The organism is Lacrimispora amygdalina (assembly GCF_003432035.1).
In the GTDB taxonomy this organism is placed as follows: Bacteria; Bacillota; Clostridia; order Lachnospirales; family Lachnospiraceae; genus Lacrimispora; species Lacrimispora amygdalina.
The window spans coordinates 1-57,671 of the sequence record NZ_QOHO01000073.1; the positions used below are offsets into that span (position 1 = coordinate 1).

The 57,671-nt window shown below is 43.1% G+C and carries 57 protein-coding genes and 1 tRNA gene (1 of these 58 running past the window's edge); 22 read left to right on the plus strand and 36 right to left on the minus strand.

Going from position 1 to position 57,671, the window contains the following annotated elements; translation table 11 throughout:
- Window positions 1-19: 19 nt before the first annotated feature.
- Window positions 20-763 (minus strand): LytR/AlgR family response regulator transcription factor, encoded by a 744-nt coding sequence (locus DS742_RS21815; protein WP_117419076.1) that lies wholly within the window; start codon window positions 761-763, stop codon window positions 20-22.
- Window positions 764-1,640: 877 nt separating this feature from the next.
- Between DS742_RS21815 and DS742_RS21820 the strand changes: the two genes are divergently transcribed.
- Window positions 1,641-3,104 (plus strand): nicotinate phosphoribosyltransferase, encoded by a 1,464-nt coding sequence (locus DS742_RS21820; RefSeq protein ID WP_117419077.1) that lies wholly within the window; start codon window positions 1,641-1,643, stop codon window positions 3,102-3,104.
- Window positions 3,105-3,341: 237 nt separating this feature from the next.
- Here DS742_RS21820 and DS742_RS21825 read toward each other — a convergent pair whose 3' ends face one another.
- Both DS742_RS21825 and DS742_RS21830 read right to left on the minus strand, forming a co-directional pair.
- Window positions 3,342-3,524, minus strand: a complete 183-nt coding sequence (locus DS742_RS21825; RefSeq protein ID WP_117419078.1) for a DUF6472 family protein — start codon at window positions 3,522-3,524, stop codon at window positions 3,342-3,344.
- The gene (locus tag DS742_RS21830; RefSeq protein WP_117419079.1) at window positions 3,524-4,594 is read right to left on the minus strand and encodes an acyltransferase; all 1,071 of its coding nucleotides are present in this window, start codon (window positions 4,592-4,594) and stop codon (window positions 3,524-3,526) included. The genes DS742_RS21825 and DS742_RS21830 overlap by 1 nt, the downstream gene beginning before the upstream one ends.
- 146 nt (window positions 4,595-4,740) lie before the next feature.
- On the opposite strand from DS742_RS21830, the gene DS742_RS21835 reads away from it, so the two are divergent.
- Window positions 4,741-4,812, plus strand: a tRNA-Glu gene (locus tag DS742_RS21835).
- Window positions 4,813-4,929: 117 nt separating this feature from the next.
- On the opposite strand, the gene DS742_RS21840 is transcribed toward DS742_RS21835, so the two are convergent.
- The 10 genes from DS742_RS21840 to DS742_RS21885 all read right to left on the minus strand — a co-directional run bounded on the left by DS742_RS21840 (window position 4,930) and on the right by DS742_RS21885 (window position 14,917).
- On the minus strand, window positions 4,930-5,352 hold the full coding sequence (locus tag DS742_RS21840) for a flavodoxin (protein WP_117419080.1): 423 nt from the start codon (window positions 5,350-5,352) through the stop codon (window positions 4,930-4,932).
- Between the two features lie 32 nt (window positions 5,353-5,384).
- Complete coding sequence (locus DS742_RS21845) at window positions 5,385-5,939, minus strand: DUF3793 family protein (protein ID WP_117419081.1); 555 nt, start codon at window positions 5,937-5,939, stop codon at window positions 5,385-5,387.
- A gap of 507 nt (window positions 5,940-6,446) precedes the next feature.
- Window positions 6,447-7,211: an SDR family NAD(P)-dependent oxidoreductase gene (locus DS742_RS21850; RefSeq protein ID WP_117419082.1), complete on the minus strand. Its 765-nt coding sequence runs from the start codon at window positions 7,209-7,211 to the stop codon at window positions 6,447-6,449.
- 15 nt (window positions 7,212-7,226) lie between these two features.
- Window positions 7,227-8,249, minus strand: coding sequence for an alcohol dehydrogenase catalytic domain-containing protein (locus tag DS742_RS21855; protein WP_117419083.1), 1,023 nt, complete (start codon window positions 8,247-8,249; stop codon window positions 7,227-7,229).
- Window positions 8,250-8,281: 32 nt separating this feature from the next.
- Window positions 8,282-9,532 carry an enolase C-terminal domain-like protein gene (locus DS742_RS21860; protein WP_341457684.1) on the minus strand — a complete coding sequence of 417 codons (1,251 nt, stop codon included), beginning with the start codon at window positions 9,530-9,532 and terminating at the stop codon, window positions 8,282-8,284.
- On the minus strand, window positions 9,529-10,530 hold the full coding sequence (locus tag DS742_RS21865; protein ID WP_117419085.1) for an ABC transporter ATP-binding protein: 1,002 nt from the start codon (window positions 10,528-10,530) through the stop codon (window positions 9,529-9,531). The genes DS742_RS21860 and DS742_RS21865 overlap by 4 nt, the downstream gene beginning before the upstream one ends.
- Complete coding sequence (locus DS742_RS21870; RefSeq protein ID WP_117419086.1) at window positions 10,530-11,498, minus strand: ABC transporter ATP-binding protein; 969 nt, start codon at window positions 11,496-11,498, stop codon at window positions 10,530-10,532. The genes DS742_RS21865 and DS742_RS21870 overlap by 1 nt, the downstream gene beginning before the upstream one ends.
- Before the next feature lie 16 nt (window positions 11,499-11,514).
- The gene (locus DS742_RS21875) at window positions 11,515-12,369 is read right to left on the minus strand and encodes an ABC transporter permease (protein WP_117419087.1); all 855 of its coding nucleotides are present in this window, start codon (window positions 12,367-12,369) and stop codon (window positions 11,515-11,517) included.
- A gap of 12 nt (window positions 12,370-12,381) precedes the next feature.
- Window positions 12,382-13,311, minus strand: a complete 930-nt coding sequence (locus DS742_RS21880; protein ID WP_117419088.1) for an ABC transporter permease — start codon at window positions 13,309-13,311, stop codon at window positions 12,382-12,384.
- 22 nt (window positions 13,312-13,333) lie between these two features.
- Window positions 13,334-14,917 carry an ABC transporter substrate-binding protein gene (locus DS742_RS21885; RefSeq protein WP_117419089.1) on the minus strand — a complete coding sequence of 528 codons (1,584 nt, stop codon included), beginning with the start codon at window positions 14,915-14,917 and terminating at the stop codon, window positions 13,334-13,336.
- Between the two features lie 263 nt (window positions 14,918-15,180).
- Here DS742_RS21885 and DS742_RS21890 point away from each other — a divergent pair, with 263 nt between their 5' ends.
- From DS742_RS21890 to DS742_RS21955, 15 genes are all read left to right on the plus strand, one after another.
- The gene (locus DS742_RS21890) at window positions 15,181-17,484 is read left to right on the plus strand and encodes a helix-turn-helix domain-containing protein (protein WP_117419090.1); all 2,304 of its coding nucleotides are present in this window, start codon (window positions 15,181-15,183) and stop codon (window positions 17,482-17,484) included.
- 135 nt (window positions 17,485-17,619) lie between these two features.
- Window positions 17,620-17,904 carry a hypothetical protein gene (locus DS742_RS21895; RefSeq protein WP_117419091.1) on the plus strand — a complete coding sequence of 95 codons (285 nt, stop codon included), beginning with the start codon at window positions 17,620-17,622 and terminating at the stop codon, window positions 17,902-17,904.
- Between the two features lie 53 nt (window positions 17,905-17,957).
- Window positions 17,958-18,248 (plus strand): peptidase associated/transthyretin-like domain-containing protein, encoded by a 291-nt coding sequence (locus DS742_RS21900; protein ID WP_117419092.1) that lies wholly within the window; start codon window positions 17,958-17,960, stop codon window positions 18,246-18,248.
- Window positions 18,249-18,284: 36 nt separating this feature from the next.
- Window positions 18,285-20,015: a motility associated factor glycosyltransferase family protein gene (locus DS742_RS21905; protein ID WP_117419093.1), complete on the plus strand. Its 1,731-nt coding sequence runs from the start codon at window positions 18,285-18,287 to the stop codon at window positions 20,013-20,015.
- Window positions 20,016-20,045: 30 nt separating this feature from the next.
- Complete coding sequence (locus DS742_RS28995; protein ID WP_170313544.1) at window positions 20,046-20,210, plus strand: hypothetical protein; 165 nt, start codon at window positions 20,046-20,048, stop codon at window positions 20,208-20,210.
- A 30-nt stretch (window positions 20,211-20,240) separates the two neighbouring features.
- On the plus strand, window positions 20,241-20,567 hold the full coding sequence (locus DS742_RS21910; RefSeq protein WP_117419094.1) for a carboxypeptidase-like regulatory domain-containing protein: 327 nt from the start codon (window positions 20,241-20,243) through the stop codon (window positions 20,565-20,567).
- Entirely contained in the window at window positions 20,564-20,860 is a 297-nt protein-coding gene (locus DS742_RS21915) for a hypothetical protein (RefSeq protein ID WP_117419095.1), read from the plus strand. The genes DS742_RS21910 and DS742_RS21915 overlap by 4 nt, the downstream gene beginning before the upstream one ends.
- Before the next feature lie 14 nt (window positions 20,861-20,874).
- Window positions 20,875-21,123, plus strand: coding sequence for a hypothetical protein (locus DS742_RS21920; RefSeq protein ID WP_117419096.1), 249 nt, complete (start codon window positions 20,875-20,877; stop codon window positions 21,121-21,123).
- Window positions 21,120-22,100: an NAD-dependent 4,6-dehydratase LegB gene (locus DS742_RS21925; RefSeq protein ID WP_117419097.1), complete on the plus strand. Its 981-nt coding sequence runs from the start codon at window positions 21,120-21,122 to the stop codon at window positions 22,098-22,100. Before DS742_RS21920 ends, DS742_RS21925 begins: the two co-directional genes overlap by 4 nt.
- 22 nt (window positions 22,101-22,122) lie before the next feature.
- Complete coding sequence (locus DS742_RS21930) at window positions 22,123-23,274, plus strand: LegC family aminotransferase (RefSeq protein WP_117419098.1); 1,152 nt, start codon at window positions 22,123-22,125, stop codon at window positions 23,272-23,274.
- A gap of 21 nt (window positions 23,275-23,295) precedes the next feature.
- Window positions 23,296-24,342 carry a nucleotidyltransferase family protein gene (locus DS742_RS21935; RefSeq protein ID WP_117419099.1) on the plus strand — a complete coding sequence of 349 codons (1,047 nt, stop codon included), beginning with the start codon at window positions 23,296-23,298 and terminating at the stop codon, window positions 24,340-24,342.
- Window positions 24,339-24,986, plus strand: coding sequence for an acetyltransferase (locus DS742_RS21940; protein ID WP_117419100.1), 648 nt, complete (start codon window positions 24,339-24,341; stop codon window positions 24,984-24,986). The genes DS742_RS21935 and DS742_RS21940 overlap by 4 nt, the downstream gene beginning before the upstream one ends.
- Window positions 24,979-25,974, plus strand: a complete 996-nt coding sequence (gene neuB, locus DS742_RS21945) for an N-acetylneuraminate synthase (RefSeq protein WP_117419101.1) — start codon at window positions 24,979-24,981, stop codon at window positions 25,972-25,974. Before DS742_RS21940 ends, neuB begins: the two co-directional genes overlap by 8 nt.
- The gene (gene neuC / locus DS742_RS21950; RefSeq protein ID WP_117419102.1) at window positions 25,971-27,134 is read left to right on the plus strand and encodes a UDP-N-acetylglucosamine 2-epimerase; all 1,164 of its coding nucleotides are present in this window, start codon (window positions 25,971-25,973) and stop codon (window positions 27,132-27,134) included. Before neuB ends, neuC begins: the two co-directional genes overlap by 4 nt.
- On the plus strand, window positions 27,134-27,847 hold the full coding sequence (locus DS742_RS21955) for an acylneuraminate cytidylyltransferase family protein (protein ID WP_117419103.1): 714 nt from the start codon (window positions 27,134-27,136) through the stop codon (window positions 27,845-27,847). Before neuC ends, DS742_RS21955 begins: the two co-directional genes overlap by 1 nt.
- Before the next feature lie 2 nt (window positions 27,848-27,849).
- On the opposite strand, the gene DS742_RS21960 is transcribed toward DS742_RS21955, so the two are convergent.
- The 8 genes from DS742_RS21960 to DS742_RS21995 all read right to left on the minus strand — a co-directional run bounded on the left by DS742_RS21960 (window position 27,850) and on the right by DS742_RS21995 (window position 36,633).
- Window positions 27,850-28,686 carry a pyridoxamine kinase gene (locus DS742_RS21960; RefSeq protein ID WP_117419104.1) on the minus strand — a complete coding sequence of 279 codons (837 nt, stop codon included), beginning with the start codon at window positions 28,684-28,686 and terminating at the stop codon, window positions 27,850-27,852.
- A gap of 29 nt (window positions 28,687-28,715) precedes the next feature.
- Window positions 28,716-29,858, minus strand: coding sequence for a M20/M25/M40 family metallo-hydrolase (locus DS742_RS21965; protein ID WP_242996677.1), 1,143 nt, complete (start codon window positions 29,856-29,858; stop codon window positions 28,716-28,718).
- A gap of 147 nt (window positions 29,859-30,005) precedes the next feature.
- A complete protein-coding gene (cysK, locus tag DS742_RS21970; protein ID WP_117419105.1) occupies window positions 30,006-30,938 on the minus strand; it encodes a cysteine synthase A in 933 nt (310 codons plus the stop codon).
- A gap of 334 nt (window positions 30,939-31,272) precedes the next feature.
- Window positions 31,273-32,466, minus strand: coding sequence for a MalY/PatB family protein (locus DS742_RS21975; protein WP_117419106.1), 1,194 nt, complete (start codon window positions 32,464-32,466; stop codon window positions 31,273-31,275).
- The gene (locus tag DS742_RS21980; RefSeq protein WP_117419107.1) at window positions 32,459-33,613 is read right to left on the minus strand and encodes a trans-sulfuration enzyme family protein; all 1,155 of its coding nucleotides are present in this window, start codon (window positions 33,611-33,613) and stop codon (window positions 32,459-32,461) included. The genes DS742_RS21975 and DS742_RS21980 overlap by 8 nt, the downstream gene beginning before the upstream one ends.
- Before the next feature lie 156 nt (window positions 33,614-33,769).
- The gene (locus DS742_RS21985) at window positions 33,770-34,678 is read right to left on the minus strand and encodes a LysR family transcriptional regulator (RefSeq protein WP_117419108.1); all 909 of its coding nucleotides are present in this window, start codon (window positions 34,676-34,678) and stop codon (window positions 33,770-33,772) included.
- A 72-nt stretch (window positions 34,679-34,750) separates the two neighbouring features.
- The gene (locus DS742_RS21990; protein ID WP_117419109.1) at window positions 34,751-36,058 is read right to left on the minus strand and encodes an O-acetylhomoserine aminocarboxypropyltransferase/cysteine synthase family protein; all 1,308 of its coding nucleotides are present in this window, start codon (window positions 36,056-36,058) and stop codon (window positions 34,751-34,753) included.
- Between the two features lie 122 nt (window positions 36,059-36,180).
- The gene (locus DS742_RS21995; RefSeq protein WP_117419110.1) at window positions 36,181-36,633 is read right to left on the minus strand and encodes an HIT family protein; all 453 of its coding nucleotides are present in this window, start codon (window positions 36,631-36,633) and stop codon (window positions 36,181-36,183) included.
- A gap of 157 nt (window positions 36,634-36,790) precedes the next feature.
- Between DS742_RS21995 and DS742_RS22000 the strand changes: the two genes are divergently transcribed.
- On the plus strand, window positions 36,791-37,432 hold the full coding sequence (locus DS742_RS22000) for a superoxide dismutase (RefSeq protein ID WP_117419111.1): 642 nt from the start codon (window positions 36,791-36,793) through the stop codon (window positions 37,430-37,432).
- 149 nt (window positions 37,433-37,581) lie between these two features.
- Entirely contained in the window at window positions 37,582-37,758 is a 177-nt protein-coding gene (locus tag DS742_RS29000) for a hypothetical protein (RefSeq protein WP_170313545.1), read from the plus strand.
- 373 nt (window positions 37,759-38,131) lie between these two features.
- Here the strand turns inward: DS742_RS29000 and DS742_RS22005 are convergent, their stop codons facing one another.
- The 3 genes from DS742_RS22005 to DS742_RS22015 form a co-directional block, all read right to left on the minus strand.
- Window positions 38,132-39,412, minus strand: coding sequence for an Ig-like domain-containing protein (locus DS742_RS22005; RefSeq protein WP_117419112.1), 1,281 nt, complete (start codon window positions 39,410-39,412; stop codon window positions 38,132-38,134).
- 157 nt (window positions 39,413-39,569) lie between these two features.
- Window positions 39,570-40,355 carry a M15 family metallopeptidase gene (locus DS742_RS22010; RefSeq protein WP_117419113.1) on the minus strand — a complete coding sequence of 262 codons (786 nt, stop codon included), beginning with the start codon at window positions 40,353-40,355 and terminating at the stop codon, window positions 39,570-39,572.
- A 90-nt stretch (window positions 40,356-40,445) separates the two neighbouring features.
- Window positions 40,446-40,865: a phage holin family protein gene (locus DS742_RS22015; RefSeq protein WP_117419114.1), complete on the minus strand. Its 420-nt coding sequence runs from the start codon at window positions 40,863-40,865 to the stop codon at window positions 40,446-40,448.
- Here DS742_RS22015 and DS742_RS30060 point away from each other — a divergent pair.
- Both DS742_RS30060 and DS742_RS29950 read left to right on the plus strand, forming a co-directional pair.
- Window positions 40,855-41,118, plus strand: a complete 264-nt coding sequence (locus DS742_RS30060; RefSeq protein ID WP_170313546.1) for a tyrosine-type recombinase/integrase — start codon at window positions 40,855-40,857, stop codon at window positions 41,116-41,118. The two genes, DS742_RS22015 and DS742_RS30060, sit on opposite strands and share 11 nt — an antisense overlap.
- 9 nt (window positions 41,119-41,127) lie before the next feature.
- Window positions 41,128-41,532 carry a tyrosine-type recombinase/integrase gene (locus DS742_RS29950; protein ID WP_117419115.1) on the plus strand — a complete coding sequence of 135 codons (405 nt, stop codon included), beginning with the start codon at window positions 41,128-41,130 and terminating at the stop codon, window positions 41,530-41,532.
- 135 nt (window positions 41,533-41,667) lie between these two features.
- On the opposite strand, the gene DS742_RS22030 is transcribed toward DS742_RS29950, so the two are convergent.
- The 11 genes from DS742_RS22030 to DS742_RS22080 all read right to left on the minus strand — a co-directional run bounded on the left by DS742_RS22030 (window position 41,668) and on the right by DS742_RS22080 (window position 56,700).
- Complete coding sequence (locus tag DS742_RS22030) at window positions 41,668-42,678, minus strand: GGGtGRT protein (RefSeq protein ID WP_117419116.1); 1,011 nt, start codon at window positions 42,676-42,678, stop codon at window positions 41,668-41,670.
- 74 nt (window positions 42,679-42,752) lie between these two features.
- The gene (locus DS742_RS22035; protein ID WP_097003839.1) at window positions 42,753-43,445 is read right to left on the minus strand and encodes an iron-sulfur cluster assembly scaffold protein; all 693 of its coding nucleotides are present in this window, start codon (window positions 43,443-43,445) and stop codon (window positions 42,753-42,755) included.
- Window positions 43,446-43,622: 177 nt separating this feature from the next.
- A complete protein-coding gene (locus tag DS742_RS22040) occupies window positions 43,623-44,867 on the minus strand; it encodes a C40 family peptidase (protein ID WP_117419117.1) in 1,245 nt (414 codons plus the stop codon).
- Window positions 44,868-44,954: 87 nt separating this feature from the next.
- A complete protein-coding gene (locus tag DS742_RS22045) occupies window positions 44,955-46,319 on the minus strand; it encodes an MATE family efflux transporter (RefSeq protein ID WP_117419118.1) in 1,365 nt (454 codons plus the stop codon).
- Between the two features lie 60 nt (window positions 46,320-46,379).
- On the minus strand, window positions 46,380-47,768 hold the full coding sequence (gltA, locus tag DS742_RS22050) for an NADPH-dependent glutamate synthase (RefSeq protein ID WP_117419119.1): 1,389 nt from the start codon (window positions 47,766-47,768) through the stop codon (window positions 46,380-46,382).
- Window positions 47,768-48,658, minus strand: coding sequence for a sulfide/dihydroorotate dehydrogenase-like FAD/NAD-binding protein (locus DS742_RS22055; RefSeq protein WP_117419120.1), 891 nt, complete (start codon window positions 48,656-48,658; stop codon window positions 47,768-47,770). The genes gltA and DS742_RS22055 overlap by 1 nt, the downstream gene beginning before the upstream one ends.
- Window positions 48,659-48,815: 157 nt before the next feature.
- Entirely contained in the window at window positions 48,816-49,322 is a 507-nt protein-coding gene (locus tag DS742_RS22060; protein ID WP_117419134.1) for a dihydrofolate reductase, read from the minus strand.
- 14 nt (window positions 49,323-49,336) lie between these two features.
- On the minus strand, window positions 49,337-49,960 hold the full coding sequence (locus tag DS742_RS22065; protein WP_117419121.1) for a hypothetical protein: 624 nt from the start codon (window positions 49,958-49,960) through the stop codon (window positions 49,337-49,339).
- 239 nt (window positions 49,961-50,199) lie between these two features.
- Entirely contained in the window at window positions 50,200-54,243 is a 4,044-nt protein-coding gene (locus DS742_RS29825; protein WP_117419122.1) for an S-layer homology domain-containing protein, read from the minus strand.
- Between the two features lie 119 nt (window positions 54,244-54,362).
- Window positions 54,363-55,004: a response regulator transcription factor gene (locus DS742_RS22075; RefSeq protein ID WP_117419123.1), complete on the minus strand. Its 642-nt coding sequence runs from the start codon at window positions 55,002-55,004 to the stop codon at window positions 54,363-54,365.
- Complete coding sequence (locus tag DS742_RS22080) at window positions 54,997-56,700, minus strand: histidine kinase N-terminal 7TM domain-containing protein (RefSeq protein ID WP_117419124.1); 1,704 nt, start codon at window positions 56,698-56,700, stop codon at window positions 54,997-54,999. The genes DS742_RS22075 and DS742_RS22080 overlap by 8 nt, the downstream gene beginning before the upstream one ends.
- 191 nt (window positions 56,701-56,891) lie before the next feature.
- Between DS742_RS22080 and DS742_RS22085 the strand changes: the two genes are divergently transcribed.
- Entirely contained in the window at window positions 56,892-57,212 is a 321-nt protein-coding gene (locus tag DS742_RS22085; protein ID WP_170313547.1) for a helix-turn-helix domain-containing protein, read from the plus strand.
- A 61-nt stretch (window positions 57,213-57,273) separates the two neighbouring features.
- On the opposite strand, the gene DS742_RS22090 is transcribed toward DS742_RS22085, so the two are convergent.
- A protein-coding gene (locus DS742_RS22090; protein WP_117419126.1) for an AAA family ATPase crosses the window boundary here: on the minus strand, window positions 57,274-57,671 show its final stretch. Its footprint extends 2,767 nt past the window's final position; the window shows 398 of its 3,165 coding nt (coding positions 2,768-3,165); the start codon falls outside the window, past its right edge; its stop codon occupies window positions 57,274-57,276.

Genomic DNA, 57,671 nt, shown 5'->3' on the forward strand with positions numbered 1-57,671 from the left:
ACTATTTATAGTTTGTCACCTATACATTACTTTGTATGAATTTATTTAGCTTTTTCCTGAAATCCGCTGATTTTTTCTGGGAAACAGGAAGTTTATCATTATTATTTAAAAGAACTTCGTAACCTTTTATATTTTTTATATGTCTTAAATTCACCAGAATACTTTGATGACAGGCCTCAAAATTATACTTTTGCATCCTTTCTGCTAAATTTTTCATTTTATCTATAAAAAAATATTCTTCATTTTGAAGTTTTATTTTTATTTTCCTATTGATATATTCGAAGTAAAAGATATCATTTACTTCAAAACTTTTTATTCTGCTTTCCAATTCTCCTGCTTTTGTGACTTCTAAAATCTCAAAATTTACAACCTCTATTTTGCCATGTTCTTCCTGAATATATTGTATAATTTCCTGAAGCTGACGTTCTACATTGTTTTTTGTAACAGGTTTTTCCAAAAAAGCAAATGCATGGACATAATTAACGGCTTGTCTGCAAAATTGTTTATAACTGGTCGTATAGATGACTTTCACATTCCTGTTCATTTCCCATATCATCTTACCAACCTGAATTCCATTGATTCCTGTTAACGCAATATCAAGAAAAATCAAATCAAGCTTTCCCTCAAAACCAAGCAGTTCTTCCCCTGACTTAAAAATTAATATCTGAAATGGAATAGATCCGGATTTCATATAACTTTTAACAAATTTCGCAATTCTGGCAGCATCTTTTTTATTATCATCACATATGGCGATTAAAAGCATTCATAACCTCCTCTTTTGATTTTTACATTATGGTACTAAAAACGCTTTCATTCTATATCCTTTTGATGTACATTACAACCCAACTGCCAAAATTGTACACACTGAGTACTAATATTTGCACATTTACCTATCAATCGTCACTTTTATAAAAACAAAAACAGAGCGGGTACCGAATTCTTTCTTCAATTCGATACCCGCTCTACACGTTTTCATCCATTCGTTACTTTATACCTCTCTTTAGATTTTTGTTGGTGCTTCTCTGGATGATTTTCTATATGAACTTGTTTTCGCTTCCCTTGCTGATCCCTTATGCAATATCAATTATTCTGCTTCCTATTTTCATTCTTCTATGCTGTCATGGAACCATTGGGTTTAAATCACTGGATAGAACCAGCGAATAATTCTTAATATAGTCCTGACCAATCATAGGCACATCAATGAATTGCCGGATCGTTCAGCCATGTTCCACGTCTGTGAACTGCTGGAATCCTATGGTCTGATCAATATGTGGGGAAACGTCTTATCTTTTGCCTGAGCACTTTGTCAGTCAACAGGCGAAACAACTGTTTTGGTGGAATCGACCTCCTTTGGCTCTGTCTTATGAATTATTTTAAAAATCAGGTGTAACTTAATATCTTTTGTAGATGATATTATTATAAATCATAGCGCCCTATTTTGCAAGATATTTTATACTTTATTCATTATTTATTTTTCAATTGTAAAATTGTATATATTTATTCAGATAATTGATTTTATTTAGACATTTTAATTGTTTATTCTCTTTTTGTCGATATTGTTATTATTTTGTCAATGTAATTGTATTTTTGTAAACATATGGTATAATGTGCGAAAAGGATTTGTAAAAAGGAGAAAAACTATGAGCCAGCGCAATTTAACTTTATTAACAGATCTCTATGAGTTAACCATGATGCAGGGTTACTTCAAAGAGAAAGATGCCAACGAGACCGTAATCTTCGATGCTTTTTACCGCAGTAATCCCGGCGGAAACGGTTATGCGATCTGCGCTGGTCTGGAACAGGTAATTGAATATATAAAAGAACTGGAATTTAACAGTGAGGATGTGGACTACTTAAGGTCTACCGGACTGTTTGAGGAAGACTTTTTAGAATATCTGCTTCATTTTAGATTTTCAGGCGATATCTATGCCATACCGGAAGGAACCGTCATATTTCCCCGGGAACCCCTGGTAAAAGTCATCGCTCCCATCATGGAAGCACAGTTAGTCGAGACGGCACTTCTCACGATCATTAACCATCAAAGCTTAATTGCCACAAAGACTGCCCGTGTGGTGTATGCCGCTGAGGGTGACGGGGTAATGGAGTTTGGTCTGCGCCGCGCTCAGGGTCCTGATGCGGGAATCTATGGTGCCCGTGCTGCCATGATCGGAGGCTGTGTGGGAACCTCCAATGTCCTGGCAGGAAAGATGTTTAACGTTCCGGTTAAGGGTACACATGCCCACAGCTGGATTATGAGCTTTCCTGATGAACTGACTGCATTCCGCAGCTATGCGAAGCTTTATCCAAAAGCCTGTATTCTGCTAGTAGATACGTATGATACGCTTAAATCCGGTGTTCCGAATGCCATAAAGGTATTCAAAGAGATGAAAGAAGCTAATATTCCTCTTACCAGCTACGGAATCCGGTTAGACAGCGGAGACCTTGCCTATCTCTCTAAAAAAGCCAAGAAAATGCTTACGGAAGCAGGCTTTCCTGATGCTATAATTTCTGCCTCCAACGACCTTGACGAAACGCTGATCAACAGCTTAAAGATCCAGGGTGCAACCATCAACTCATGGGGAGTGGGGACAAATTTAATTACTTCCAAGGATTGTCCTTCTTTTGGAGGAGTGTATAAGCTGGCGGCTGTACTGGATCGTAAGACTGGTGAGTTTAATCCGAAAATAAAGCTTTCAGAAAATGCTGAGAAGATTACGAATCCGGGAAATAAAGCCATCAAACGTATTTACAGCAGAGAGACCGGCAAGATAATTGCTGATTTAATCTGTCTGGAGGGAGAAGTATATGATGAAAATCATTCTCTTCTTCTCTTTGATCCCATTGAAACCTGGAAAAAAACACACCTTGCCCCAAATACTTATACCATGAGGGATTTACTGATTCCTGTATTCCAGGGTGGTAAATGCGTCTATGAGTCTCCTGCCGTTATGGATATCCAGACTTATTGTAAAAAAGAGCTTGATACGCTTTGGGATGAATCCAGGCGTCTGGTAAATCCTCATGAGGTCCACGTTGATTTATCAAAGCCGCTCTGGAACATGAAAAACCAGCTGCTGGACAATTACCATTTTCAGGAATCCTGATTTTATTAAGACACAAAAAACGGTGGTCGTTTACAGACTGCCGTTTTCCTTTTATTGTTCACATTCTGGTCACAATATTGTTACAAGCCGGACAAACTCTCTTCATATTTTACAGATATACTGAAATCATCAGAAAAAGATGTTGCCAACATACTTTGAGATAAGAATTTTTTTCATAATTGCCGGTATTCCTCGTAAGGGATACCGGCTCCTCCCTTTTTAAGGGGTATTTATTTTTTACATCTGCTTCTTCACTACAGAATAATCGTCGCCATATTTAAAGTGAGGACAGCTTTGATGAGAATCACTTAAAAAACGCATCATCTCATCCTCGTCCAAATTTATTACACACTCATAATATTCATAGTCTTCATTGTATTGATAATACATACAATATTCACAACTGCTTTTCTTTGCCATCATTTTTCTCCTTTATCTGTCATTCCCCGTTTCCATATCAGTTCCATAATCCGCTTTAACAGTTTCAGAACCGTTTCATCCAGTAACCAGGCCACGACCAGAGAAATTAATAATGTCAGCGCCGTCAGGCAGAGGATTTTGGGAACATAAAAATGTCTGATCCAGGTTTTTTCTATTATTACAGCGGATAACTGTCCCAATACCAGATAATGGATTAAATACACGGAATAACTGTGTCTGCTGATAAAACCACATGCTTTTGTTATCAGTGGGATTGATACGTTTCCATAAAACTCAAAAAACAGAAAAATGGATGAAGCTATGGCTGTCACAGTAGGAGCCAGATCATGAATTCCCGGTGTAAAGGAAGGCGTAAAGCACTTCTGAAACATTGTCAGCGCAAATCCTGCAAGACCTGCTGCTGCAAAAGGAAGGTATCTGCTGTTGTGATATAAGCGCTTTAAGGAATATCCCAGCACAAAGTAAATCAGCCAGCCTTTAAATATCATGTATTGAAAAGACTCTTCCGCTAAAAAACCAAGCGGTCGCAGATAGACCAAAAGGCTTTGAATGATAAGAATCATAGCCAGAAAAATCTTTAACTCATGGTCGTTCATGGCACGGAGCATACGTGACAAAAAGGGGGCGCATAGATACAACGCAAGAATCACATACATAAACCACATATGGGGAGCCATAGGTGTAGTTTCCGTCAGCCATCCCAAAAACCAGGCTTTCATATGCTCAACGGCAGTGAGTTTTTCCTGCCCCAGATATACATTATAGTAGAAATAAAAGATCCCGGTATAGAATCCAAATGGAATGACAATGGTGCGAAACCTGTTTATATAGAATGCCAGAATGTTCTCTGTTCCATGATCAAGAATAAACAAACCGCTGAGCATAAAATAGATACCTACAAAGGACAAAAGCACAGGCATGAAAGCAGCGGAAAAAAACCACTGTTTGTCATTGGCTGCTTCAGCCGGAATGGAATGCACCATAATAATTGCGATAACTGCAATTACCCGCAGATAATCATACTGTATTTCCCGATTTTTCCGTTCCATACTTCACCTTAAGCCTCCTTTTTTTCTATTGCAAAGTATATCATAAAAAATCTGCTTTTGACAATTTTTTTATTTTTACAAAAAAACAGTAGACAAATGAGAATACCTGTGATATTATAATGAAGCTGTCAGCGATGACAGGCAACGGCCTATTGGTCAAGCGGTCAAGACGCCGCCCTCTCACGGCGGAAACCCGGGTTCGATTCCCGGATAGGTCATAATAAAAAACTGAGTTTTCGAATTGAAAACTCAGTTTTTTTATTTTTTTACCATATTTCTTTGCAAAAAACATGGGCAGGACATTTTTAAACGTCTCATACCCATGTTTTCTATGATTATGCAAGTGCCTTTCCAAGTTCAATACACTGGGCAGCTCCATCCTCGTCAGGCTCATTGTTGCAGATCACGCTGTCATGCACCAATACGGCACCCAGGGATTTTACAGAATCTTCCCAATTGCGCATCCATTCACCGTCTCCCCAGCCATAAGAGCCAAATAACGCGATCTTCTTTCCATTCAGCCTGGACTCACAGCTCTTAAACATCGGCTCAAATTCGCCATCCTCTAATTCTTCGCTTCCCATGGAAGGGCAGCCAAAGGAAACAGCATCGTATTCATCCATCTGATCTGCACTAAACTCAGAAGCTGTAAACAAAGCTGCATCTGCACCTGCTGCCTTAGCACCTTCCAGCACCTTATTTGCCATAGCTTCCGTATTACCGGTTCCGCTCCAATAAACAACTGCGACTTTACTCATCTTATCCTACCTCTTTCTTTCCTTTTATTTGCTTAAGCAGCTACCGTAAGCTGCCAGACCGTCCTTCCATTTCTCCAGAGCCGTGAATATATGGTCCTGCATTTTTGATATCTGGCAAACGTTTTCACCGCTTCACATTCATTGCAATATACTTTCCAGCAGCCTAAGCACTTACAGTTTTTTCCTGAGTTGCGGATAAATCCAATTACGTCTCCAAGCGGGTATCCAAGAAATAACCCGATTTCATGAGGGAAACCTTCCTCCTCTTTCAGACGGATTTTTAATCTGGCAAGGGCAAGGTCCACATCCATGGTTTCATATCCGTAATTTTTTAAAAATCTGCTTACTCCCGGCCGGTTTAAATCCTTCATTAAATGAGACTTTCGATATACATAAATCAGAGCCTTATTCCCGCGTCTGTATAATTCAATCAATGATATTCCTTTTTCTCCCAGCTGCAGGTTTAAATATTCCAGCTGGCGGTTCAGTTCCTCTTTCGATGTAAAGGAATGATTAAACAGATTTGCGGTTTTCAAAGAAGCCAGGGTTGGGGAACAATATTCAATTAAATGCCTTTCCAGTAACATATCCATACCTCCATCTTGAAATTTGTTTCCCACTTATCATTTAAAAACTGTAACCGCCTGTTTTGCATGGTGCACAGGTTAGTTTTAACTAACAACTATATAAATACCATATTTTCATCTGTCAGGCAATACCGTTTTTGCTTAATGGGAATTTTTCTACTATATGATAGTATCTGCAGAGAGGATATTGTTACTGTACCAATTTCTGTCATAATTTCTTCATTGTTTTCATACTATTTTTAGATCCTGGTCAAAATTCCTTTACATTTACCATGTATGATATTATCATAAACATGAAAGATCCCACAAAGTGGTCAGAGCGCTTTCTACATATGTTTTCTAAGTCGGCAGAGTTGCTCTGAAAAGCTTCTTTGCCGGCTCAACCTAAAAATGTGATTAAAAATCGTCAATATTGCATTCCTGAATCCAGGGATTTCATATATATATTCTAAAGAGGAAGCTTCAGCCAGTAATGGTCTGCAGCTTCCTCTTTATTGTGGACTAACTCTATTTTACAAGATATCCGCCATCTACCGGAATGGCAGTTCCGTTTAAATAATCGGAAGCGGAGGATGCAAGGAATAGTACCGGTCCCTTTAAATCTTCCGGTGTTCCCCATCTGCCGGCTGGTATTCTTACGGTGCATTCATCTTTTCTGGACTGAGTCATATTTGCACACATCTCAGTATCCATATAGCCGGGGCAGATGCAGTTGATGTTGATTCCCCGTCCTGCACAGTCTACGGCAAGACTCTTGGTCAGCTGGGAAACTGCGCCTTTTGTGGCGGTATAAGCAGGTACGGTGGTGCCACCAAACCATGTAACCATGGAACCGATGGTGATGATCTTACCTCCTGTTGACTGGGCAAGCATAACCTTTAACGCTTTCTGAATCATGATAAATACGTGGTTTAAATTAATATCCACGACCAGATCCCACTCTTCCATGGGGAATTCCTCAGGCAGATGTCTTCTTTGAATTCCGGCTGCCGGAATCAGCACATCAAGCTTTCCTTCTAAAAGATCCATGGACTCATCAAAGATCCGGTTTATATCCTCGCGGTCTGCCAGATTCCCCGCTACGCCGTAGGCTTCATAGCCTTTATCCTGATATTCCTTTACCACCTGTTTCAGTTTTTCTTCCTGTACATCAATCAGCACTACTTTACAGCCGGCTTCCAAAAGACCCTCTGCCATTCCTCTGGATAACCCCTGAGCACCTCCAGTTACAATACAATGCTTTCCTGTTACATCAAATTTGTTTGATATCATGTCTGTTCCTCCCTGCTAATCAAATAATATTACGGTCTTTTTTACTGCCGGATCCGGATTTTCCATATTCTTAAATACCTTTTCAATTTCACTGAATTTTACAAAGGTTGTGGCAAGACCTTCTAACTGGTATTTTCCCTCTGCCATGTTCTTTGCTACAGGCTGAAACTGATAGGCGCTCATTCTGCTTCCTATAATATCAAGTTCCCGCTTGTTAATATCCGCCTGACTGAAACTTTCCGGTTTATCTGAAAATCCCATGGGGATCACTCTGCCTGCGTTGCATACGATTCCCGGCTGTAAGAGGAGCGTGAGACTTCCCGGGAAGCAGGCGGAATCAAATGCAGCCGTACAGCCGTGTCCGCCGGTAATCTGAGATATTCTTTCGGCAATATTTTCTGTTTTGCTGTTAATGGTTTCATCTGCTCCAAAGGATTTTGCCCGTTTTAAAGACTCGTCGTCAATATCACAGCAGACCACCTTTGCGCCGATCACCTTGCATGCCTGAAGAATAATGGTTCCAATGGTTCCTGTTCCAAGGATAAATACCGTATCATCAGGCTGAATTCTGCCCCGTTTTGTGCAGTGGGCCCCAATGGCAATTGGCTCGATTAAGGCAGCGTCTTTCCATGGAATGGAATCTTCTATTTTATATACATCATCTTCGGGTGCTGTAAAATATTCTCTCCACCCTCCGTCGGTACCGCTTCCTCTCACCAGCACATGCTCGCACACTTCTTCTCTTCCATGGGTGCACTGATAGCATTCGCCGCAGGTGATGATTAAGTCTACTACTACGTGGTCTCCAACTTTGACATTTGTAACATTTTTACCTGTTTTTGCCACAATTCCGGCATTTTCATGACCAGGCACCAGAGGATAGGTGGAGCAGGGATTCTCACCTCTGTAGATATGTAAATCGCTGCCGCATACACCGGCTGATTTCATCTGAATTAACACTTCATTATCTTTCGGTTCCGGTATGGGAATTTCACGTATCTCATAATGAAACGGACTGGTAATTACACAAGACTTCATTGTTATTTCCTCCTTGTTTCTTCTACTATTAATTAAGGGGTCTGAAGCGCTCCATCCCTGCGCCTGGTCTGAGTCCAGGTGACAACGGTACTTTCGCATGGATATTTTGCGGCTTCTTTTTCATTGATATCAACTCCAAGACCTGGCTTGTCATTTGCATACACATAACCGTCACTAAATTCCGGAAGTCCGGGGAATACCTCTAATAACGCTCCTCTTGGACCTTTTAAATCCTGGATGACAAAATTAGGCGGTTCGATTCCCGACCACTCCTGTACACCGAAATTCGGTGAGGAAAGGTCTAAATGAATATTGGCTGCATGGGCAATGGGTGACATGTCTCCAGGTCCGTGCCATGCCGTTCTTACCCCATACTGCTCTGCAAAAATCTGAAGCTTTCTGGCCGGAGTAATGCCACCGATCTGACTTAAATGAACCCGGATAAAGTCAATAAGGTGTTCCGCAATAATCTGCTTCCATTCCACAGCATGATTAAACAGTTCTCCCTCTGCAATGGGAATACTTGTCTGCTGCCGCAAATTTCTAAGCCAGGGAAGCTGTTCAATGGGAACCGGATCCTCAAGGAAAAATAAGTCATAAGGTTCCAGTGCTCTTGCCAGCTTGATGGAATCTACCGGAGCGATCCGTTCATGAACATCGTGAACCAGATTCATGTCATATCCGATCCGGTTCCTGATGTTCTCAAAAAGTTTGACCGTATTCTGGATATATTCCCTGGAATCAAGATACACACCGCTTAATGCGCCCTTTGGAGCTGTAGACGGAACGGTCCCATAGCTGTCTCCGCCATAACCGCCGCACTGGCACCGGATATTGGTTATACCCATTTCCTTAAAACGCAGGATATTATCACAGACTTCCTCAGCATCCCTTCCGTCTGCATGGCGGTAAACCGGAATTCCCTCCCTGCATTTTCCGCCAAACAGCTGGTATACGGGCATGCCTGCCATCTTTCCTTTAATATCCCACAATGCCATATCCACTCCGGAAATCGCATTATTCTCAATTGGCCCGTTTCTCCAATATCCGTTCTGGTGCATGAGCTGCCAGATATCTTCGATCCGGTCCACCTCTCTGCCTGTGAGAAGGGGCTTTAAATATTCCTCCACTACCGTCTTTACTGCCAGATGGCGGTAGGCAAATGTCGCACAGCCAAGCCCGTACAGTCCCGGCTGGTTGGTTATCACCTTTACAACCACCAGATTAATTCCTTCCGGTGCCGTAAGTATTACCTGAATGTCACTGATTTTTGTATCCATCATGTCCTCCCTGCTTCCATCTCTCTTGCTTTTTCCCTTGATTCTTCATAAAAATGGCAGGCTGCAAAATGGCCCGGTTCCACTTCTTTTAAATCCGGCTTCTGGGTTTTACAGATATCTCTGCATAAAAAGCACCTGGGTGCAAATCTGCAGCCTTCTCCCGGATTAATAGGACTTGGCACATCTCCGGTCAGTACAATCCTGCTTGTTTTCTCCTTAAAATTAATTTTGGGAACTGCTGACAGTAAGGCGATGGTATAGGGGTGACGCGCATTGGCAAATATCTCGTCTGTCTGCGCCATCTCTATGATCTGCCCTAAATACATCACTGCCACTTTCTGGGAGATATGCCTTACCACGCTTAAATCATGAGAAATAAACAGGAAGGATAAATTCATTTTTTTCTGCAGATCCATCAGAAGATTAATGATTGTGGCCTGAATAGACACATCCAGAGAGGAAACCGGTTCATCACAGACGATAAATTCCGGTCCTAAGGATAATGCTCTGGCGATCCCAACCAGCTGACGCTTTCCGCCATCCAGCTCATGAGGATATTTATCCAGTACGTATTTTTCCAGTCCGCAAAGCTCAATGATTTCTTCAATCCGCTCCCGCCGTTCATTTCCTGAACAGAGGTTATGGATCCGGTAGGACTCCTCCATTATGCTTTGTATGGTTTTTTTGGGGTTTAAAGAGGAATAGGGATCCTGGAAAATAATCTGGATTTTCTTTCTGAAATCCATGCTTTCATTGCCCTTGGAGTCCAGAACACTGCTTCCCTTATAAAGGACCTCTCCGTCTGTTGCTTTATGAAGCCTCATGATTACATTTCCCACTGTGGATTTTCCGCATCCGGATTCCCCAACCAGTCCCAGAGTTTCTCCTGGCATGACAGAAAAGCTGATACCGTCAACCGCATGAAGGATTCCTTTGTTTTTTACTTTAAAATGCTTCTTTAAATTCCGGACTTCAATGACCGGAAGATTCTGCTTCTCCATTAATTTGCTTCCTCCCTTTCAAAGCAGGCCACCAGATGACCCGTACCATATTCCTGCAGCGGCGGCACTTCCTTCCTGCAGCGGTCTGTACAGGATGTACAGCGGGGATGGAATTTACAGCCGGAAGGCAGTAAACAGGCATTGGCCACATTTCCCGGAATGAAAGCCAGACGGTTTCTCGGACCGCTTAAGTTTGGAATGGCACCCAAAAGCCCTTTTGTATACCAATGCCTTGGGTTTGTAAAGACTTCTTCCACAGTGCCATATTCAATGATGGTTCCTGCATAAATGACCGCAACCTTCTGGCAAAGCTCCGCAATAATCCCCAGGTTATGGGTGATCATTAACAGCGAGCTGGAACGCTTCCTCTGAAGCTCCTTCATCAGTTCTAAAATCTGTGCCTGAATGGTCACATCAAGAGCTGTGGTAGGCTCATCGGCAATTAAAAGCTCCGGATTACAGGCAAGAGCTGCTGCAATTCCTACTCTCTGTCTCATACCGCCGGAAAACTGATGAGGAAAATCATCTAAGCGGTATTTTGCAATTCCTACCAGTTCTAAAAGCTCCTGTGCTCTTTTTGCAGCCTCCTTTTTACTTAGCTTTTCATGCTTTCTGATTACCATGGAGATCTGTTCTCCAACGGTAAATAATGGATTTAAGGAGCTTAGAGGATTCTGGAATATCATGGATATTTTATTTCCTCTCATCTCCTCCAAGCTTTTGTTATTCATATCCAGAACCGATTTTCCATCAAAAAGTATGGAACCACCGGTTATGTTGCCCACTTCTCTGGGAAGCAGCTTTAAGGCGGATAAGGCAATGGTTGTCTTACCGGCTCCAGTCTCTCCCACAAGCCCCAGCGCCTCTCCCCGCTCAATGGTTAAATTAATTCCATTCAGCGCCTTTGCGGTCGCCCGCCCGGTTTTATATTCTACATGCAAATCTTTTATTTCCAACAATGGTGCCATGTTGTCGCCTCCAGCCTTAATCTTTGTTTTTGGGATCCAGAATGTCGCGTACTCCGTCACCAAGGAAGTTAAATGCCAGTACAATGATCATTAACGTCACTCCCGGAACGACTACCGTCCAGGGGGCAGTGGCGATATACTCTCTGCCATCTGCAATCATGGAGCCCAGCGACGGATTTGGAAGGGGAACTCCCATGCCAAGGAAGCTTAAGTTAGCCTCAGTCAGAATGACAAATCCGATCTGCTGGCTCATTAAGATAATGAGCGGAGTAAGCACGCAGGGAAGGACCTGGGTTATAAGTATCCTGGCATTGGAAGCGCCAAGTACTCTTGATGCCTGGATAAATTCGCTGTTGCGGATTCCCATTACACTTCCCCGCACCACCCTCGTGTAAGAGGTCCAGCCCACAATGGCAAGTACCAGCAAAAGATTGGGTACGCTGTTGCCGAAAATTGCCATTACGGTAATTGCCAGAACCATGGTGGGAATAGAGAGCTGTATATCACAGATACGCATGATAACGTTATCGATGGTGCCGCCGAAAAATCCTGCAATTGCCCCCAGTGCAGTTCCGATTAAGGCAGGAATCAGCACCCCTGCTGCTGCTATTAATAAAGAAATACGGCAGCCGGTAACCAGCCTTGTAAAAATATCCTGTCCAAGGGCATCTGTGCCCAGTATGTATCCGTTTATTCCATTTCCAAGGAATTCCGGTGAAATCAGACGTTTGCGTAAATCCGACTGTATGGGATCATGAACCACAAACAGCGGTGAAGTGAAGGCTGCCAGAGTAACAAAAACAGCTATGACCAGCCCGATGACAAAAAACTTCGACTTTTTCATTCTTCGAAGCAATTCACTTTTTTTCATGTTGTTTCCTCCCTAATTCAGGCTCATGCGCGGATCAACAGCCACATAGATGATATCCACCAGAATATTGATGATTACGAACAGGGAAGCCGTTACAAGCAGGATGGACTGAATCAGAGGAAAATCCCTCATGTTAATGGCTTTTACAGTCAGACTTCCAAGTCCCGGCCAGCCAAATACCTGTTCCACAATAATGGCCCCTGCAAGAAGCTGTCCGATCTGCATTCCGATGATGGTAATGGTGGGAAGCAGAGCATTTTTTAAAGCATATCTGGTATAGATCTTAAAATTACCGATTCCTCTTGCCTTTGTCGCTGTGATGTAATCCTCTTCCAGAACCTCATACATTCCGGAACGAAGCATTCTTGTGACTAAAGCGGCAAGGGGCAGTCCAAGGGTTAGTGCCGGAAGAATCAGATTCCGAAAGGAACCGTACCCCTGGGTGGGAAGCACTCCCATAAAAACTCCGAAAAACAGGATAAAGAGCAGCCCCAGCCATACCTGGGACATGGACATTCCTAAAAGAGCAAATACCATGGAGAAAAAATCAATTGCTGACCCCTTCTTGATTCCTGATATAATTCCCATGGGAAAACTGACTAAGATTGACACAGCTACTGCAGCAAAGGTAAGTAAACCTGTTGCCGGAAGACGTCCGAATATCAGTTCCCCGCAAGAACGGTTAAAAAAAATAGATGTGCCCAGATTTCCGTGGAGAACATCTCCAATGTAAATGAAGTATTGCTGGATAAGCGGCTTATTCAGTCCCATTTTGGCTTCTACGGCTGCGATCTGCTCCACTGTGGCATTATCCGGCAGCATAAGAGCTGCCGGATTGCCCGGGGCGAGACGCATAAGTCCAAAGGCTACAATGGATACGCCAAAAAGCACGATAACCGCTGACAGCAGTCTTTTTACCATAAACTGCATGAAATTCTGCATTTCATTACCCCCTGGTTATAGATTAGTTTTTCATGACTCTTGAAAGGTCAATAATGGTATCGTTGTAAAGCTTGACTCCGCTCAGCTTATTGGAATAAGCATTGATGGTATCCAGATTGATGAAGTAGCACATACGGCCTCCATCCTCCATCATAAGTGTAAACGCCTGCTTTAACAGTTCATCCTGTTTGCTTCTGTCAATGGTTTGTCTGGCTTCTGTTAACAGAGAAGTGATTTCAGGATTCTCAAGCTGGGTATTACAGGAATCGGACAGCCAGTGAGTAATCATATGTCTCCATGGAGATCCGTTGTTGTAAAATACATTTGAGAATGCAATATCATAATCTCCGGCAGAGCGCTTGGTTACAAAAGTAGCGCCTTCCATGATCTCCAGTTTTACGTTAAATCCTGCTTCCGTCATCATGGACATCACCGCCTGAAGGACCTCTTTTGTACGCGGTACTTTTCCGTCAATGGCCATAAAGTAGATTTCTTCTCCTTTGTAGCTGCTTTCTTTCAGAAGCTTCTTTGCAAGCTCGGGATCATACTGATTGTACTTACTTTCCAGATCCTTATCATATCCTGTAACACCTTCCATTACAGGCCAGTAAGCAGGAGTACCGGAGCCCAGAATGCTCTCCACGATCAGCTTCCGGTCTATGGCATGGGTCAGGGCAAGACGCACATTTTTATCCGCAAACGGTTTTCCCTGTCCGCACTGAAGAGCCATCCAGCTGATGGTTGTACCAGGCTTTGAATCCACTGTGACTCCATCAGTACCGGAAAGTACATCCACCTGATCCGGAGGAATATTGGAAATCAAATCAAATTCGCCGGTTCTCATGCTGGATACACGGGTGGTATCCTCAGAGATTGGCTTGTAAATGATCTTATCCACATTGGATTTCTGATCGCCCCAATCCCAGTAATCATCGTTTCTTACGAATACGGCCTCATTACCCGGATCCCAGCTGACAAATTTCCATGGACCTGTACCAGGGCTTGTCTTAAACATATCCTCTCCCTGCTCTGCCAGAGCCTTTGCCGGAAGCATGGGCATGTAGGTAAGCTGGTTGAGCATATCTCCAATTGGCTTCTTACAGTGTACAACAGCTGTATATTCGTCTGCTGCTTCCACGGATTCAATATCAGACCAGAGGAAGTTCATATTTAAGGTATTGTTAAACGCACCTCTTTCCAGAGTAGCCTTCACACAATCCGCATTAAAATCCTCTCCATTATGGAATTTAACTCCCTGTCTTAATTTGAAGGTCCAGTCCAGACCGTCATCGGAAACGCTCCATTCTGTAGCGAGACCCGGTTCATAATTCCCCGCGTGATCCGTGCGCACCAGCATATCGTAAATCAAAAGCTGAATACTGTAAAACGGAACAACCGGCTGTCCCATGGGATCCCATGTATAAACATCCTCAGACATAGAAAACGTTACAACATTTTCTCCGCCTTCTTTTTTACCGGCAGAGTTTTCCGTACCGCCTGCCGCTTTCGTTCCCGGGGTACTGCTATTAGCGCCGCCCCCACAGCCTGACAGCGTGCCAATCCCCAGGACAGCCGCCAGCAGACAGCAAATAATTCTTTTTCTCATAATGTTTTTCCCTTTCTCCTAACAAATTCACATCAAACCGAGCTCGTTTTATGTATCCTGAGTATAGCCCACCGGTATGCAGGCTGTAAATATCCCATTCTTCAACTGATTTCCATTAATTGCCCTGAAAAGATAATATTTGTTAATAGAACAAAATTTATCAAAAGAATCACTTCTTTCAGCACTTGTTATCAATCTTCAAATCTTATATACTTATTTTTGTAACATTTATATAAATTTTCATCTGGGAGGGGCCATAATTCATGAATCATAATTTAAAAGACATCTTACGAAAATTCCGGAACAAAAAACTTCTGACACAGCTCTTTACTGTGATGGTGGCTTTCAGCGGAATTTTAATGACAGTGGTATCCATGGTAGTCAACCATCAGACTACGGCCACCTTTCTAAAAAATAATAACCTGATTTACACCAATACCCTGGAGGTATCCATAAAGACACTGGACACTTTGTTTTCCGGATTCCATAACTCCCTGACTCATATTACATATGATGCCAGCATTGTGGACTCTGTGGTGACTCCGAAGCCTTTGAACTCTGTGGCCAATTACCAGGTATGGTCTGTTCTAAACGGTTACTGCCAGGAAACGGAAGGGATGGAAGAAATTTATCTCTACATAAGAGAGACCAGCCAGATTCTTACTTCTACCTATGAAAAGTGCTCTCTGGACTTTTTCCGTGAAAGGGATCTGGTGGACAGACACTTTGCCTCCCGCCCTTCCACAGTTCTGCTTAAAAGCGGGCGCACAACCTCCATTGAGATTTATAAGGGCAGAGTCTATATGGTGAGGGACTTTCCCCTAAATGGCAAAAAGGGTCTGGGGACACTGTTTATGAAGATGAAATCTTCTGTCCTTTATGATGCATTGGAAGCTGCCCAGACATCCTACAGCCATCTTCTGGCCTATGACAATGACTTTAATCCTCTCTTTCCCGGCATGCTGGATTACGAAAAAGTACCCGAAGGATTTATTGAGATGATACCAGGCTATATAAAGGAGGGTAAAAATACCGTATATTCAGAAAATCAGCATTATTATTTCTGTCAGTCCAATCAGACCGGAATTAATCTGGTTCTGCTGGTAGATGACATGGCTTTCATGCCCTCCTCACGCATGGTGCTGATGAATTCTCTTCCTTATTTTGCCCTGATTTTGATTTTAAGCACTCTTTTGTCGGTGTGTGTCCTTTACTTAAGCTATATGCCTGTGCAGAAATTAAAGAAAATGGTCTCATCAGAGGATAGCGGAGGAAACAGTGCTGACGGTAAAAATGAATGGGATTATCTGACGGAAAGCTTTTTAAAGATATCCAACCATAAATATCAGCTGGATTATATTTTAAGCAATATGATTCCAAAAATATCAAAAGAGTTTTATTTTGATCTCCTAAATGGAAAGCCCATGGACATCCCTTATATCCAAAACATACTCACAAATATAAGCAGTCCCTTAAATACAGAAAATCCCTGTAAAGTGATCACATTAACATTCCGGGATTTTGTTGAACCAATATTAAGACACCAGTTCGCAGACAGTTTAAATCAGATTCTTCGGCGGAATTCTGATGGTATCTGCAGATATGTACTGCAGCAGATTGATGATTCCCTTTATGCTGTAATTATCCAGTTCGATGCAGACCTTGGATATAGCAAAATAACGGATTTCGAAATTAAGCTGGAACAATCCTTCTTTCAATCCACAGATGACCGCAGAAACGGAGTATTGCTGGAAATTGGTCCAAAATGCAGTTCCATTCAAAATGTGTCTTTTTCCTATCAGGAAAGCCTGGAAAGACTTGCCAGACAGAAATACCCGTCCCAAAACGCAGAGGAGAAATCTGTGAGTACAGAGGAAGATTCAGTGAAATTCAACTACCACTTCTTCCAGCTGCAAATGAAATCCATTTCCGCTTTAATTATGAAAGGGGATACTGATTCAGCTTTAAAAAAGGCTCTCCATATCTGCCACACCTTACCTCATGACGGTAATCCCGAGGAAATCTGCAGAGCTTATGAATATTACCGCCTTGCGTTTTTAAACACACTTGCCTCCTACCGCATCACGGATTCCGATGAAAAAGAATATGCATTTCTCTTTGATCCGGAGCCTTATTCCGATAAATGCGCGGGCAGTCCCATCTGTATGCAGGAATTTATGGTGCCGTTTTGTACCGCTGCTGTGAATTTACTGTCGGAAAAATATTTAAAGCAGCAGCATAAGTACTTAATCCGGGCAAAACGCTGCATCGAAGAGAATTACGCAGACCCAAACCTTTCGTTGAATCTGCTGGCGGACCAGTGCAAAACCACCACCAGTTACTTAAGCAGGCTTTTTAAAGAGAGTTTTGGTATCAATTTTGTGGATTATTTAAACCAGTACCGGATAGAGAAAGCAAAGGAACTGCTTTTGTCTACCGGTAAGCCGATAAAAGAGATTGCTTCCACTACAGGCTTTAATTCCCAACAGAACTTCATCCGGGTGTTTAAAAAGCATACAGGAACCACTCCCGGACAATTTAAATCTGAAAAGGTTCATACAAACTAAACAGCCAAAGACATGCAGGAGAAGTATCAATTTATCTGCATGTCTTTTCCATTTACAGCTTTCACTCTTTTCCTGCAAGGACATATTATATATAAGAAATACGTATTTCTAATCAGACGCAGAGGGGGCGTTTTTATGGCTAACTATAAACCGATTGTCAAAACAATTACACTGGCTTCCGCTGATTCAGGTATTCTTCTTCCTGTTAAGCTGTCAACAACAAGCTGGGGACTGCTTTTAACCAGAGGTACCGCAGTCTTTAGCAATACCATCTTACGAAGCGGCGCAGTTGCTGTCTGGGAGAGTACAAATCCCACAACTGCTACTCCAGACGGTTTGACATTTACAGATGCAAATGCTGTTTACGGTATTACCACCAGAGCTGGTGTACAGCTGAGATTTAAATTTTACGCTCAATAAACACTCCGGGGGTGTTCATTTTATTGGACACCTCCTAATTAGGAGGCGACGATATGTCATCTAAATTATGTTTCACCGGCTGCCAGCTGATCTGCTCCGAAATCGTAACTGCAGATGTGACTTTGTCCTGTGATTCATCTCTGGTTATCACAGGAACGGTGTACCGCCCAAACGGAATCCCCTTACCAAATGCAGCAGTAGAGGTCCGCGTCCTGGATGCTTCTGATCCCTCCCAGTTTATCCGGATCGGTGTGACCTTCTCTCTTTCTGACGGTACCTACGGATTTACTTTGCCCAAAATCAAGGGCAGACAATATCAGCTGCTTGCCTACTCACCTTTATAGGTTAAAGCTTAGCCAAACCTTCTTGTGGAGGAAACCATGAAAAAAGTAAAAACTTCTGACGGATACCAGGTGTGCCGTATTAAAAAAGAGGGAACATATGAGTATCTTGCAGACCATATACATTATGAAGACGAAATCCATAAGCTTATGGATACACTGGAGGGAATCAGATTTGATTCCCTGATACTTCTGTTCGGCATTGATACAGGAGCTTATTTAGATCAATTAAAAAAATGTATTTGTGCCAGAAACATGGTTATTATTTTCGAACCGAACCGTTCGGTTTTTAAGCAGTTTCCTGCATATACAGGCGATAACATCCACCTGGTCTTTTATAACGAGGAACTGATAAAACAGATATTTGATGAAACTATTACCTATAAAAATATCAATAATATTTATTTTCATGCATTTGGAAACTACGAAAGGATTTACAAAAAAGAATACGACCGGCTGATTGAACACCTGGACTGGACGATTATGAATGCCGCTTCCCAGGTCCATCTGGCAAAACGGTTTAAAAATATATTTATTAAAAATATGATTGCAAACATGAAAATCATAGAAGAGACCACTCCCATTCACCGGTATATAAATACCAACACGGATGTCCCCGCAATTATAGTATCCGGCGGATCATCACTGGATCAGAATATAAAGGATATGTTGAAGTACAAAGACAAACTGAAGGATTACTTTATTATTACAGGAAGCAGAACCGTGAACGCTCTCGTGAAAAACGGGATCATGCCTGATATGATTGTATCCGTTGACCCGGTTGATGCCAATTATGAGATGATGAAAGACCATTTGGATTTAAACGTGCCACTGGCCTTTTATGAATACAGCAACCGTTATCTTATGAAGGATTATAAGGGAGAAAAAATATTTATCTCTCTCCTGTTTTCCCATACCATTAAGGGGATGGGGCACTTAAAAGCGGTGTACTGCGGAGGATCGGTATCACACGCATGCATAGACATTGCAAATATGCTTGGCTGCTCTCCTATTCTCCTGGCCGGACAGGATTTAGCACACACAAATAATAAGCATCACGCAGACAGCGCACTGTTTCCTTATGACAGCAGTATCAAGTATGACACTCAGATATTGATTAAAGATATCCACGGCAAACCCACGGCAACTTCCATTACTCTGGATTCCTTCCGCCGAAATCTGGAGTACTATATCAGCCGTTATAAAGACCGGTCCCGCGTCCGTTTTATCAACTGTTCCTATGGAGCTGAGATAAAAGGAGCCCCTCACCAGGAACTGAATGAATTACTGGAAAACGGTTCTTATGCAGGCAAAAAAAATGCCTGCCTGCCAGTTCATGAGCTGAGGCTGAACCCAGAGGAGACGATTGGTACCATAATCGAATTCCTCAATGAATATCTGTTACGAACAAGTGAAGGACTGGAATTGTGTCAAATCATTATTTCTGAAAATAAGACAAAATCTCTTGTGGAAGTTGAGGAAGATGATATTGACCTTCAGAGAATCCTGTATATTCTGCAGATTGTAAACAATTTTGAGAACCACCCCCTGAGCCGCTACTTAGGAGGATATATTACTGAATTTCTCTATGAAATGAAAGAAAGAAACGAACAAATGTCAGCAAAGGATTATGACAAACTGACCTCCGATCTCCAATATCAGGCGGCTTTTTTCATGGAGTATTTTGAACGTCTGTACAAAATACTTACAGAGGTAAGAGATACCATTCGTTCAACGGTATCAGAATTCTATCCATCGCATATAGTTTAGTAAATCCAATGGGAATTTGAGGAATTGAAAATGGACGGCGAAAATAAATTCGAAGCAATCAAGAGCAACTACAAGGAAATGAAAGTGTCCAAAATAATCGTAAACGGAAAAGAACAGGCTGGGAATATTATAAGCGCTGAGGATACAAAGGACACCCAGCAATTAAATGTGACTATTTATACCCAGAACGATTAAGGGAAAAAGGAAAGGGGCGTTACTGAAACCATGAACTGTAATAAGAAAGCCTCCTTTACCATTAGCGGTTCCAAGCTTCTGCCCTGCAGCAAAAAACATTTTAATTTTCATCTTGGACCAATGAATTATCAAATTATAAAGGGGACTGTTTACCGCCCTGATCACACCCCCTGCAGCGGGGCTGCCGTTCAGATTACACAAGTGGATATGGTAACTCACGAAACAACGCCTCTTGGCTATGTAATTACAGATAAGGCAGGGCGCTATGTATTTTCACTAAAGGCACTGCCCGATATGAAATATGAGCTTTCGGTCTTCGCCCCCTTAATTACCTGCAAGAAGGAGGATTGTTTATGAGCAGCTATGCGGAACTTATAATCGGACCAGAAGACTTTAATAACCAGAATATAGCCCAGGCTGCCATCACTCTGGAATCTTCTTTCGAGATTCTGCTCACCGGCACTGTTTTTAATTCCCGCCGTGAAGCTGTGGAGGGAGCCGTCGTCATAATTACAGCATCCTCCCCCTGGGGAGAAAAAGACCTTGGTTATGTCATAACCAATCAGTTTGGAGAGTTTGCCATTGTAGCAGAAAAAGATTCTGAGATCGATTACCGGTTCGATATCTATGAACCGGTTCTTACCAGTTAGGTTCAGGTAAAAACATGGCACATGCAATCATAAAAGGAATGGTCAGCTACAGGAACTGCGGCCCTGTAGGAGGAGCTGTCATTATTCTGGAACGAATAGACAGCGTATTTAACGAAGAATTGAACGAAGAGCATTTAAAAAACGTTTATCTGGATTATACCCAGTCAAACAGATGCGGTGAATTCTGTTTTCCAGTCTCTGACACTACCGCAACTTATCGAATAAGAGTTTTTGATAATCATCATGAAGGGGGCAGATCATGAAAAAGGTACTGGTCACAGGAGCTGACGGCTTTATCGGCAGCCATCTGACAGAGGAACTTATCAGGCGCGGATATCAGGTGAGAGCATTTGTCTATTATAACTCTTTTGGTACCTTTGGCTGGCTTGATACTCTTCCTGAACATATAAAGAACGAAATCGAAATACAAAGCGGAGACATCAGAGACCCAAATGGGGTAAGAACTGCTGTCGCGGGGGTAGATTCCATCTTTCACTTGGCAGCGCTGATTGCCATACCCTACAGTTATGTATCTCCCGATTCTTATGTTGATACCAATGTGAAAGGAACTTTAAATATCCTTCAGGCTGCAAGAGCCTTAGAAACAGGCAAAGTATTAATTACCTCCACTTCAGAAGTCTACGGCAGTGCCGACTACGTTCCCATTGATGAATCCCATCCGTTTAAAGCCCAGTCCCCTTATTCTGCCACGAAAATAGGCGCGGACCGCCTGGCAGAATCATTTTACAGGAGTTTTTCTCTTCCTGTTGCGATTGTCCGGCCGTTTAATACCTATGGTCCAAGGCAGTCAGCAAGGGCAGTTATTCCCACAATAATCAGTCAGCTTCTGGCGGGAAAGGAAGACATCCATCTGGGAAGTCTTACCCCGACCAGAGATTTTAATTATGTGAAAGACACCGTCAATGGCTTTATTGAAATCGAAGCGTCTGAACATACCGCAGGCGAGGAGATCAATATTGCCAGCCAAACGGAAATTTCTATCGGCGAACTTGCTTTAGAACTGATTAAACAAATTAATCCAAAAGCTGAAATCATTTGCGAAAACCAGAGACTGCGGCCGGAAAAAAGCGAAGTGACCAGACTTCTGGGATCAAATGAAAAGCTGAAAGCCCTGACTTCCTGGAAACAGCAATATACGTTATCACAGGGCCTTAAAGAAACCATTCTCTGGATGGAAAACAATTTGGACCGCTACCGGACAGACCGGTATAATATTTGATGAAAACGGCAGGAGGCGCCCCATGATTCCCCTATCTGTACCAGTTATAAAAGGCAATGAAAAAAAATATGCAGACGAGGCAATTTCAAACGGCTGGGTCTCTGCTTCGGGCAGTTATGTGACCAGATTTGAAAATGAAATGGCTGATTATTTAAAGGTGGAAAAAACGGCTGCAGTTCAAAGCGGCACGGCTGCTCTCCACCTGTCTTTGCTTCTTTCCGGTGTAAAACCAGGTGAGGAAGTGATCGTTCCTGCCCTGACTTTTATTGCAGCGGTGAATCCAGTGAAATATCTGGGTGCAGAACCTGTTTTCATGGATTGTGACGATTCCCTGAATATTGACTGCGAAAAACTGGAAGATTTTTTAAAAAAGGAATGTACGAAAACCACTTTGGGCCTTAGAAATAACAAATCCAAACGTATCATCAGGGCAATTACAGCCGTTCATATCTTTGGTAATATGGCAGATATGGAAACTCTTGTCCGGCTGGCTGATGAGTATGGCTTAAAACTGATTGAAGATGCTACGGAAGCGCTTGGAACGAGATATAAAGATGGGATATTTCAGGGGAAATTTGCGGGTACCATGGGTGATTTCGGAGCTTATTCTTTTAACGGCAATAAAATCATCACAACCGGCGGCGGCGGAATGGTAACTGCAAAAAATGCTGCAAATGTGAAAAAATGCGCCTATCTGGCTGCCCAGGCAAAGGATGATCCTCTTAACTATGTCCACAATCACATTGGTTATAATTACCGGATGACCAATGTGCAGGCTGCTCTGGGAGTGGGGCAGTTAGAATGTCTGGAAGATTATATCCGCATCAAGATACAAAATTATAATTATTACAGGGAAGGGCTGAAAACAATTCAGGACGCCGCCGTACTTATGCCCTTTAACGAAAAAGCCAGGAATAATCACTGGTTCTACTCTCTTCTTTTAAGAAACAAAACCTTAAAAAGAGATTCTCTTATCAGACAGCTGAAAGAAGCAGGAATTGAGACCAGACCCATCTGGAAACTGAACCACACCCAGACCATGTATCAGAACTGCCAGACCTATTTTGTAGAAAAAGCGCCCTTCTATCAAAGCCGCATTATAAACCTGCCCTGCAGCGTCAACTTAACGGAAGCAGACATGGACTTTGTGATAGAAGCTTTAAAGAAAAGCTGACATATGGAAGGAGGGATTGGCATGGACGTGGAAAAATTCTTTGTTGCACCGGACCTTCCAATCAGAGATGCAATCCGGCAGCTGGATGAGACTGCAAAAAAAATACTGATGGTTGTAAATGACGGGAAGCTGAAAGGAGTCATTACAGACGGAGATATCCGTCGATGGATTCTGCAAAATAAAGATCTGGCAATGCCGGTGCACCTTATTATGAACCAGTCCCCCATTGTCATAAAAGAGGGAGAAGTCTCTGAAGCATTGAAAATAATGAGGGAAAAGCAGATTGAAGGTCTTCCCATTGTAAAAGATGACGGCCAGGTCCTTGATATTGTGTTCTGGAATGAACTGCAGCCGGATAAAAAACGGATTTTGAGAAAAAAGAAAACTCCTGTAGTGATCATGGCAGGCGGGAAAGGTTCCAGGCTTTACCCTTATACAAAGATCATACCAAAACCATTAATTCCCATCGGAGATACCCCGATTGTAGAACGGATCATGAATCAGTTGATCTCCTATGGATTCACAGAGTTCTATTTAACAGTCAATTACAGAAAAGAACTGATTAAAGCATATTTTAACGGTGACCGGCGCTATGACCTTCACTTTGTTGATGAGAAGGAACCGCTTGGAACAGCAGGCTCCCTGACTCTTGTAAAAGACCAGATCACGGGAAGCTTTTTTGTCAGTAACTGCGATATCCTGGTTGATGTAAATTATGCAAAACTTCTCCTTTACCATAAAAAAAGCAGGAATCAGATCACGGTTGTGACAGCCATGAAAAATTACGAGATTCCATACGGTGTGATCTCCTTAGATGAAAACGGCTGTATTCATTCCATGAGCGAGAAACCAAAGTATGAATTTCTGGTCAGCACAGGGCTTTATGTCCTGGAGAAAGATATATTAAAGTATATTCCACTGGATTCGCCGTTTGATATGCCTGATTTAATCCGCCTGTGCATGAAAAACGGTGAAAAAGTGGGTGCATACCCGGTTATGGACAGCACATGGCTTGATATGGGAGAGTTCAGTGAAATGAGAAAGATGGCTGAGAGAATGAAACTATGAAAAAAAAGCTGATCCTCCTGGGCGGAGGCGGTCATGCAGAAAGTGTGATTGATACCATTCATTCAAAAGAGGAATTTAAGATCATGGGAATCCTTGACAGCAGTAAAAGCCGGGGCATAACCGTCTCCGGCATCATGGTGCTTGGGTCTGATGATCTGCTGCCCGATATTTACCGCAGAGGAATTAAGTATGCGGCAATAGCAGTCGGAAGCGTTGGTAAGCCCCAGACGAGAATCCGGCTCTTTGAGGAATGTAAAGCCATTGGCTTTCTTATGCCGTGCATCATTGATAAACGCTCTGCATTATCCGGTGATCTTCATATGGGGGACGGGGTCTTTATCGGAAGAGGAACTTCCATAGGTCCGGGAGTCACGCTGGGAGACGGCTGCATTATTAACAGCGGTACGGTTGTGGAACATGACTGTGTTATCGGCAGTTTTGCTCACACAGCCCCTGGCTGCATTCTCTGCGGAAATGTAAAAATCGGAAATAATGCCCATATCGGCGCAGGAAGCACTGTGATCCAGAACAGAACCATTGGAAGTAATTCCATGATCGGAGCCGGCAGCCTGGTTCTGTCTGATATTACTTCAAACAAGCTGGCTTACGGAAGTCCGGCAAGGGAGGTAAGTCGTTATGAATAAGATTATGATAATAGCAGAAGCCGGCGTGAATCATAATGGGGATTTGGGCATTGCCAGACAGTTAGTTGATGCTGCATGGGCCGCAGGGGCAGATGCGGTCAAATTCCAGACTTTCCGCGCAGAACTTCTGGCTGCCCCCAGCGCGAAAAAGGCAAGATATCAGTTTCACAATACAGGAAATAACAATTCCCAATATGAGATGTTAAAGGATCTGGAACTGTCCTGGAACGATTTTAAGGTCCTCTCTCAGTACTGCGCCTTCCGGGGGATTCAGTTTCTCTCCTCCCCTTTTGATGAAGAAAGCATGGAATATTTAGACAGCCTGGGGATGGCGATAATTAAGATCCCATCAGGCGAGATTACAAACTACTGCTATTTAAAAAAAGCAGCCGCATTAAAAAAGCCAATTATCCTGTCCACAGGAATGTCCACTCCGGATGAAATCGGGGAAGCACTGGGTCTTCTTGATACAGGCGGACAGGATATTACTCTTTTGCACTGCTCCAGTATTTACCCCACTCCTCCGAAGGATGTTAATTTAAATGCCATGATTACCATGAGAGAATCCTTTCACAAAAAGACAGGATATTCTGACCATACTGCCGGAATCGAGGTGGCTGTGGCTGCTGCTGCCCTTGGAGCCTGCGTCATTGAAAAGCATATGACTCTTGATAAAACCATGCCGGGGCCGGATCACCGGATGAGCCTGGAGCCGGATGAATTCAAGAATATGACTGACAGTGTAAGAAATATAGAAAAAGCTATGGGAAACGGGATAAAAGCTCCTGCAGGAGAAGAACTTAAAAACCGGGATCACGTAAGAAAGTTTCTGGTAGCTGCAAGAGATATTCAAACAGGGGAACCATTTACCATGGAAAATCTCTGTGCCAAACGCTGCTCTCCCGGAATATCTCCCATGAAGCTTCCCAAAATACTTGGCACCTGCGCAGACAGAGACTATCGAAAGGATGATATAATAGGGGAATGATAAAACTATGTGTGGTAACGGGAAGCCGGGCGGAATACGGGCTTCTGTTTCCATTAATCCGAAGTATTATGGAAGACCATGACTTGAAACTCCAGCTTCTGGTCACAGGAACTCATCTGGATACCAGGTTCGGACTTGATTACCGGGAGATGAAACAGGACGGAATTGTAATTGATGAAACTGTGGAAATGAATCTGGCCAGCGATTCTTCCTATGGCATCTGCAGATCCATGGGGCTGGAGCTGATCGGTATCTCCGGTGCCTTTGAACGGTTAAAACCGGATATGATACTGCTTCTTGGAGACCGGTATGAGATTTTTACAGCAGCAAGCGCTGCCGTTATCTGTAAGATCCCAATTGCTCACATCCATGGAGGGGAACTGACCCAGGGGGCCTGCGATGACTGTATGCGTCATGGAATCACAAAAATGAGTTATCTCCATTTTACAAGCACAGCGGAATACCGAAAACGGGTGATACAGCTTGGCGAATCACCTGACAGAGTTTTTTACGTTGGTGCACTGGGTATTGAACGGCTTAAAGGACTCACTCTTCTGACAAAAGAGCAGCTGGAAAGGTCTTTAAATATCGCTCTGCCACTTCCTCTTTCCCTGGTCACATACCACCCGGCGACTCTGGAGCCTGTCACTGCTGCGGATCAGTTTCAGCCACTTTTAGATGCTCTGGATTCATTTCCAGGGCTATTTACGGTATTTACCGGAAGCAACTCCGATACAGGCGGTAATCAGGTCAATGAAATGGCAAGTTCCTATGCAAGGCTGCATCCGGAGCGGGCGGTATACGTTTCTTCTCTAGGCTCCCTTCGCTATTTAAGCCTGATGAGCTTAAGCAGGCTTGTAATCGGCAACTCTTCCAGCGGAATCCTGGAAGCTCCCGCTTTCCATGTGCCCACAGTGGATATCGGGAGCCGGCAAAAAGGCAGAATAAAGCCTGATTCTGTCATCAACTGCGAAGCTTCAGCGGAAAGCATTCGTAATGCAATCTCCCAGGCAATAAATCTGGATATGAAACACCATGTATCCGATAATCCCTATGATTGTCCGGGCACCAGCAAAAAAATCCTCAGTTGTATAAAAAAGGCGTTTGAAAAGGGAATACATTTAGATAAAGAATTCTATGAGATTGATTGGAGACTGTAATGGTTCGAAATAAAAGGTTTCTTGCAATTATACCGGCCAGAAGCGGATCAAAGGGAATCAGGGATAAAAACATAAAAGAGATGAACGGGAAGCCGTTAATGGGATATACCATAGATGCCTGCAAAATAGCAGGATTTTTCGATGATATCCTTGTGTCTACGGATTCAAAGATTTATCAGCAGATAGCTATAGGGCTTGGTGCCGCGGCTCCTTTTTTAAGACCGCCCCAACTCTCCGGTGATCAGGCAGCATCCGGTGATGTGATCCTTCATGCACTTAGTGAAATGAAAAGACTGGGGAAAGAATATGATTATTTTATGCTGCTTCAGCCTACGTCTCCTCTCAGAAACGAAGAACATATTCTGGAAAGTGTAAAACTACTGTTTGAAAAGGAGGCGGATTCTGTGATCAGTGTCTGTCCTTACGATTGTATGTGTTATCTGTCTGTTACGATCACTGAAACTGGTGAAATGAAAGCACCCGACTCCTTAAAGAAACAAATAAGGAGGCAGGATGCAATGTCCGGCTGCCGGATCAACGGCGCCATCTATCTTGCATCTGTCCCCAGTTATTTGAAATATGGTGATTTTTACAGCGGAAAAACTTATCCCTACTTTATGAATCCTGTGGATTCCATCGATATTGACGATACCAGTCAGTTCTATCTTGCAAAACTCATTCTGCGTGACAGAGCTGATGCAGTTGTAAACTGATCCTATCCTTTTAAGGCTCCAATGAGACAGGGGATGACTGATTCAAAATTCACACCGTACCAGGTTTCATTTCCATCGTTTAAGGTTTCACGGATACATTCCAGTGTATAGTCTGCCGCGATCTTTAAGGATTCCGGCAGACTTTTCCCGTTCATCAAAGCGCCTACGCATGCGCTTGCAAAAATATCCCCTGTTCCATGGTAACTGGTATCAATCTTTTCGTGGTCATAGTTAAAATATTCTCCGCTTTCCACATACAGCCCTGCGATTCCGGTTCTTCCCTTTTTCAGGCTGACACCGGTTAAGACAACCGCCCGTTTTGTGCCCAGAGCTTTTAATTTTTGGAGGAGTTCCCTGATATAAGCTTCATCATACTCCGTCTTATATTGGGTTCCTGTCATCAGGCAGGCTTCTGTGATATTAGGAACAATGATATCTGCATATCCGCAAAGTCCTGCCATCTCTCTTGCAAATGCCAGATCAAATGCCGGATAAAGCTTTCCGTTATCCGCCATAACCGGATCTACAAAGATCACATTTTCTTCTGTTTTATAATCTTTGAAAAAATCTTTTATAATTCCGATTTGCTCCATGGAACCTAAGTATCCGGTATAAATGGCATCAAACCGGAACTTTTCCTGTTTCCAGTGATTGGAAATGGGAACAATCTCGTCCGTTAAATCCCGGAAGGTGAAATTCTGAAACATAGTATGGGTGGATAGAACCGCCGTCGGTATAATGGCTGTTTCAACTCCCATGGCTGATATGATGGGCAAAGCCACTGTCAAAGAGCATTTTCCCAAACACGAAATATCCTGTATTGTTACAACCCGCTTCATATTTCTTCTCTCCTGTCTTCTATTCAGCTTTACTTCTGGTCTGTCATAAGTCCCAGAGCCAAAAGAGCGCTTTTTTCCAATTGATTTACAGTCGTATATTCGCTTGTGGTATGTACCTCATTCATACCGCAGGCGACCACAATCCCCCTGATCCCGTTGCGTACAAAATGGTTGTTATCGCTGCCTCCCAGAGTCTTATGGGTGACGGCTTTCACGCCAATTTCATCGCAGACTCTTTTAAAGCGCCTTACCACTTCTTCATCCTCATCGATTTCATAGGCCTCAATCTGCTTTTCAAACAAAAGCTCAATGTTACCTCCCCGGCAGGCTGCTGCTTCTTCAAAGACTTTTTTCAGCTTTTCCCATTCTTCCATGGCACGATCGTCCTTTAAGCTTCGGATCTCACCGATTAAAATACACTCATCAGAAACAATATTACCCTGCTTTCCACCGCTTATCTTTCCGATGTTAACCGTAGTCTCTTCGTCTGCCCAGCCCTGCTTTATGCGGGATATGGCTGTTGCTGCAATCTCTATTGCATTGATTCCAAGCTGGGGACAGAAACCTGCATGGGCATTTTTCCCCTTTACTCTGATTTCGAAGGATAAAAGAGTTGGTGCGGCAAGCGCTGCATTGCCAATCTCACCGCTTAGATCGAATACATATGCCTGTCTGGAACGGATGGCAGAGTAGTCTGCAAGCTGACTGCCTTTTCCGTAATTTTCTTCTGCAACCGGAAACAGAACTTCAATATCCGGATGGGGAATTTGGTGTTCCCTTATGGTATGGACTGCTTCCAGTATTGCTGCAATGCCGGAAAGATCATCTGCTCCAAGCACCGTATCTCCCCTGGAAGTGATCACACCATTCTCATCCTCTGCGGCATGCTTCCCGATCCCCAGTCTGACCGTATCCATATGGGCGGAGAAGAGAACCGGCATCCCAGCTGTATTTCCTTTTAAAAAGCCGTATAGATTACCTGTAGGGATTGCATCTCCATAATCTGCTATCCGTTCTTTCAGTCGGATACCAGCATCGTCTTCTGTTACGGAAAAACCCAGCTGTTTCATCTCTTCTTTTAAATAATCCGCAATTTCTCTCTCATGATACGTCTCTGAATCAAATTCCACCATTCTTTTAAACTGGCTGACCAGCCTGTCCCTGTTAATCATTCAATCACCTGCCTGGATTTATTTTGTCACAAATTCCTGTCTGTTAATCTACTTTTTGTGTTTATTATATAGTTTATATTTACAAAAAACAACTGGCAATAAGAATATCTTATCACCAGCTGTTTCTCAATTTATAATCTTATTATTTTATGCGAATAATGGTGTTGATAAATAACGGTCACCAGAATCAGGAAGCAATACAACTATGGTTTTTCCTTTATTCTCAGGTCTTTCGGCTATCAACTTAGCTGCCTTTAATGCAGCCCCCGATGAAATACCAACCAGAATTCCTTCTGTAACTGCAAATGACTTGCCCTCTTTAAATGCATCTTCATTTTCAACAGTAATTACTTCATCATAAATAGCAGTATTTAATACCTCCGGTACAAAACCGGCTCCGATTCCCTGAATCTTATGAGGCCCTGGTTTTCCTCCGCTAAGCACTGGACTGCTTGCCGGTTCCACCGCCACGATCTGTACATTCGGATTCTTTTCCTTTAAATATGCACCCACACCTGTAACAGTTCCGCCTGTACCTACACCTGCAATGAAGATGTCAACGGTTCCGTCTGTCTGTTCCCAGATCTCCGGCCCTGTAGTTTCTTTATGCACTTTGGGGTTGGCAGGATTTACAAACTGTCCTAATATTACGGAGCCTTCAATGGCAGCCTTTAACTCATCTGCTTTTTCTATGGCGCCTCTCATACCTCTGGCTCCTTCCGTAAGAACCAGTTCTGCACCATAGGCCTTTAAAAGATTTCTTCTTTCCACACTCATAGTATCAGGAAGTGTCAGAATTGTTTTGTATCCCTTCGCTGCCGCTACAGCTGCAAGACCGATTCCCGTATTACCGGAAGTTGGTTCAATGATAGTGGCTCCCGGTTTTAAAATACCTTTTTCCTCTGCATCTTCAATCATTGCTAAAGCAATCCGGTCCTTTACTGATCCGGCTGGGTTTAAATATTCCAGCTTTGCCAGAAGCGTAACCCCTTCAACACCCTCTGCTGCACCATATCGGCTGATTTTCAGTATCGGTGTTCCTCCAATGAGTTCTACTGCGCTTTCTTTTATTGATCCCATATCCTTATCCTCCATATTGTCATTTTATTGTTTCATTATTAATTGTTTTAAAGCTGAAAAAAGCAGCTGCTCTTATGGCACCTGCTTTCATCTTTCATGGGATATATCCATATCCTCACTTCTGATGCTGCCAGGCATTAGAAAGAGCAATCCAATAAAACTGTTTTTTTCCTATAACAAACAGCCTGGCAACAACAAATATTATGATTCCACTTAAAGTTTTTCTGATCTCTGTTACTTCTCATATTGAGCTGCCCCTTTCTACCTACAACATTAATATGTTTATATGTTATAATTATATTAATGCAGAAACAGAAATGTGTCAATACCTTTTTTAAAGATTCTGTAAATTTTTAATAGCCGTTCTTAATTTATCCAGAGCCTCTATGATAAGAGTACGGGGACAGGCGATGTTGATCCGTTCAAAACCTTCCCCTACCGGTCCAAACATGGCCCCGCTGTCAAGCCACAGACCTGCTTTTTTTACAATCAGCTCTTCTCTATCCTGTTCACTGAGCCCTAATCCCCGGAAGTCCAGCCATATGAGATAAGTACCATCTGGTTCAATCAGTTTAATTTCCGGCAAACTGTGCTCCAGATAAGTACGGACAAACTGGATATTCTCTTTCAAATAATCCATCAGCTGGTCATGCCAGTCCTCTCCATACCGGTATGCAGCTTCACAGGCTGTTAACCCCAATGCATTTATCTGACTGTAACCGGCGGCTGCGATTTCTTTTTTGAATTTACGCTTTAGTTCCGGATTTGATATAAAAATGTTTGAGATCTGTAGTCCTGCAACATTAAACGTCTTACTTGGAGCGGTACAGGTAATTGTCCGGTTTTTTAGTGCTTCACTGATTGCTGCGAATACCTGATGCTCTCCCTTAAATACAAAGTCCTGATGGATCTCATCACTGACAACGATAATATCAAGGCGCTCACAAATTTCACCAAGCTGAGTCAGCTCCTCTTTCGTCCATACTCTTCCCACCGGATTATGAGGGCTGCAAAGGAAAAACAGTTTTACCTGATTTTCTGCAGCCTTTTTTTCAAAATCCTCAAGATCCATATGATAGATTCCATCTTCGCCCAGATATAAAGTATTATCTACAATCTTTCTTCCGTTATCTTCTATTACTTCACTAAAGGGATAATAAACCGGCTGCTGAATCATGACACCGTCTCCCGGCTTTGTGTATGCTTTCACTGCCATGGCAAGGGCGAAAACCACTCCCGGCGTTTTTACAAGCCAGTTTCTCTCAACACTCCAGCCATGGCGGCGTTTCATCCAGTCCTTCACCGCCTCAAAGTACTCCTCTTTTCCCTCACTGTAGCCGAAAATCCCATGCTCCACGCGGTTTTTTAGTGCATCGAGCACAGGCTGGGGCGCTTTAAAATCCATATCTGCCACCCAGAGCGGCAGGATTCCTTCCGGTTTTCCCCTTTGAACTGCAAAATCATATTTGATACTGCTTGTATTTTTTCTGTCTATGCGTTCATTAAAATCAATTCGTTCTTTACTCATGAAACACCCGCTCCAATTCATATATTAAATCCTGTATATCTTCAATTCCCACCGAAAGTCTTAAGATCCGGTCTGTGATTCCATTGGCAGCCAGCACATCTGCCGGCACATCTGCATGTGTCTGAGTGATTGGATATGTGATCAGTGTTTCCACACCACCGAGACTCTCTGCAAAGCGGATCAGACGTACATTCTTTAGTATGCTATGGGCAAGCTCCTTTGATTCCACCTCAAAGGTCACCATACACCCAAAACCTCTCGCCTGCTTTTTACAGACTTCATGTCCGGGATGGTCTGTAAGTCCGGGATAATAGATCTTCTTTACTTTTTTCTCATCTTTAAGCCAGTCCACCAGATTTTGGGCATTCTTCTCTGCCTGGTTCATACGAATTGCCAGAGTCTTGATTCCCCGCAAAATAAGCCAGCTGTCAAAGGGTGCCAGACCGGAACCCACTGTCTTTATGATAAACCGCAGTCTTTCTGCTATTTCTGGTGAAGAAGTAACAAGAAATCCGGCTATGGTATCGTTATGTCCTCCCAGGTACTTGGTTCCGCTGTGAACCACCAGGTCTGCGCCCAGTTTTAAAGGATTCTGAAAATAGGGAGACATAAACGTATTATCCACAATCAGGAGAATCCCATGCTCTTTTGTAATTTTAGCAAGCTCTTCAATATCGGTTACATTCATCATGGGATTGGTAGGGGTTTCAATAAAAACAGCCTTTGTGTTTTCACCGATCAGTTCTTCCACTTTCCCGTATGAGGAACCGGAGCAGTCTACGGAATCAATTAAGATACCGTTTTTCCTGCTGATGTTATCAAACAATCGGATGCTGCCTCCGTATAAATCGCAGTCTGTAATAATGTGGTCACCCGGCGCAAACAGTTCCATAAGTGCTGTAATTGCTGCCATTCCGCTGGAAAAAGCCAGAGCATCCACGCCGCCTTCCAAAGAGGCCACAATATTTTCCAAATGCTCTCTGGTGGGGTTTTGCAGACGGCTGTAATCGTATCCAGTCCCTTCTCCTACTCCTTTATGGGCAAATGTGGCAGTCTGATAAATGGGGAAGCTGATTGCTCCTGATTGATCCACCGTAATTTCCGCTCCGTCACCATATAAACATTTTGTTGAAATTCCATATTCCATGTTGTGTCACCGCTTTCTTTTCTTTATCGTGATCCCTATAGAATAAGTATATCAGCCATGCAGACAAAAGCGGTATGATTGAAAAACAATAGCCTGCTATTTATTATTTCTATAACAACAGCAAAATGGGGTCCTCATTTTTTGTATCCCCAAACACTACAATACCTGTTTCTCAAATTTCTTCAATTCCGCTATATACTTTTCTCCGAGAATGCTGAGAGGCATTTTTTTCTTTTTAATATAACCAATCCGCATCCGGTCGCTGGTATTAAGAGGAATGGCACAGTATTCATCTCCATTTAAATCTTCGCAGATAATCCCGGAGCAAAGGGTATAGCCGTTTAATCCCACCATTAAGTTCAGCAGCGTAGCTCTGTCGTCTGCCTTGATGATCTGTTTATATTCATAGGTGCTGAATACCTCTTCCGCAAGATAAAATGCATTATTCGTTCCCTGTTCAAAGGAAAGACAGGGATAATTTTTTAAATCCTCAAATTCGATCAGTTCCTTCCTGGCCAGTGGATTTCCTTTCCAGAGATAAACATAGATCTTGCACTGGAACAGCTCTGTAAATTCAAGATCACTGTCAAGGATCAGTTTTTCCATGGATTTCTGATTAAATTCATTCAGATAAAGAATCCCCAGTTCACTCTTCTGATTTTTTACATACTCAATGACGTCGTATGTTCTGGTTTCATGAACCGCAAATTCATAATCATCCATGCCAAACTCTCTTGCCATGTGAATAAATGCCTGCACTGCGAAGGTATAATGCTGCATGGACACGCTGAATTTTTTCTTGAATTTCTCCTTTTTTACAAACCGTTCTTCCATCTGACGGTACTGCTCCAGCATTTGTCTTGCGTATCCTAAAAATTCTTCCCCCTCCGGCGTGATCACAATTCCCCGGTTGGACCGTAAAAACAGCTGAAGGCCGATTTCTTCCTCTAGATCACGTATTGTACTGGATAAACTGGGCTGAGTAATAAATAACTCCGCCGCCGCTTTATTCATGGATTTCTGGTTTGCGATGCATATGGCATAACGAAGCTGCTGTAATGTCATAGATCCTCCTTTTTTCTGCCTGCGCAAAAGCTGCCATAGAACCTATGGCAGCCTGCATATAATCTGATTCAGTTATTTTACCGCCTGAAATGCTTCTTCCAAGTCTTCGATAATATCTGATGCATGTTCTGTTCCGATAGAAAGACGGATGGTATTTGGCTTTATTCCGGAATTCTCCAGCTCTTCTTCTGTCATCTGTGAATGAGTGGTGGATGCCGGATGAATCACTAAGGACTTCACATCTGCAACATTTGCAAGAAGTGAGAATAATTCCAGCTGGTCAATAAAATCCTTGGCTTTTCTTGCATCTCCCTTGATTTCGAAGGTGAAAATAGATCCGCCTCCATTGGGGAAATATTTAGCATATAATTCCTTCTGGCTCTCATCATCTGAAACAGATGGATGATGAACCTTTTCAACCTGTGGGTGATTTTTCAAATATTCCACTACCTTCAGGGCATTTTCTACATGACGCTCAACTCTTAATGATAAGGTCTCAAGTCCCTGTAAAAAGACAAATGCATGAATTGGGGATAAGCAGGCTCCTGTATCACGAAGTAAAATCGCCCGGATCTTTGTCACATAAGCAGCAGGACCGGCTGCCTTTGTAAAGCTGACTCCATGATAACTTGGGTTTGGTTCAGTCAGTGACGGGAATTTTCCGGATGCTTCCCAGTTAAATTTACCGCTGTCAATAATCACACCGCCGATGCTGGTTCCGTGGCCGCCAATAAATTTTGTTGCGGAATGCACCACGATATCAGCGCCATATTCGATCGGTCTTACCAGGTAAGGGGTTGCAAAGGTATTGTCTACAATCAGCGGGATTTTATGTGCATGTGCAATCTTTGCAAACTGTTCAATATCAACTACGTCAGAATTGGGATTTCCCAGGGTCTCGATAAAGATCAGCTTGGTATTTTCTTTAATGGCATTTTCCACTTCCTCGTAATGAAAGGGATCCACGAAAGTTGTGGTAATGCCATAATCAGGAAGTGTATGCTCCAGAAGGTTGTAAGTGCCTCCATAGATGTTCTTGGCTGCTACAACATGATCTCCGTTCTTTGCCAGGTTCTCAATGGCATAAGTAACTGCTGCCGCTCCGGAAGCCGTAGCCAGTGCTGCCACACCGCCCTCTAATGCTGCAATTCTCCGTTCAAATACATCCTGGGTGGGATTGGTCAGTCTTCCGTAAATATTTCCCGCATCAGTCAGATTGAATCTTGCAGCTGCATGATCGCTGTTATGGAACACATAGGAAGAGCTCTGATAAATGGGAACTGCTCTGGCATCTGTCACGGAGTCTGCCTGTTCCTGGCCAACGTGTAACTGTAATGTTTCAAATTTAAGATTTCTTTCTGCTCTGGTTTTCTTGCTCATATTGGTATCCTCCTATGGGTAAAATGCTGTTTCATCTTTTCCTGTTAAGTGGTATTATACAGGATTTACAGATCCTGTGTTAATATTTATAATTATTATCTGGTTATAGGTAAAACCTATAACTATTGTGCCAGAAGTTTTTCCAGTTCTTCATTCAGCTTTTCTTTCATAATGAAAAGAGTCTCTTCTCCCGGCAGGTACTTATCATTATAAAGTTCTTCCATGGGCAGCTTCCAGACCGGACCGGGGGTGGGTGTATCGCCCACAGTTCTTGGATAAAAGTGCCAGTGCATATGAGTAAAATTACCGCTTCCTAACAGCTCATAATTTAGTTTATCCGGCCCAAAGGCGCGATAAACAGCCTCTGCGGTCAATGCCATTTCCTGCAGAAAACGATTTTTAAATTCCTTTTCCAGAAAATGAAGCTCCGTTGCATGTTCCTTACATAAAAAAAGAGTATAACCCTGAAATCTCTGATGATCCCCCAGCACCACATATCCTGTTTCCAGTTCCTTTACAAAATACGGGTTTCTGCCTTCTTTAATAAGCTGTATCCGATCGCACACTCCGCACATAGCTGCTCCTCTCCTTTATCCGCTTTTTCATTTCATCTTTTGTTATTATACAACAGTTTTTAATTCAGCACACTATTTTTTTATTCCTTGCTTATCCATCATATCTCTTTGGCTTTGGAATATATATATACAAAAATGCAAAAGGAAAAATCTGTCCATGAACGAACATTATCCATTTGTGAATCCACCGCTTCCCTATGCATACGACTCACTTGAACCTTATATTGATTCTCAGACCATGTATATTCACCACGACAGGCAGCTTCAGAGATATGTGGTGGAGTTAAACACCATCCTGCGGGATTATCCCGAACTGCAGAATCTTTCCCTGGTAGAGCTTCTGACGAACACGGAAAGCCTGCCGGAGGAGATCCGCCAGTCCATTATCAATTACGGCGGCGGGGTTTACAATCATATTGTCTACTTTAACGGTATGATTAATTCCCAGGAGCGCTCTCAGGCAGATACACTCTATCCAATTATATTAAGAGATTTTGGTACAGTGGAGGAATTTTTTAACGAATATAAAAGAAAAGCACTTTCTGTTTTCGGTTCCGGGTATGCCTGGCTGGTTGTTGACCAGAACGGAACATTAACAATTGTAACGACACCAAATCAGAACACACCGATCTCATTTGGATTTTGTGTGATTTCCACTATTGATGTCTGGGAGCACGCATATTTTCTGCAGCGTTTCAATGACAGGGCCGCATACATAGAAGACTGGTTTCACGTTATTAACTGGCAGGTGGCGGATGCAAGGTATAAGCAATGCATGGGAATTGAAGAAGAGCAATAAAAATAAAAGGGAGAACCAGGCATCACCTTGGTTACTCCCTAATATTGATCTGTCTTACTATAATTATTTATTGTAAAATTTCTCATTTACATTATAATATATATACAGGTTCAATCAGAGCCAAGTACAATTAAAGGGGAAATGTTAGTATGTCAGAGACTAAATGTAGTAATTACGATGTATGCAAACAATACGGCACTTATGGCTATAGTTGTGAAGAGGATCTTGATAATAGTACCTACACCGATTGCGACAATAGTGAAAAGCAGATCATAAAAATTCTGGCCAGTATTGATCAAAAACTCTCAAAACTTCTTGAAAAATAATTTCATGTGGTTTTCTATTCCACCCGCGCAAAAAGAGGAGCCGCAATGCGAACTCCTCTTTTCTATATCAAATGGTGTTTTCCCTTGAAAAATCAAGGTTTTATCATTAGAATTTACCTGCGTTAGCAGCCTCTTCAATAAGCTACAGCTACAGTAGCTCCTACCATAGGGTTGTTACCCAAATATAACTTGATAATAAGCATTTCACTTCTATACACTTACATACATCTGAAAGCCTAATAAAATAAGGAAATACTTTATTATAACGCATATGATTACACTTAGTAACATTACTTTGTCTACATAAAAATCTGTTTAGGGTAGACAAATGGTAGACATTAAACCAAAGTTTGAAAACCCGCCTGTAATCAAACTATTCTCTTACTCTTACATATACACGGCCAATGATGTTTCCTTCTGCATCCTTTGCACTAATTAAAACCAATCCTTTGCTCAGTGCTGTAACTTTTCCTTTGGTGGTTACATTTGCTATTGATGAATCCATAGGGGCCCATGTGATATTTGCTGTGTTAGTGAAATCATCTGCTGTCAATCTGGCTGTCTCTCCAATTTTTAAATCAATGGCAAGTCTGTAATCGTCTGCATTCTCTACGACTAATACATTTATGTAATCTGTATAAGATCCGTCCGCACTCTTAACTGTTATGACTGTATTGCCGGGTGCGAGAGCTGTCACAATGCCTTTTTCATTTACTGTGGCAACAGTTGGTTCTGAAGAAGACCAGGACATTTGTGTATTAACATTTAAGTCATCATCTACACTTAATCGGAGTGCTTCAGATACCTCTAAAACTACTTTTAATTTAGCTTCAGTTGTGGGAGGTGTTTGAGGTGCCTCTGGAGTAGCTGAGGCTTCATTAGAATTACTTTCCCTGCCGGCAACAATTGCAGTTATAATATAATAGTATGTAGTTCCATTTGTGACATCCGTGTCTGTAAAGGAAGTACCAGTTATATCATTGGCAATAGCTGTGTATGGTCCTCCTGCAGTTGTGGAGCGTTTAACGGTGTAGCTTGTAGCTTTATCTACTGCGTCCCAAGTTAAATCTATTTTTGAAGTGCTGCCTGTTGCTATTAAATTTGTTGATAGTCTATCATAAGGTAGCAACTCACCTGTAGAATCTATATCAATTGCATCAAAACAAAAAAGTTTTTCAATACCTAGATCTAAATCTGGATCTAAATTAGTCAGTTCAACATAATGTATACCATCTTTCAAGTCATTTTTCTCAAAAACCAGGCACTGGTCTGTTGAAAGAGTTGGATGATACATACTATATGATCCCACAACAATATCGTCGATTTTCACCTGAATCTTCGCTGATCTATTATAGAGTAACTGATGAGTTACCCTTAATTTAGAACCTTTAAACTTAAATTTAACTGCTTCACCACTGTTACGAGAATATACCATTCCTCCATAATAATATGCTGCAGATCCATTCTTTATTTCATTCCATGTACCTTGATAATAAAAGTATTCATTCTGATCATCATATCTTTGCCAGCCACTCTCTGGAGCTCTTAGTATACTCCCAATTGTAGCGGCAAAAACAGAAATCTGCCCTAAAAATAATACGCAAATCATTAAACAAATGCACTTTGCCACTCTTTGTAATGCTCTCTTACTCATACATATACCTCCAAATTTTATCTTCTGTAGTTTTATATATCTATATATTTATGCAATACTCTTATTCAACTTTTATTCTAACCTCCTATATTTAGTTTTAGTTTGCATAAACACAACATATATATATCGAATTAAAATATCTTATTCTTAAATCAACCTAAGCTATTAATCCTGGATACTGCAGCGCCCCATCTCGATCTGGTGTGAGCTTCACCGGCTCTGTAATCATCTTACCATCAGCGTCTACCGCATAGATCTTTCCTGAATTCTCAACCAGCTGTGACTTACACATTGCCCCGTTCGGTCCCAGGTAATACCATGCGCTGTTATACTGATACCAGGTATTAGTAACCATGATCCCAGCAGCGTTAAACCAGTACCAGAGGTTCTTTTCTTTATCCTCATGCCAAGCATTCCGCACGCATTCCCCGGTATCACCGTTATAGAACCGCCAGCCACCGTCCTCTTCTTTCCAGCCGGATTTCTTAACCTCCGGAGCTTTGGTAGACCATGTCTTCTTAAACTCTTCCGGATTAGCATAAACCTTTTTAATTCCACTCGTAGAGCTGCCCCAATCTGGGAGCTGGAAGTGAGGCTTGTCAACCGGAGACTTCCAGTTACCACCCCACTCCAGACCAATACTTACACCAATCTCGCCAACTCTGCCGAAGAAGTTCCCGGCTTCGTTATATGCTCCCTGGCCGTCATTTCGGGAAATGTCAAAGGCAGTCCCCCACTGATAGTAAGAACTGTATGTACTGCCTGGTGCGTTGGTTACTTTATTTCCTGGCTTTGTCCTGCCCTGAGCGTAAAGCGAATCCTGCTCCGCTACGGTCCGGTAAGTTTCTCCAATAGCAATCTTTAATCCCTGCTTGCTGCACTCTTCTATCAGTTTAGCCGCCAACACCTGCAGCCTTGGGTGGCATAATGTTATATCTCTCATTACAATTTCCTCCAATCGAAAAAGGACCCAGGAATTAACCCAGGTCCGCAAAAGTTGTGACATTACAACCGTAGCGACGGTCGCAACAGATTATTCAGTTACTTCTGCTTTCTTCTTTAACACATCAATGGCCTTTGAAAGAACTGCTGGAAGCGGCAGCCCCATAAGCCCGGCATTCTCCACGATGGAGATCAGCTCATTAGCCATAAAACCGATAATCACTGCGACCCTTATGTAATTGGTCCCAATAGCGAGATCCAGTCGGTAAGCGATCAGAACAAATAGCAGGGTCATGCACTTGCGGCATAATCCTTTAAAGCCGGCTTTTGATTCCAGCGCTCCGGTTTCCGTTTTGGTACTCTTTTTAAATATCCCGGCAACTGCCAATCCAGAAAGAAAATCAAACGACATAAAAAGGACCAGGGTACCGATCCCGGTATCCCAGCCCCCGAATAATGAAGCTATAAAGCTGCCTACAACTCCCGCTGCTGTACATATTGTGTTTTTCATTCTCATTTTCCTCACTCTTTCTTATGAACAATGGGAAGTCATTATAAATCGCTTTCCTGAAGGTCATACCTGTTTTATCCCATTGCAGCTTGCTTACCGGTGCGGTCTACGCCTGGGAGAAGCATTTGCTCTCACATGGAACGATGTGGATATGGATGCTAAAACATTAAATATAGACAAGCAGGTTCAAAATTTAGATGGAACATGGGCGTTCTACTCTCCAAAGTATAATTCCGCCCGTATTATTCCTTAAGACAGTAAAATGCTTGATATTCTGAAACGAGCAAAAGATAATCAGGAACGATCAAGGGCATATTACGCTGAGTATTATACAATTTTATTCGAAGATGATAAAAGACATATTAACACAGAAGGCAAAGGAACCGAATTATTCATGATTAATCGCCGCGAAAACGGAACCTATATCCAGCCACGAGTCCTACAGCATTGCAGCCGGATCATACACCATCAACTCGGATTTGCTAATTTTGATTTTCATTCCCTTCGGCACACACACGCCACTATGCTTTTAGAGAATGGAGCAAATCCCAAAGATGTACAGGCAAGACTTGGTCATAAAAATATACAGGAGACACTTCAGATATATACACATGTGACTTCTAAAATGCAGGATCAGACCGTCGATATTCTTGAAAAGATATTGTAATTTGTCTACCACTAATAATTTTGGTAGACAAAAGTATCATATTACCCCACCGGCACAAAAAGAGGAGCCGCACAAAGCGAACTCCTCTTCTCTATATCAAATGGTATTTTCCCTTGAAAAATCAAGGTTTTATCATTAGAATTTACCTGCGTTAGCAGCCTCTTCGATTCCAACAGCTACAGCTACAGTGGCGCCTACCATTGGGTTGTTACCCATACCGATCAGACCCATCATCTCTACGTGAGCCGGAACGGAAGAGGAACCTGCGAACTGTGCGTCAGAGTGCATACGTCCCATAGTATCTGTCATACCGTAGGAAGCCGGACCTGCTGCCATGTTATCCGGGTGAAGGGTACGTCCTGTACCGCCGCCGGAAGCTACGGAGAAGTACTTTTTGCCTTTTTCTGTACATTCCTTCTTGTAGGTTCCTGCAACCGGATGCTGGAATCTGGTTGGGTTGGTGGAGTTACCTGTGATGGAAACGTCAACGCCTTCCTTCCACATGATAGCAACGCCTTCTGTTACGTCGTTTGCGCCATAGCAGTTAACCTTTGATCTTAAACCTTCTGAATAGGACTTTCTGAACAGTTCTTTTACTTCACCTGTGTAGTAATCCATCTCAGTTTCTACATATGTAAATCCGTTGATTCTTGAAATGATCTGAGCTGCGTCTTTTCCTAAACCGTTTAAGATTACTCTTAATGGTTTCTGACGTACTTTATTTGCCTTCTCAGCAATACCGATTGCGCCTTCTGCTGCTGCAAAGGACTCATGACCAGCCAAGAAGCAGAAGCAGTCAGTCTCTTCTTCCAGAAGCATCTTTCCAAGGTTTCCATGACCAATACCTACTTTACGCTGATCTGCTACGGAGCCTGGAATACAGAAAGCCTGAAGACCTTCACCAATTGCTGCTGCTGCATCTGCTGCTTTTCTGCAGCCTTTTTTGATAGCGATCGCCGCGCCTACTGTATAAGCCCAACAAGCATTTTCGAAACAGATAGGCTGGATCTTCTTCACCTGTTCGTAAACATCCAGACCTGCATCTTTCGTAATCTTTTCCGCTTCTTCAATGGAAGCGATGCCATAGCTGTTTAAAACAGAATTGATTTTGTCAATTCTTCTCTCATATGATTCAAATAAAGCCATTATCTTGTCCTCCTTATTATTGGCCAAATCTCTTCGCTTTCATAACCGGATACCGGCAGGCTTTTGCCGACCGACTATTCGTGTCTTGGGTCAATGATTTTAGCAGCTTCCGCTACACGGCCGTACTGTCCTTTTGCCTTCTCCCAAGCAGTGTTGGGATCGTCACCTTTCTTGATGAAATCAGTCATCTTACCAAGACTTACGAACTGATAACCGATGATCTGATCTTCCTCATCAAGAGCGATGCCGGTTACATAGCCTTCAGCCATTTCCAAATAGCGAGGACCTTTCTTTAATGTTCCATACATGGTACCAACCTGGGAACGAAGACCTTTTCCTAAGTCTTCCAGTCCCGCACCGACCGGAAGTCCGTCTTCTGAGAATGCACTCTGGGTTCTTCCGTATGCGATCTGTAAGAATAACTCTCTCATTGCTGTATTAATGGCATCACAAACAAGGTCTGTATTCAATGCCTCTAAAACGGTTAATCCTGGCAGAATCTCAGCTGCCATAGCAGCGGAGTGTGTCATACCGGAGCATCCGATTGTTTCCACTAATGCTTCCTGAATAATACCCTCTTTTACGTTAAGAGTCAGCTTGCATGCGCCCTGCTGGGGAGCACACCAGCCAACACCGTGTGTCAGACCGGAGATATCTTTAACTTCTTTTGATTTTACCCATTTTGCTTCTTCTGGGATTGGAGCAGCGCCGTGATGAACGCCCTGTGCTACTGTGCACATCTCTTCTACTTCATGTGAATAAATCATGTTAAAACTCCTTTCAAATAAGTAATCATCATGAAAAGTACTTTGTTAATTATATCACATCATACTTGATATCATTTTCTCATATTCTGTCGAATTCCGCAAGTGTTTTTTAGGCAATACATGCCAATAGCCGGAGAGAGGAACTGACTCATTCCTTCTCTCCGGCTGACATACTGATTATTGTATTACTCTTCTTACCGACAATATGGTACGATAAGTGGCTGTTCCAACCTTGATACCGGTAGCCGGAGAGCTGGCATGAACAATCTGGCCATTCCCGATATAAATACCGATATGTCCTGCATAGCAGATTAAATCTCCAGGCTGTGCTTCGGAATATGAAACCTCCGCTCCCACAGAACGCTGTTCGGAGGAACTTCGTGGCAGGGAATATCCAAAATGCCTGTATACGGCCTGTACGAACCCGGAACAGTCTGTCCCGTTTGTCAGGCTGGTTCCGCCAAATACATAAGGATTTCCCACAAACTGCAGACCGTAATCTGCAACCGATCTTCCCTGAGCCGTTCCGCCTGTACTCTTAGACGCGGAAGGTCCGGTATATTTGTTATTATTGGAGTTGCGGCCTCCGGGGTTAGAGGCAGCTTTTTTCCTGGCTTCTTCTTCCGCCTTTTTTCTGGCCTCTTCTGCCGCTTTTTTCCTGGCCTCTTCTTCCTTTGTCTTGCGGATTTCTTCATTCTTTTTTGCTACCGTCTGTGCATAAAGATCCGCATTCTTCTTGGCCTGTGCCAGCTGACTGTCAAAATTTGAGACTTCTTTTTTCTTGGTGGCGATGAGAGTTTCCAGCTGTTTCTTCTGGTCCTTATACTCCAGCTCCATCACTTCCATCTCATTCTTGTCCTCTTCCAGATCATCCTTATAATCAGCAACCTGCTGCTTTGTCTCCTGGAATTTAACAAGCATCTTCCGGTCATATGTATAGATACCTTCTACGTATTCTGCTTTATTCAGCAGATCTGACATATCCTTTACCTGAAGAAAAATATCCATGTATTGTGTATCACCCTTCTCATACATATACTGGATTCTTTTTTTCATGGCCACATACTGCTTTTCTTCTTCTTTTTTCGCTTCCTGGTAATCCGATTCTGCCTGTTTGATTTCCTTTTCCTTATTCGCCATATCGTTTTCCAGAACTTTAATATCTGATAAAAGAGCCGTTAAATCAGAAGTAAGCTTAGAAACCTGATTCTGAGCCGCATTTTTCTTATTCTCAGCTTCCTGCGCCTGCTTATTCGCCTCATTCAGCTTTTTCTGAGCTTCCTGCTTTTCTTTTTCTGCCTTGGAAGTTGCAAAGACCGGAACAGTCTGTGTGCAGACCATGGCACTTATCATGATACCGCAGAACAGCCTTCGCAGTACTCCTGCATTTTTATGATACATAATCTGTACTTTTCGTTTCATCGTCTGTCCCTTTGCTTTTTTTCTATCTTAATCCCACCTATATGTTAACGTAAACCGTGGGTAAAATTCAAGTCTAAAATAAAAAATTTATAAAAAAGATTTCTTCTGCCCTTCCACAAGCTTTCTGGAAACGATAATAAAACACAGGAAAAACAGAATTCCCTTTATAATACTGGATATGGAAAATGCCCACCAGATTCCGTCAAGTCCCAGGGCTGTGCTGCCTAAGAACATGGCAAGAGGGATCCTTGCTGTGGTAAATACGATACTGATCACAGAGCTTAACAAAGTTTTTCCAAGCCCCGATAACGCGCCTACCGTGGTAAGTTCCACACACATAAACATCTGACTGACACCTAAAATAACAAGATAATGCACTCCCATTGGAATGACATCTGCCTCATGTATGAAAAGCCCGAATATCTGCTTTGGAAAAACTACCAGCAAAAAAGTGCAGAACATTCCCCAGCAAAACATCACTGCTGCTGCCGTAAAATATCCCTTTTTTACTCTCCCATACTGCTTCGCCCCATAATTCTGACCTACAAATGAGTTAATCGCAGCTGCAAAACCATCTGCAGTCATCCATGAGATGGATTCAATCTGCCCTCCTACCCGGAGTACAGCCACGGCCGTATCGCCAAACCCGGCTACAAAACGTGTGAGGATCATGGAAATACTGGTGTAGATTAAATTCTGGACAGAAGCCGGGAATCCGATCCGGATCATAGCCCCCATATAATCCTGTGGAACTCTCTGAAGCATGCGTACTTTATCAAAAACCATTCTGTCTTTACGGATTGCTTTTAAAAATACAACCGTTACAACTGCCTGGGCAATTACCGTAGCTGCTGCTGCCCCGCCGACACCAAAACCGTTTACCGGTCCCGCTCCGAATATTAAAAGCGGATCCAGAACCATGTTTAATACCAGTCCTGCCGTATTGGCCTTTAAGGGAGTTCTGCTGTCTCCCATGGCCGTGAGAATACCGGTCAGGATCACATTCATAAAAGAAAATACTATCAGACCGCAGGTGATTTTTAAATAGATCCGGGCATTCTCCACGATCCCTATGTCACTCAGTCCGAAAAAACCGATCAGCGGCTTTGCCCCGAATATGCACAGACCTCCATATAGAACAGAAAACAGGATTCCCAGCTGAAGCGCCCCTGATGCATATTTCGCTGCTTCCTCTTTCCTTCCGCCTCCAAGGGCATGGGCAACTTTTACCTGCCCTCCCATTTTAGCCAGTGCCACAACTCCCTGGGAAAGCCAGACATACATTCCGCCTGCTCCCACCGCAGCAACAGACGGGGCACCCGCTATGCCGATCCACGCCATATCCGTCAGACTGTAAGCCATCTGAACCAGTGCGGTAACCATGATGGGAAGTGCCAGTTCTGTCAGTGAAGTAAAAATGTGTCCCTTTAGTAAATCAACTTTTTTATTCATAACTAATTTTCTCCGTTTCAAAAGGGCTGCCAGCTTAGCGGCAGCCCTTTACTGTCCGGATTATTCCCTGGCAGAAAGATATTCGTCAATTCCTCTTGCGCCGGCACGTCCGGCTTCCATAGCCAGAATCACAGTTGCAGCTCCTGTCACTGCATCTCCTCCGGCATATACGCCTTCCTTGCTTGTCTTTCCTGTAGATTCCTCTGCAATAATACACTTGCGCTTATTAATATCCAGTCCCTTTGTCGTATTGGATATTAAAGGATTGGGGGATGTTCCCAGTGACATGATGACAGTATCCACATCAATGACAAATTCAGATCCTTTCACCTCTACGGGTCTTCTTCTGCCGGAAGCATCCGGTTCTCCAAGTTCCATTCTGATACATTTCATACCGCTTACCCAGCCCTTCTCATCGGTGAGAATCTCAATTGGGTTTGACAGAAGATCAAATATAATTCCTTCTTCTTTTGCATGGTGCACTTCTTCCGCTCTGGCGGGAAGCTCCGCCTCACTTCTTCTGTAGACAATGTGCACTTCAGCTCCAAGGCGAAGAGCAGTTCTCGCTGCATCCATCGCCACGTTGCCTCCGCCGACAACTGCTACTTTCCTGCCCGCTACAATGGGAGTATCATAGTCATCGCGGAATGCTTTCATTAAATTACTTCTTGTTAAATACTCATTGGCGGAGAATACACCGTTGGCATTCTCACCCGGAATTCCCATAAACATTGGAAGTCCGGCTCCTGAACCGATGAATACGGCCTGGAATCCTTCTTCATCAAGAAGTTCATCAATAGTCACAGACTTTCCAACAATCACATTGGTTTCAATCTTAACGCCCAGCTTCCTTACATTGTCGATCTCCGGCTGTACCACTCCTTCTTTTGGAAGACGGAACTCCGGAATACCGTAAGTAAGTACACCGCCCGGCTCATGAAGAGCTTCAAATATGGTAACTTCGTATCCCAGCTTTGCAAGATCGCCTGCACAGGTGAGGCCGGAAGGACCGGAACCGATCACTGCCACCTTCTTGCCGTTGGTTTTTTCAGGTGCCTCCGGTACAATTCCATGCTCTCTGGACCAGTCTGCAACAAACCGCTCCAGCTTGCCGATAGAAACCGGTTCTCCCTTGATTCCGCGGATACACTGACCTTCACACTGGCTTTCCTGGGGACATACACGTCCGCATACGGCAGGAAGAGCGGAGGATTTTGCAATCACTTTTGCAGCTTCCTCGATATTGCCCTGTTCCACTTCCTTAATAAATCCTGGAATATTGATGGATACCGGACATCCCTTTACGCACTTGGGATTCTTGCACTGGATACATCTGCTGGCTTCTTCTCTTGCTTCTTCTTCATTATATCCAAGACAAACTTCTTCAAAGTTTGCTGCTCTTACTTTTGGATCCTGTTCTCTGACTGGTACTTTCTTTAAAACGTCCATTAGTTGTCACCTCCACACTGTCCGCAGCCGCCATGATGAGTATCGCCTTCCCGTGCCTTTAAAATCGCACGCCCTTCTTCGCTCTTATACATCATCTGACGCTTCATGGCTTCGTCAAAATTCACTTTATGGCCGTCAAATTCCGGACCATCCACACAGGCAAATTTGACCTCGTCCCCAACAGTGATACGGCAGGCTCCGCACATTCCCGTACCGTCGACCATAACCGGGTTTAAGCTGACAATGGTTGGAATTCCCAGTTCCTTTGTCATAAGACAGGTAAACTTCATCATAATCATGGGTCCGATCGCAACGCAGACATCATAATGTTTTCCCTGATTCACCACCAGATCCTTAATAACTTCGGTAACCATTCCTTTTCTTTCATAGGAACCGTCATCCGTTGTCACATATAAATTGCCGGCCTGTTCTCTCATGGCATCTTCTAAAATGAGTAAATCCTTTGTCTTTGCACCCATGATAACATCAACCGCTATTCCGTGTTCCCTCATCCATTTCACCTGGGGATAAACGGGAGCCGTTCCCACACCGCCGGCTACGAATAAATATTTTCTTTTCTTTACTTCTTCTAAATCTTCTTCCACAAATTCTGATGCATTCCCCAAAGGTCCTACTACATCTTCAAAGCTGTCTCCTGTTTTTAAATCAGCCATCTTTTCCGTGCTGGCACCCACTGTCTGAAATACAATGGTAATTGATCCCTTATCACGATTATAATCACAGATAGTGAGCGGAATCCGCTCTCCTCTGTCATCCATCTTAACGATAACAAACTCTCCAGGCTGGCAGGCTTTGGCAATCCGGGGGGCTTCCACATCCATCAGATAGATCTTGTCAGCTAACATCTCTGCTTTTAAAATCCTGTACATCTTCATCCTCCTAATGTCTTCGTGAATATACCTTCGCACCGTTCCTGAAAGCCTTCCTGACAATCAGGTGAAATGGTACTCGTTTCATATTATCATTTTTATATGTCAAAAACAATATGAAAAGACAAATATCAAAATATTTTATAAATAAATATCATTATTTTTTTACCGATTGACCAGTTCTCCGGTACATACGGAACGTATAACACAAATTAAAATACGTCTGTTCTTCACTTTCAGCACACATCTCCCAGCCGGTGTCCATATCCAGGTTCGGAAAATGAGTATCTGCGCTGTAAGCATAGTCAATATATGTCACATGAGCCGTATCGCAATATGGCAGGAACTGCTCATAAATGCTCTGTCCGCCAATGACAAAACATTCTTTACCCGTGTGCTTATCAAGTTCCTGCATCACCGCTTCCATACTGCTGCAGATTACGGCACCTTTCACCTTGTAATCAGGATTTCTGGTAAGAACGATATTGGTCCTTCCATATAATGGCTGTTTTCCAGGAAGACTCTCCAATGTCTTACGGCCCATAATGATTACTTGTCCAAGAGTTTCCTCCCGGAACATCCGCTTATCCTCCGGTATGGATACCAGAAGCTGGCCCTGATTCCCGATGGCCCAGTTTTTATCCACTGCTACAATCAAATTCATAAGCATGTCCACCTTTATTCTTCCTCTGCAAGAATCAGCTCCTTCGCATAGGGGAGCGTTTCAATCCAGCTGCAGAATGTATGCCATTCCTTTAATTTGTGCCCTCTTCTTGCAAAATAAATATTGACTAAGGTTTCATAGTTCAATGTACATGTGCGCATCTGGTTATAGCTGGCAGGGAGAAGCTGGATCATATCATACCAGTCATCCTTATTTTTTGTTTCAATGTAGCGCAGCCGGATCTTTTCCAGTTCTTCCACAACCGTTCCCATAAAGGCAAGAGTTCCCTCTGTCATATGGTCATGGCTGAAGTCCTCCATATCAAATGGTTTTGAATGCATCTTGTGCATGGTACTCGTGGAGTTCGCTACGGTAGATACTTTATAGGTATCGTATTCCTTCCACCAATACAGGGGAGCGGTCACATCTACAGAAACAAAGATCTGGCGAATGAACTTTCTGTGGTCGCTGCCGGCCTTTCTTAAACGTCTGGCAAGTCCCAGATCGTTGGGTCCAAGAATGTATTCTCCATCCTCGTTGTATCCGCTGTCCATACGGTCCCAGCTGTTCATCGGGTTTCTTGCACCACGAATGGCATTTTCTATGTTCATAACACTGGTTCTTTCACATTTTAACATGGTAGCTTCCTTTCTGAATACGGATTCCCTGTTTCATAGTCCCATCCATTATAAAACAAAACATGTGTTTCGTCTATTCCTTTATTAACTGATTATACGGGGCGCTGGAATTTAGTCGTACATAAATCTTAATAAAGTAATATTAAGAAATCTCCCACGCAGCCATTCGATGCTGCTATAAACGGATGGATCAGACAGTTTGCTGCAACTGTCTGATCCATCCGTTTATTTCCTGATTTTTATTCTTCCATGACCCCAGCATCATTTACATTATAACCGTCAATGATGGTATTTACTGCCATTATACCGTCTGAGTAGAAATAATACCATTTGCCGTTAATCTTTAACCATTTTCCTGTAGCCATGGTAGCGCAGGAATCAAAATAGTAATATCTGGTGTTTCCTCCTGCATCCAAAGGATACCATCCTTTGACCGCTCTACCTTCTTTAAAAAACATCCACTGGCCGCTGTCATTAAGAGAAAATCCCTGGGCTGTAGACGGGGACAGCATACGGCATGCATAGCGGTATACCATAGCAGAAAACTGGGCCCGGGTCAGTGTTTCCTTCGGTTTAAAGCAATTGTCTTCCATACCTGACATGATTCCCGCCTGCTGCATAATACTTACTGCCTCTTCACAGGTACTGTCTATCTTAATATTATCACGAAATGCTGTTACTTCTCTCGCGGCAGGAAGAATCTGACCCAAAGATTTGGTAAAGTTCAGAAAGAAAACCGCAGACTCTTGTCTGTTAACTGTCTGGTCAGGACTTTCCCCGGCTCCCGCAATCAGGCTGCCCGTATCTGTTCCTGACAGTGCGTCAAGTGAAGCCTTCCATTCTCCAAGAGTCATGGGGGCATCTGGTTCAAACTTGGTATCCGTAGTTCCCTTAAGGTATCCTCTGTCTGCCGCGTATTCAATATAGTCTTTAGCCCAATGGGATGAGATATCTGTATATCTATTTAAAGGTTCTGTATAACCAATACCATAAACAGAGAAGTGGTCTGTCATAAAGAGGACGCTTTTTGTACTGCCATCATAAACAGAGTCTGAGATCCTGGTGACGTTACTGTCAGCGTCCACATAAACGGCATAAAGACAACCCGTTTCCTCATCATCCGCTGGAACATATGGAATGGAGAGGAGCGCACGGCCACTTCCCAGGCTGGTAATAAATACAGTCTTCCCCTCCCTCATATAGCTGAGTGACACATGGAATACCGGTCTTTGGCCCGTTATGGCACCACCTTCACCAGACAGTCTGCCTGCCGGAGTAATAGAAAGGGTTAAATCCCCGGTCACCTGTCTTGTAAACTCAGCCAGAGATTCCCTGTCAAAGGTAAGTGAAAAGAGACTGCTGCATATCTCAAGCTGCTCCACTTTGGACTGTGCTAGCCGTTGGGTTACAGACTGGGGCAATGTGACGCTTAAGGCAGTGGTCCCTGCCAATGTCCTAATGTTTAAGGAGATTCCTATATGGTCTGCTGCCTTTCCCTGGTTGCGGGCCTTTTCTATGGCACTTGCTATCAGTTCCTCTATAATCTGCTTAGAAACAATTGTGGAGGCCTGCCCATTCTGAGCAGGAACAGAGCTCAATGCGGCAGATACATTAACCGGAGCTGTATTATCTGATGTATGACTCTCATAGTCTCTTCCGTCAGAATCTGAGTAATCAGAGGATAAGGTGGTGACTACAAGGGAAGGACCATCTATCGTCCAGACATCGTCATCATTTCCGGCCTGCACCTGAAAGTGATACTGAGTTGAAGGAGACAGCCCTTCTACTGTATAGCTGGATATGCTTGCATCCGTAAAACCAATGAGTTCCCCATCCTGATAGATCTTATAACCAGAAATCTCTGTATTATCATTGGCACCTGTCCAGGTCAGGGTAGCTTCCGTATCAGTAATACCAGAAGCAGTCAGAATGCTTTTGGAAGGCCAGGCAGGTGCAGGGAGCAGAACGGACACGGGAATGGTAGTGGATGTCTGTTCCCCATCATTAAAGATTATGGTAAGGTAAGCGTCACCAGTATCCTTTCCTGTTACCAGAATGCTGCCGGGGGAAGTCAGCTTCAATATCTGTGTTCCTGCCTGACTGGGTGTAGCCTTTTCGGCACTGCTGGGTGTAGCCTTACTGGCAGTATTTGGTGCAGCTACGCTGGGGGTTGCTATGCTGGGGGTTGCTATGCTGGGAGTTGCTGCAATGGCCTGGCTGGGAGTTGCACTCTTAAGTTTTCTTATTGCTATAACACTGTTATCATCTGACTCGATCCATGCCATAGTGGCCGCCTTGCTTCCCTGACCAAAGGATACGGTTAATTCTGCGGAAGATCCTTTGGGTATGGTCAGGCTATCCGGAGAAACGGAGGGCAGGGCTGGATCAGGCTCGGTTGTAAGGATGTGAGTGCTGTCTGACATCATTATCACCCTGCCTGCATCTTTAAAACCTGAAATATTCACAGTGTAAGCAGTTCCATAACTAAGGCCGGTGTATGGGATTAAGTAGGTTTTACTATCCTTCCATATACCTTTCATTTTATCCAGAGTAACTTGGGTATTGTCACTCTTTATCAGTGATACACTACCGGGTTCTGGATCCATATCCTTATTAAAAATAATGGTAAGATCACCGTTAATAAGCGAATTAGAATCACAGGGAGTTACACCTGTTACCCTTAGATCTGTCAATGTGTCTGAGTATCCAGACTGTGCATGGCCCGCAAAGGTATTAGTAAAGGTATCAGCTTTTGTAACGGCAGTGTCTGCAGGAAGGTAAAGATAAATTTTACCGTTGTTGTCCGTTTTTACATCTTTTATACCATAGTCGTATAACGGATCACTTACTAGTGATATTATTTGTGAATCCTTGACCGGAGAGCTGCTGCTGTCTGTTAAAGTAACAATGGTTTGAAGTAAATCACTGTTATTACTATTTTTAGGAGTGCCTTGTATCGTTCCGTTAATTGATCCACCGTTAATAGTAACAGTGATGCTGCCAACACTGCCGTTATAACCGTTGGGACAGCTGAAGCCAACTCCACCCATGCCACCCATGCCACTGCCGATATCACCGTTTGCTGAAATGTTTCCTCCATTAATAGTGATACTGCTGCTGCCGCTAGTGCCACCATTACCACCCCTGTGGAGATCTCCAATGCCGCCATTACCGCCCATACCACCGCCGATAATACCGGTTGCTGCAATACTTCCTCCATAGATAGTGATGCTGCTGCTGCCGCCCGTACCTCCGTCGCTGCCCAAGTCACCTCTGCCGCCAGTTCCACCAATTCCGCCGCCAATTCCAGTTGCGGTAATAATTCCTCTATAGATAGCGACAGTACTATCTCCTCCTTTTCCTCCGATTCCTCCAATTCCTTCTACGTCTCCGCCTGCGCCGCCGCCAATACCAGTTCCACCTATGTTACCAGCAGCATTGATAATACCTCCATAGATGGTTACATTACTTTCTCCTCCTGAGTAGCCGCCCACGTCGCCTAAACCACCACCAATACCAGCACCCCTGATGGTACTGGTTGCGGTAATACTTCCTCCATAAATCGTTACCGTACCGTCTCCTCCATCTGTGCCGTTGCCTTTGCCGCCGCCAATTCCAGCAGCACCTCCCAAACCAGATGCAGTAATGCTTCCTCCATGGACAATAACCGTACCGTCTCCTCCGTCTCCTGCTCCGCCGATTCCGGCTCCACCGTTCCCGCCGTTTGCGGTAATACTGCCTCCATTCACAGTTATAATACCACTATCAGAACCTGTGGCTAATGCACCCCCGATACCAGCACCAAAGAGTCCTCCGGTTACTTCCAGAACATTATTTCCGCTTTCTTCAGTTATGATGAGGGAAGCTGTCTTTGGTACCTGCAGCCCCGCATAGTAATTAGAACTTTTTAATTTATTTGCTCCCTTAAGTGTCAGATTGACCGAAGCATTATTCTCAACTGAAAATGCGCAGGCTGGTGCGTTAATGTTAATATTCTCAATAGTAACAGATACATTACTGCCGCTTTTTACCGTAATGGTATTTCCGGTTTCAGTGGATACAGATTGACTGATATTGAACACAGTATGATTTGTCGTTGCTGTTATTGTATCTGATCCACAAGTAACCGTACTCCCATCAATTATTATATCTCCAGTACTGATATCAAGGTAGATCTGAGTTTCTGCCCCACTGGTTATTATCCCTCCCAGTGGAGTTCCTCCATTTACCGCCAGTAAAGCTGCCAGCACAATGGAGGCTGCTTTTTTTAATATATTTTTCATAGCCAGCTCCTTTTTTACTGTCCCAACCGGGTCACTCCTAAAATTGGTAAAATTACCTAATGTTATCATAAGAGTATTTCTGATTCTGTACCAGTGGCTAAATGGCTACTTTTTCGGAATTATAAAATATTTGACTCCCTTGCTTTTTGTACGGCACTGAGTTTGTTGTTAACACTAAGCTTTGAATAAATGCTGGACAGATATTTTTTAACAGAGGAGACAGAGAGATACAATCTTTCCGCAATTTCGCGCTGAGTTAACCCCTCTGACAGCAGAGTCAGTACCTGTGTTTCCCGCTCATTTAATGAAATATCCGGTAATCGCTTTATTACAGGGGAAATCTGTGGTTTTCCATAGAGGGAAAGAATAAGCTCTGCATAGGAAAGCTGTTCTTTCCGTATGATTTCAGTATGTATCTTTTCTGCAAGCTTTAAAAACCGTTCTTCCTTTATTGGCTTCATTACATAATCCAAAGCGTTCAGTTCAAATGCCTTTACTGCGTAATGATTCCATCCTGTTACAAAAACAACCATAACTTCTGGTTGAATTTCAAGCAGCTTTTCTGCAAAGCTTAAACCATCCATCTCAGGCATTTCAATATCGATAAATGCCACCTGTGGGGAGAGGGAGGCAGCATCCTCTAACGCTTGAATGGGATTCATATATTTTCCTGATACCTGCATAAAACCGGTTTTCTCAACTAGTTCACAGACCTCCTCAAGGTTGTACCATTCATCATCCAGGACAATTGTCTTAATCATTATGCAGCCCCCTTTCTGAAAAAGTTGTTTCATATATAAAGAAAACGACCTTTGTTCCGGATCCCGGCTCGCTGGTAATTGTAAGCCCCTGTCCATAATGCTTCAGCAGCCGTCTGTGGATGTTGGACAGACCGATGCTATGATGGGCATCTATACCAGAGAGCAATGTGTTAAGTTTTTCTTCGCTTATTCCCACTCCATCGTCCCTGACCTCGAACCGGAACCCGTTACCTTCTGCACGGATGGTAAGCCAGACGTTTCCCATACCGGCTTTTTTTAGAATACCATGACGAAGGGCATTTTCCACCAACGGCTGAAGCACCAGTCTTGGAATATAGATAGAAGGAACAGGACCATACTCCATATGAAAACAAAGCCGTTCCCGGAATCGTGCCTTTTCGATAGATACATAGGTATGGACGCTTTCCAGTTCCTTTTCCAACAGAACCATGGGGGAATTGCTGTCAAAATAATAGCAGTTTGCAAGATGCTCCCCCAACTCGGCAATTAGCGTTTTTGCCTCTTTAGGATTTCTTGTGATCATGGAGCCTATGACGCTGAGCGTATTGTTAAGAAAATGAGGCTTGATCTGGGCCTGTAAAAAAGAAAGCTCGCTGGTTTCTGCCTGATCAATGGCCTTTAAGGCAATGTTTTCCAGACTCTTTTGTTTTTCTACAAACAAGGTGATATCTGTGATGGTAAGAACCTTTCCTATTTCAAGAGCATCATCGATCATGACCTTGGTTACCTCTGCCTGGTAGTGTCTCTCTGTGCTTTCATCCGTCAGGCTGTAAGTAAATACCGGGCTCTCCCCATATATGCCACTCAATTCCGGGTGGTTTTTTGTAAACAGACGGAGGGTATAATGATGAAGCCGGTCCTTTAGATCGGGATAAAGTTTTGTGATAGAGTCATTGGCATCAACAATCTGGTCAGCTAGGTCAACAATAATAACGCCTTCCTTTGACCGCCTGAATACGATTGCAGTTGCAATGGGTATGGTATCAAAGATGCGGAATTTGAAAATCCCCAGCATATATAGAATGCCAGAGATGATGGAAACCACTGGAAAATAGTCAATGCCCAGATAATTCGTATTTGTTGCAATCAGGTATACCGTTATCCATGGGATGACAGAAGCTATCATCATTATAAAATAACCGTACCGGTGAAGCCGGGGAGATCGTATCAGCCCCCAGATATAAAAGAACATGGATATGGCTCCGATCAGTGTCCCGGATGCCACCATCAGCATGTATAACGGTTCTTTTGTGGAAAGGATGACCCAAAAGTGACCGTTACTTACGAAGTTGTAAGAGGATATGTACTGATGGTGGAGGTGATTGGTGAAAAAAACAAGATAATATAAGGCAGGGTGCAACATTCCTATGTATTTAGCCTTTCGGACAATCCCTTTCGGCACCTCCGAATATTCAAGACTCAGCATCATCCAGAAATAATGCTGTAAAGGCATGGAGAAATGCTGGATATAGAACCAGAACAATGCCGCAGACAGTGTTAGCGAATTGATTTCTGCCATATAGGAAAAATTGCTGACAACGGTTGCCACAAGCAACAGGATAAAGTATCCGGCGCCCGGCATACTGCATCGCTTGCCTGCATATCTAATCAGCAGAAGGGCGCAGATAACCGAGGATAAAAGCAATAGGGTAAATAGTAACCTGACCATGTCCATTTATGTTCACTCCTTCTAGTAGATGAACTAATCATAACATTTGAATTGGAAATAGACAATTACCTTGTTGTTTACCTGGTTATATAGTTACAAGAAATCAGGAATATGAAATAATGTCTGTTATCTATTGAATCATGACCAATCGTCTTTTATAATTGTAATATTGAGTTTTTGGAAGGAGAATGATACGAATGGATGAAAGTTACATACCGATAAGGCTTAAACAGCTTCGGACAAAAAAGGGGATATCTGCCACTGAGATGAGTCTTTTGATGGGACAGACGGATAATTACATCAGCGATATAGAATCAAAATACACCACACCGTCTATGGAACATGTTTTATTAATCTGTGAATTTTTCGGGATATCACCAGGGGAGTTTTTTGATGAAGAGAATGCAAATCCCCTCCTGCTTCATAAACTGATTTCAGAACTGACGCCATTAAATGACCAGGACTTTGACAATCTATTTAACCTTCTTTTAGAGGGTCAGAAAAAATTGAAAAATTAGCGGCATAAAAAAGCGGGAAAACGGATCGTTATTGATTCCAGTCTCCCGCTTCCAACACTTATCAAATGGATATTACGTGATCAAAATCCCACCGGATTGTGCTGCCGCTCTCATTCTTCGTAACCAACAGCTTCTTATCAATCTGTTCTTTCAGTTCACTTACATGAGAGATAATCCCAATCAGCCTGTGTTCTCCCGCCAGTTCCAGAAGGATCCGCACGGCTCTTAATCTGGATTCCTCATCTAAAGATCCGAAACCTTCATCAATAAACATGGCATCCATCCGCACATTTCCTGCCGTTCTCTGAATAATATCCGCCATCCCCAAAGCCATCGCAAGAGCTGCCATAAAGGATTCTCCGCCAGACAATGTTTTCACATCACGTATCTGACCGGTTGCCAGGCTGTACACATCAAGATCCAGTCCAACCTCGCCCTGCTTTCCTAAAGAGTTCAAAT

Excerpts from the sequence above, each read along its gene's own strand:
- DS742_RS21845 (WP_117419081.1), bottom strand. The coding sequence starts at position 5,939 with ATGTTACTGGAAAGGCATTTAATTGAATATTGTTCCCCAACCCTGGCT.
- cysK (WP_117419105.1), bottom strand. The coding sequence starts at position 30,938 with ATGGGATCAATAAAAGAAAGCGCAGTAGAACTCATTGGAGGAACACCG.
- DS742_RS21915 (WP_117419095.1), top strand. The coding sequence starts at position 20,564 with ATGAGCAGCTATGCGGAACTTATAATCGGACCAGAAGACTTTAATAAC.
- DS742_RS21975 (WP_117419106.1), bottom strand. The coding sequence starts at position 32,466 with ATGAGTAAAGAACGAATTGATTTTAATGAACGCATAGACAGAAAAAAT.
- DS742_RS21885 (WP_117419089.1), bottom strand. The coding sequence starts at position 14,917 with ATGAGAAAAAGAATTATTTGCTGTCTGCTGGCGGCTGTCCTGGGGATT.
- DS742_RS22030 (WP_117419116.1), bottom strand. The coding sequence starts at position 42,678 with ATGGCTTTATTTGAATCATATGAGAGAAGAATTGACAAAATCAATTCT.
- DS742_RS22010 (WP_117419113.1), bottom strand. The coding sequence starts at position 40,355 with ATGAGAGATATAACATTATGCCACCCAAGGCTGCAGGTGTTGGCGGCT.
- DS742_RS21875 (WP_117419087.1), bottom strand. The coding sequence starts at position 12,369 with ATGAAAAAAAGTGAATTGCTTCGAAGAATGAAAAAGTCGAAGTTTTTT.
- DS742_RS21855 (WP_117419083.1), bottom strand. The coding sequence starts at position 8,249 with ATGAAGTCTTGTGTAATTACCAGTCCGTTTCATTATGAGATACGTGAA.
- DS742_RS21990 (WP_117419109.1), bottom strand. The coding sequence starts at position 36,058 with ATGAGCAAGAAAACCAGAGCAGAAAGAAATCTTAAATTTGAAACATTA.
- DS742_RS22065 (WP_117419121.1), bottom strand. The coding sequence starts at position 49,960 with ATGTTAAAATGTGAAAGAACCAGTGTTATGAACATAGAAAATGCCATT.
- DS742_RS29000 (WP_170313545.1), top strand. The coding sequence starts at position 37,582 with ATGTCAGAGACTAAATGTAGTAATTACGATGTATGCAAACAATACGGC.
- DS742_RS21880 (WP_117419088.1), bottom strand. The coding sequence starts at position 13,311 with ATGCAGAATTTCATGCAGTTTATGGTAAAAAGACTGCTGTCAGCGGTT.
- DS742_RS21830 (WP_117419079.1), bottom strand. The coding sequence starts at position 4,594 with ATGGAACGGAAAAATCGGGAAATACAGTATGATTATCTGCGGGTAATT.
- gltA (WP_117419119.1), bottom strand. The coding sequence starts at position 47,768 with ATGGACGTTTTAAAGAAAGTACCAGTCAGAGAACAGGATCCAAAAGTA.
- DS742_RS21910 (WP_117419094.1), top strand. The coding sequence starts at position 20,241 with ATGAACTGTAATAAGAAAGCCTCCTTTACCATTAGCGGTTCCAAGCTT.
- neuC (WP_117419102.1), top strand. The coding sequence starts at position 25,971 with ATGATAAAACTATGTGTGGTAACGGGAAGCCGGGCGGAATACGGGCTT.
- DS742_RS21860 (WP_341457684.1), bottom strand. The coding sequence starts at position 9,532 with ATGATGGATACAAAAATCAGTGACATTCAGGTAATACTTACGGCACCG.
- DS742_RS21820 (WP_117419077.1), top strand. The coding sequence starts at position 1,641 with ATGAGCCAGCGCAATTTAACTTTATTAACAGATCTCTATGAGTTAACC.
- DS742_RS22080 (WP_117419124.1), bottom strand. The coding sequence starts at position 56,700 with ATGGACATGGTCAGGTTACTATTTACCCTATTGCTTTTATCCTCGGTT.
- DS742_RS22055 (WP_117419120.1), bottom strand. The coding sequence starts at position 48,658 with ATGTACAGGATTTTAAAAGCAGAGATGTTAGCTGACAAGATCTATCTG.
- neuB (WP_117419101.1), top strand. The coding sequence starts at position 24,979 with ATGAATAAGATTATGATAATAGCAGAAGCCGGCGTGAATCATAATGGG.
- DS742_RS29950 (WP_117419115.1), top strand. The coding sequence starts at position 41,128 with ATGCTTGATATTCTGAAACGAGCAAAAGATAATCAGGAACGATCAAGG.
- DS742_RS21865 (WP_117419085.1), bottom strand. The coding sequence starts at position 10,530 with ATGGAGAAGCAGAATCTTCCGGTCATTGAAGTCCGGAATTTAAAGAAG.
- DS742_RS21905 (WP_117419093.1), top strand. The coding sequence starts at position 18,285 with ATGAAAAAAGTAAAAACTTCTGACGGATACCAGGTGTGCCGTATTAAA.
- DS742_RS21890 (WP_117419090.1), top strand. The coding sequence starts at position 15,181 with ATGAATCATAATTTAAAAGACATCTTACGAAAATTCCGGAACAAAAAA.
- DS742_RS21985 (WP_117419108.1), bottom strand. The coding sequence starts at position 34,678 with ATGACATTACAGCAGCTTCGTTATGCCATATGCATCGCAAACCAGAAA.
- DS742_RS21955 (WP_117419103.1), top strand. The coding sequence starts at position 27,134 with ATGGTTCGAAATAAAAGGTTTCTTGCAATTATACCGGCCAGAAGCGGA.
- DS742_RS29825 (WP_117419122.1), bottom strand. The coding sequence starts at position 54,243 with ATGAAAAATATATTAAAAAAAGCAGCCTCCATTGTGCTGGCAGCTTTA.
- DS742_RS21920 (WP_117419096.1), top strand. The coding sequence starts at position 20,875 with ATGGCACATGCAATCATAAAAGGAATGGTCAGCTACAGGAACTGCGGC.
- DS742_RS21930 (WP_117419098.1), top strand. The coding sequence starts at position 22,123 with ATGATTCCCCTATCTGTACCAGTTATAAAAGGCAATGAAAAAAAATAT.
- DS742_RS21980 (WP_117419107.1), bottom strand. The coding sequence starts at position 33,613 with ATGGAATATGGAATTTCAACAAAATGTTTATATGGTGACGGAGCGGAA.
- DS742_RS22085 (WP_170313547.1), top strand. The coding sequence starts at position 56,892 with ATGGATGAAAGTTACATACCGATAAGGCTTAAACAGCTTCGGACAAAA.
- DS742_RS21870 (WP_117419086.1), bottom strand. The coding sequence starts at position 11,498 with ATGGCACCATTGTTGGAAATAAAAGATTTGCATGTAGAATATAAAACC.
- DS742_RS22005 (WP_117419112.1), bottom strand. The coding sequence starts at position 39,412 with ATGAGTAAGAGAGCATTACAAAGAGTGGCAAAGTGCATTTGTTTAATG.
- DS742_RS21825 (WP_117419078.1), bottom strand. The coding sequence starts at position 3,524 with ATGGCAAAGAAAAGCAGTTGTGAATATTGTATGTATTATCAATACAAT.
- DS742_RS21850 (WP_117419082.1), bottom strand. The coding sequence starts at position 7,211 with ATGATATCAAACAAATTTGATGTAACAGGAAAGCATTGTATTGTAACT.
- DS742_RS21895 (WP_117419091.1), top strand. The coding sequence starts at position 17,620 with ATGGCTAACTATAAACCGATTGTCAAAACAATTACACTGGCTTCCGCT.
- DS742_RS21815 (WP_117419076.1), bottom strand. The coding sequence starts at position 763 with ATGCTTTTAATCGCCATATGTGATGATAATAAAAAAGATGCTGCCAGA.
- DS742_RS21935 (WP_117419099.1), top strand. The coding sequence starts at position 23,296 with ATGGACGTGGAAAAATTCTTTGTTGCACCGGACCTTCCAATCAGAGAT.
- DS742_RS22015 (WP_117419114.1), bottom strand. The coding sequence starts at position 40,865 with ATGAAAAACACAATATGTACAGCAGCGGGAGTTGTAGGCAGCTTTATA.
- DS742_RS21995 (WP_117419110.1), bottom strand. The coding sequence starts at position 36,633 with ATGTGCGGAGTGTGCGATCGGATACAGCTTATTAAAGAAGGCAGAAAC.
- DS742_RS22060 (WP_117419134.1), bottom strand. The coding sequence starts at position 49,322 with ATGAATTTGATTGTAGCAGTGGATAAAAACTGGGCCATCGGGAATCAG.
- DS742_RS21940 (WP_117419100.1), top strand. The coding sequence starts at position 24,339 with ATGAAAAAAAAGCTGATCCTCCTGGGCGGAGGCGGTCATGCAGAAAGT.
- DS742_RS22040 (WP_117419117.1), bottom strand. The coding sequence starts at position 44,867 with ATGAAACGAAAAGTACAGATTATGTATCATAAAAATGCAGGAGTACTG.
- DS742_RS22035 (WP_097003839.1), bottom strand. The coding sequence starts at position 43,445 with ATGATTTATTCACATGAAGTAGAAGAGATGTGCACAGTAGCACAGGGC.
- DS742_RS22045 (WP_117419118.1), bottom strand. The coding sequence starts at position 46,319 with ATGAATAAAAAAGTTGATTTACTAAAGGGACACATTTTTACTTCACTG.
- DS742_RS22000 (WP_117419111.1), top strand. The coding sequence starts at position 36,791 with ATGAACGAACATTATCCATTTGTGAATCCACCGCTTCCCTATGCATAC.
- DS742_RS21900 (WP_117419092.1), top strand. The coding sequence starts at position 17,958 with ATGTCATCTAAATTATGTTTCACCGGCTGCCAGCTGATCTGCTCCGAA.
- DS742_RS22075 (WP_117419123.1), bottom strand. The coding sequence starts at position 55,004 with ATGATTAAGACAATTGTCCTGGATGATGAATGGTACAACCTTGAGGAG.
- DS742_RS21965 (WP_242996677.1), bottom strand. The coding sequence starts at position 29,858 with ATGATTAACAGGGACAGGCTGGTCAGCCAGTTTAAAAGAATGGTGGAA.
- DS742_RS21960 (WP_117419104.1), bottom strand. The coding sequence starts at position 28,686 with ATGAAGCGGGTTGTAACAATACAGGATATTTCGTGTTTGGGAAAATGC.
- DS742_RS21840 (WP_117419080.1), bottom strand. The coding sequence starts at position 5,352 with ATGAGTAAAGTCGCAGTTGTTTATTGGAGCGGAACCGGTAATACGGAA.
- DS742_RS28995 (WP_170313544.1), top strand. The coding sequence starts at position 20,046 with ATGGACGGCGAAAATAAATTCGAAGCAATCAAGAGCAACTACAAGGAA.
- DS742_RS21925 (WP_117419097.1), top strand. The coding sequence starts at position 21,120 with ATGAAAAAGGTACTGGTCACAGGAGCTGACGGCTTTATCGGCAGCCAT.